The organism is Mucilaginibacter sp., from assembly GCF_028288225.1.
Taxonomy (GTDB): domain Bacteria; phylum Bacteroidota; class Bacteroidia; order Sphingobacteriales; family Sphingobacteriaceae; genus Mucilaginibacter.
Window position 1 is genome coordinate 57,672 of record NZ_JAQBOC010000078.1, and the last position, 57,671, is coordinate 115,342.

At 42.1% G+C, this 57,671-nt stretch carries 40 protein-coding genes (2 of these 40 cut by a window edge); 16 read left to right on the forward strand and 24 right to left on the reverse strand.

Annotation, left to right across the window (positions count from 1 at the left end; all coding sequences use genetic code 11):
• The 4 genes from pafA to JWQ54_RS23320 form a co-directional block, all read right to left on the reverse strand.
• A protein-coding gene (gene pafA, locus JWQ54_RS23305; protein WP_299589963.1) for an alkaline phosphatase PafA crosses the window boundary here: on the reverse strand, positions 1 to 1,584 show its 5' portion. 114 nt of this gene lie to the left of the window's left edge; 1,584 of the gene's 1,698 nt are visible here — the first part of the coding sequence; its start codon is at positions 1,582 to 1,584; the stop codon falls past the left edge of the window.
• Positions 1,585 to 1,664: 80 nt separating this feature from the next.
• Positions 1,665 to 2,783 (reverse strand): acyl-CoA dehydrogenase, encoded by a 1,119-nt coding sequence (locus JWQ54_RS23310; RefSeq protein ID WP_299589965.1) that lies wholly within the window; start codon positions 2,781 to 2,783, stop codon positions 1,665 to 1,667.
• 1 nt (position 2,784) lies between these two features.
• Positions 2,785 to 3,420 (reverse strand): nicotinamide riboside transporter PnuC, encoded by a 636-nt coding sequence (gene pnuC, locus JWQ54_RS23315; protein ID WP_299589966.1) that lies wholly within the window; start codon positions 3,418 to 3,420, stop codon positions 2,785 to 2,787.
• A gap of 82 nt (positions 3,421 to 3,502) precedes the next feature.
• Positions 3,503 to 5,896, reverse strand: a complete 2,394-nt coding sequence (locus JWQ54_RS23320; protein ID WP_367187131.1) for a TonB-dependent receptor — start codon at positions 5,894 to 5,896, stop codon at positions 3,503 to 3,505.
• A 433-nt stretch (positions 5,897 to 6,329) separates the two neighbouring features.
• On the opposite strand from JWQ54_RS23320, the gene aspS reads away from it, so the two are divergent.
• The 4 genes from aspS (at position 6,330) to hflX (ending at position 11,330) form a co-directional block, all read left to right on the forward strand.
• The gene (aspS, locus tag JWQ54_RS23325; RefSeq protein WP_299589967.1) at positions 6,330 to 8,075 is read left to right on the forward strand and encodes an aspartate--tRNA ligase; all 1,746 of its coding nucleotides are present in this window, start codon (positions 6,330 to 6,332) and stop codon (positions 8,073 to 8,075) included.
• 12 nt (positions 8,076 to 8,087) lie between these two features.
• Positions 8,088 to 8,282: a hypothetical protein gene (locus JWQ54_RS23330; protein ID WP_299589969.1), complete on the forward strand. Its 195-nt coding sequence runs from the start codon at positions 8,088 to 8,090 to the stop codon at positions 8,280 to 8,282.
• 168 nt (positions 8,283 to 8,450) lie between these two features.
• A complete protein-coding gene (locus tag JWQ54_RS23335) occupies positions 8,451 to 9,758 on the forward strand; it encodes an amidohydrolase (RefSeq protein WP_299589970.1) in 1,308 nt (435 codons plus the stop codon).
• 387 nt (positions 9,759 to 10,145) lie between these two features.
• Positions 10,146 to 11,330 carry a GTPase HflX gene (hflX, locus tag JWQ54_RS23340; RefSeq protein ID WP_299589972.1) on the forward strand — a complete coding sequence of 395 codons (1,185 nt, stop codon included), beginning with the start codon at positions 10,146 to 10,148 and terminating at the stop codon, positions 11,328 to 11,330.
• A 112-nt stretch (positions 11,331 to 11,442) separates the two neighbouring features.
• Here hflX and JWQ54_RS23345 read toward each other — a convergent pair whose 3' ends face one another.
• From JWQ54_RS23345 to JWQ54_RS23360, 4 genes are all read right to left on the reverse strand, one after another.
• Positions 11,443 to 12,237, reverse strand: a complete 795-nt coding sequence (locus tag JWQ54_RS23345; RefSeq protein WP_299589973.1) for an undecaprenyl-diphosphate phosphatase — start codon at positions 12,235 to 12,237, stop codon at positions 11,443 to 11,445.
• Between the two features lie 181 nt (positions 12,238 to 12,418).
• Positions 12,419 to 12,706, reverse strand: coding sequence for a DUF3098 domain-containing protein (locus tag JWQ54_RS23350; protein ID WP_299589974.1), 288 nt, complete (start codon positions 12,704 to 12,706; stop codon positions 12,419 to 12,421).
• 71 nt (positions 12,707 to 12,777) lie between these two features.
• The gene (locus tag JWQ54_RS23355; RefSeq protein ID WP_299589975.1) at positions 12,778 to 13,656 is read right to left on the reverse strand and encodes a permease-like cell division protein FtsX; all 879 of its coding nucleotides are present in this window, start codon (positions 13,654 to 13,656) and stop codon (positions 12,778 to 12,780) included.
• A gap of 303 nt (positions 13,657 to 13,959) precedes the next feature.
• Positions 13,960 to 15,936 carry a dehydrogenase E1 component subunit alpha/beta gene (locus tag JWQ54_RS23360; RefSeq protein WP_299589976.1) on the reverse strand — a complete coding sequence of 659 codons (1,977 nt, stop codon included), beginning with the start codon at positions 15,934 to 15,936 and terminating at the stop codon, positions 13,960 to 13,962.
• 262 nt (positions 15,937 to 16,198) lie between these two features.
• On the opposite strand from JWQ54_RS23360, the gene JWQ54_RS23365 reads away from it, so the two are divergent.
• Positions 16,199 to 17,053 (forward strand): DUF4198 domain-containing protein, encoded by an 855-nt coding sequence (locus JWQ54_RS23365; protein ID WP_299589977.1) that lies wholly within the window; start codon positions 16,199 to 16,201, stop codon positions 17,051 to 17,053.
• A gap of 155 nt (positions 17,054 to 17,208) precedes the next feature.
• On the opposite strand, the gene JWQ54_RS23370 is transcribed toward JWQ54_RS23365, so the two are convergent.
• The 3 genes from JWQ54_RS23370 to rpiB form a co-directional block, all read right to left on the reverse strand.
• Positions 17,209 to 18,594 carry a LutB/LldF family L-lactate oxidation iron-sulfur protein gene (locus JWQ54_RS23370; RefSeq protein ID WP_299589978.1) on the reverse strand — a complete coding sequence of 462 codons (1,386 nt, stop codon included), beginning with the start codon at positions 18,592 to 18,594 and terminating at the stop codon, positions 17,209 to 17,211.
• An 86-nt stretch (positions 18,595 to 18,680) separates the two neighbouring features.
• Positions 18,681 to 20,270, reverse strand: coding sequence for a M28 family peptidase (locus JWQ54_RS23375; protein WP_299589979.1), 1,590 nt, complete (start codon positions 20,268 to 20,270; stop codon positions 18,681 to 18,683).
• A gap of 103 nt (positions 20,271 to 20,373) precedes the next feature.
• The gene (rpiB, locus tag JWQ54_RS23380) at positions 20,374 to 20,808 is read right to left on the reverse strand and encodes a ribose 5-phosphate isomerase B (RefSeq protein WP_299589980.1); all 435 of its coding nucleotides are present in this window, start codon (positions 20,806 to 20,808) and stop codon (positions 20,374 to 20,376) included.
• A 13-nt stretch (positions 20,809 to 20,821) separates the two neighbouring features.
• On the opposite strand from rpiB, the gene JWQ54_RS23385 reads away from it, so the two are divergent.
• Entirely contained in the window at positions 20,822 to 20,989 is a 168-nt protein-coding gene (locus tag JWQ54_RS23385; RefSeq protein WP_299589981.1) for a hypothetical protein, read from the forward strand.
• Positions 20,990 to 21,068: 79 nt separating this feature from the next.
• On the opposite strand, the gene tatC is transcribed toward JWQ54_RS23385, so the two are convergent.
• The 8 genes from tatC to JWQ54_RS23425 all read right to left on the reverse strand — a co-directional run bounded on the left by tatC (position 21,069) and on the right by JWQ54_RS23425 (position 28,005).
• Positions 21,069 to 21,959, reverse strand: coding sequence for a twin-arginine translocase subunit TatC (gene tatC / locus JWQ54_RS23390; RefSeq protein ID WP_299589982.1), 891 nt, complete (start codon positions 21,957 to 21,959; stop codon positions 21,069 to 21,071).
• 72 nt (positions 21,960 to 22,031) lie between these two features.
• Positions 22,032 to 23,372, reverse strand: a complete 1,341-nt coding sequence (accC, locus tag JWQ54_RS23395; protein ID WP_299589984.1) for an acetyl-CoA carboxylase biotin carboxylase subunit — start codon at positions 23,370 to 23,372, stop codon at positions 22,032 to 22,034.
• Between the two features lie 100 nt (positions 23,373 to 23,472).
• Entirely contained in the window at positions 23,473 to 23,943 is a 471-nt protein-coding gene (gene accB / locus JWQ54_RS23400) for an acetyl-CoA carboxylase biotin carboxyl carrier protein (RefSeq protein ID WP_299589985.1), read from the reverse strand.
• 264 nt (positions 23,944 to 24,207) lie between these two features.
• Positions 24,208 to 25,197: a beta-ketoacyl-ACP synthase III gene (locus JWQ54_RS23405; RefSeq protein ID WP_299589986.1), complete on the reverse strand. Its 990-nt coding sequence runs from the start codon at positions 25,195 to 25,197 to the stop codon at positions 24,208 to 24,210.
• A gap of 119 nt (positions 25,198 to 25,316) precedes the next feature.
• Positions 25,317 to 26,306, reverse strand: coding sequence for a beta-ketoacyl-ACP synthase III (locus JWQ54_RS23410; protein ID WP_299589987.1), 990 nt, complete (start codon positions 26,304 to 26,306; stop codon positions 25,317 to 25,319).
• A 12-nt stretch (positions 26,307 to 26,318) separates the two neighbouring features.
• The gene (gene plsX, locus JWQ54_RS23415; protein ID WP_299589989.1) at positions 26,319 to 27,257 is read right to left on the reverse strand and encodes a phosphate acyltransferase PlsX; all 939 of its coding nucleotides are present in this window, start codon (positions 27,255 to 27,257) and stop codon (positions 26,319 to 26,321) included.
• 15 nt (positions 27,258 to 27,272) lie between these two features.
• Positions 27,273 to 27,464 carry a 50S ribosomal protein L32 gene (gene rpmF, locus JWQ54_RS23420; RefSeq protein WP_073407314.1) on the reverse strand — a complete coding sequence of 64 codons (192 nt, stop codon included), beginning with the start codon at positions 27,462 to 27,464 and terminating at the stop codon, positions 27,273 to 27,275.
• Between the two features lie 19 nt (positions 27,465 to 27,483).
• Positions 27,484 to 28,005 carry a DUF177 domain-containing protein gene (locus tag JWQ54_RS23425; protein ID WP_299589990.1) on the reverse strand — a complete coding sequence of 174 codons (522 nt, stop codon included), beginning with the start codon at positions 28,003 to 28,005 and terminating at the stop codon, positions 27,484 to 27,486.
• A 233-nt stretch (positions 28,006 to 28,238) separates the two neighbouring features.
• On the opposite strand from JWQ54_RS23425, the gene JWQ54_RS23430 reads away from it, so the two are divergent.
• Entirely contained in the window at positions 28,239 to 28,718 is a 480-nt protein-coding gene (locus JWQ54_RS23430) for a hypothetical protein (RefSeq protein WP_299589991.1), read from the forward strand.
• A gap of 106 nt (positions 28,719 to 28,824) precedes the next feature.
• On the opposite strand, the gene JWQ54_RS23435 is transcribed toward JWQ54_RS23430, so the two are convergent.
• Positions 28,825 to 31,347 carry a TonB-dependent receptor gene (locus JWQ54_RS23435; RefSeq protein ID WP_299589992.1) on the reverse strand — a complete coding sequence of 841 codons (2,523 nt, stop codon included), beginning with the start codon at positions 31,345 to 31,347 and terminating at the stop codon, positions 28,825 to 28,827.
• A gap of 119 nt (positions 31,348 to 31,466) precedes the next feature.
• On the reverse strand, positions 31,467 to 31,934 hold the full coding sequence (locus JWQ54_RS23440) for a hypothetical protein (protein WP_299589993.1): 468 nt from the start codon (positions 31,932 to 31,934) through the stop codon (positions 31,467 to 31,469).
• Positions 31,935 to 32,372: 438 nt separating this feature from the next.
• On the opposite strand from JWQ54_RS23440, the gene JWQ54_RS23445 reads away from it, so the two are divergent.
• On the forward strand, positions 32,373 to 37,019 hold the full coding sequence (locus JWQ54_RS23445) for a cadherin-like beta sandwich domain-containing protein (protein ID WP_299589994.1): 4,647 nt from the start codon (positions 32,373 to 32,375) through the stop codon (positions 37,017 to 37,019).
• Between the two features lie 249 nt (positions 37,020 to 37,268).
• Here JWQ54_RS23445 and JWQ54_RS23450 read toward each other — a convergent pair whose 3' ends face one another.
• Complete coding sequence (locus tag JWQ54_RS23450) at positions 37,269 to 38,873, reverse strand: RagB/SusD family nutrient uptake outer membrane protein (protein WP_299589995.1); 1,605 nt, start codon at positions 38,871 to 38,873, stop codon at positions 37,269 to 37,271.
• Between the two features lie 18 nt (positions 38,874 to 38,891).
• A complete protein-coding gene (locus JWQ54_RS23455; RefSeq protein WP_299589996.1) occupies positions 38,892 to 41,984 on the reverse strand; it encodes a SusC/RagA family TonB-linked outer membrane protein in 3,093 nt (1,030 codons plus the stop codon).
• Positions 41,985 to 42,348: 364 nt separating this feature from the next.
• Here JWQ54_RS23455 and JWQ54_RS23460 point away from each other — a divergent pair, with 364 nt between their 5' ends.
• From JWQ54_RS23460 to JWQ54_RS23475, 4 genes are all read left to right on the forward strand, one after another.
• A complete protein-coding gene (locus JWQ54_RS23460; protein WP_299589998.1) occupies positions 42,349 to 44,631 on the forward strand; it encodes a cadherin-like beta sandwich domain-containing protein in 2,283 nt (760 codons plus the stop codon).
• 284 nt (positions 44,632 to 44,915) lie between these two features.
• A complete protein-coding gene (locus JWQ54_RS23465) occupies positions 44,916 to 48,131 on the forward strand; it encodes a cadherin-like beta sandwich domain-containing protein (RefSeq protein ID WP_299589999.1) in 3,216 nt (1,071 codons plus the stop codon).
• Between the two features lie 158 nt (positions 48,132 to 48,289).
• Entirely contained in the window at positions 48,290 to 51,166 is a 2,877-nt protein-coding gene (locus JWQ54_RS23470) for a cadherin-like beta sandwich domain-containing protein (protein WP_299590000.1), read from the forward strand.
• A 91-nt stretch (positions 51,167 to 51,257) separates the two neighbouring features.
• A complete protein-coding gene (locus JWQ54_RS23475) occupies positions 51,258 to 53,843 on the forward strand; it encodes a cadherin-like beta sandwich domain-containing protein (protein ID WP_299590001.1) in 2,586 nt (861 codons plus the stop codon).
• Positions 53,844 to 54,125: 282 nt separating this feature from the next.
• On the opposite strand, the gene JWQ54_RS23480 is transcribed toward JWQ54_RS23475, so the two are convergent.
• Complete coding sequence (locus tag JWQ54_RS23480; protein ID WP_299590002.1) at positions 54,126 to 55,064, reverse strand: metallophosphoesterase; 939 nt, start codon at positions 55,062 to 55,064, stop codon at positions 54,126 to 54,128.
• Positions 55,065 to 55,232: 168 nt separating this feature from the next.
• Between JWQ54_RS23480 and JWQ54_RS23485 the strand changes: the two genes are divergently transcribed.
• From JWQ54_RS23485 to JWQ54_RS23500, 4 genes are all read left to right on the forward strand, one after another.
• The gene (locus JWQ54_RS23485) at positions 55,233 to 55,790 is read left to right on the forward strand and encodes a phage tail protein (RefSeq protein WP_299590003.1); all 558 of its coding nucleotides are present in this window, start codon (positions 55,233 to 55,235) and stop codon (positions 55,788 to 55,790) included.
• 54 nt (positions 55,791 to 55,844) lie between these two features.
• Positions 55,845 to 56,381, forward strand: coding sequence for a phage tail protein (locus JWQ54_RS23490; protein WP_299590005.1), 537 nt, complete (start codon positions 55,845 to 55,847; stop codon positions 56,379 to 56,381).
• A 291-nt stretch (positions 56,382 to 56,672) separates the two neighbouring features.
• Positions 56,673 to 57,218: a phage tail protein gene (locus JWQ54_RS23495; RefSeq protein ID WP_299590006.1), complete on the forward strand. Its 546-nt coding sequence runs from the start codon at positions 56,673 to 56,675 to the stop codon at positions 57,216 to 57,218.
• A 6-nt stretch (positions 57,219 to 57,224) separates the two neighbouring features.
• Positions 57,225 to 57,671 carry the beginning of an ABC transporter substrate-binding protein gene (locus JWQ54_RS23500; RefSeq protein ID WP_299590007.1) on the forward strand. It continues 714 nt past the right edge of the window, so only the first 447 of its 1,161 coding nucleotides appear in the window; it begins with the start codon at positions 57,225 to 57,227; its stop codon lies beyond the right edge, outside the window.

Genomic DNA, 57,671 nt, shown 5'->3' on the forward strand with positions numbered 1-57,671 from the left:
GCCATGTTTAACGCCCCAGCCCATAAATACCAGCGGGATATGGTTATCATATGGGTTCCAGGTGCCGTGTGTGGTTCCTGTTGCCACTCCGTCTGCAGGTGTACGCCCGGAAAAATATCCCGGCTTTAAAATTATTTGCACCACACCGCTATGCTCAACACTGTATCCGTTTATAATGCGCGTACGCAAAGCTTCAGGAATATCAGCAGTTTGCGCCTTTTGCATATCTACAGCAAATGCTATTGCCGGATCCTTTTCAAGGAAGCTTATGCAATCCTGTTTTAACACATTTTCATCCAGGTGCAGGTACCTTACATCCTTATAATTTAAATTAACCTGGTAATTGGTAAGACTCAAAACCAGGTGATCGGCTTTATATTTATCCTGTAAATACTGATTTAAGTTCTTCAAAGCCGCCGCATCATCCCACACATCAGCAGGAATTTCCTTGTCTTTTAAAAATGCTGTGTTGTGAGCTGCGCCATGGTCGGCGGTTAAAAAAACGGTATAATTTCCCTTGCCAACTTTAGCATCAAGGTAGGTGAAGAATGTTGCAAAATCACGGTCTAACCTAAGGTAAGTATCTTCTGTTTCAACAGCATTTACACCAAACTGGTGACCAATATAATCAGTGGATGAAAAGCTAACGGCTAAAAAATCCGTTACAGAATGCTGTCCCAATTGTTCGCCGTTAATAGCAGCAACGGCAAGGTCAAGCGTTAATGTATTACCATAAGGAGTTGAGCGGATCAAACCTAAATTACCTTTATATAATGACGATGTTTTTACCGGCATGGTGGGTGCGTCCATCCCTTTAAATTTACCTTCATATTTGCTGTCGTCAGCAGTGCTTTGTACGTAAGTTTCAATGGGGTAAAGCGTATTCCAGTCCTGTTTTAAATAGGTTTCCGGCAGTTTCTGGTCATTAAAATCTTTTACCCATTGTGGCAGGTCCTTCATGTAATACGTACTGGTGATCCAGTTGCCGCTTTTATCATCAAACCAATAGGCAGCATTGGCAGTATGACCGGCGGGTAAGATCCCACCGCGGTCCTTCAATGCTATCCCAATAACTTTTGAACGGAAATTGGTAGCCAGTTTAAGTTCGTCTGTAACAGTAGTCACCAGCATATTGCGCGGCGACATTTTCCCTGCTGTTGATGTGCTGCCCACTGTTTGTACCGTAGTATCTTCGGTGCAATACATGGATCTTCCCGTAGCCTGGATAATAAAATCGTTACCCGCAATACCGTGAATAGCAGGCACTGAACCTGTATAAATACAAGTGTGGCCCGCAGCAGTTACAGTTGGAATATAATCAATTTGTGTGTTTTCGCAGCTAAAACCTTCATTTAATAAACGCTTAAAGCCATTGTTTGTGTAGCGGTCGTAATAGCGGTAAAGGTAATCCCAGCGCATCTGGTCAACAACTATACCTACTACCAGTTTTGGACGGGGAAGTTCAGTGGAGGCAGTAGTAGTGGCCGCAGCATTTATAACCGCCGGTTTTTTCTTTTTTGTTTGTGCCGATACGGAAATGGCTGCAAAAGCTAATATTAAAAAGGATAGATGTTTGATTTTCATCTTAAAAAATTGTTAAGTAGCGCAAATATCAGCAATGCAATTAAAATTCAATGTGATATTTGCGTTACCACAAGTTAAAATTAAGACACAGGAAAATTGAATGCCAGCAAAGCGTGCTGACTGGCAGTATGCAGGTCGCGCCAGGCCCTGTTAATTTCAGTTTCAGTACTTGCCGCAATTAAACCGCATAACGGATAAAGCGTATCAACACTTTCCCTGCTTGCATGTGCAAGCTTGCGGCTGGTGCTGCTTACCTGGTTTAGGATCTCTTCGGGGATCTTCTTAGCATTTTGAATTGCATCCCATGATTTTTCTACCGCCTCATAAAAATCTTTTCGCAGTAGGGCAAGCTCATTTTTTAACCTCATCAGCTCATTCATTAAAAAAGTTCTTTGCTGATCTGTAAGTTTTGGCAGTTTTATTTTTTCATAAAAGATGTCTTCGCACAGATCCATAAAATGAATGGCTATGCCCGATAAATTAACAGCGATAGTAGCCTCTGCAAGCTGTAAAAAGGGATACAGGTATAAGGGATCGGGAATAATTGCAGCAATTGGGTCTATTTTAAATTGGCGATTTAGCGAAACTTCCAAATCTTTAACTTCAAAGGCATCGCTTCCTGTGGCGACCATGCCAATATATTTCCATGCAGGCAAAATAGTTACATTCTTTTTATCAAAAATGAAAGGTAATATTAAGGGTTCGCCATTATCATTCAAAACAGGGTTCCCGCCTTTTTTAATGGCGCAATTGGCGGTAATGTGAGTTGCGTGATGTGCACCGCTGGCATATTTCCACACACCATTTACACTATACCCATTTGCTGTGATCTCTGCTGTGCCGCATACTGCACCGCTGCCCGCAAGGCAAACCTTAGGATCGCTAAAGATCTCATGGGCAATTTCGGGAGAAATGAAACCTCCGAACCAGCCAGCGCCGTTACATAAAGTAACAACCCAGCCGGTGCTGCCATCAGCCCAGCTAATGGCTTCCTGCAGCTGCAGCAGGCTGAGCAAAGTTATCTGTTGGCCACTGTAGATTGCTGGAACCAGTAACTTAAACCAGTGATTCTTGTAAATTAACTGTAATTGTTCGGGATGGAGCATCCCCAGTTGTTCCGCCTCAGCGGCTGTATTTCTTATAATATTTACATCCTCAATATCAATAAAAACTGAAGGATGCAGGTTTATGTTTTTCATTTTATTGGGTTATTAAAGTGTTTTCAGCGGCCTTTTCTTTTCTCCAAATGGCAAGCCATTCAAAAAAGCCAAAAAAAGCCACAATAAATAAAAACAGGGTAAGGGCCGAAAACATGATGAGGTTTTTATAGCACAGCAACGGGATAGCAAACAGGTTGGATACATTCAGCAGGATCCAGTTTTCAAGCTTGCGCTTTGCCAGCAGCCACATCCCGGCCCACGCCGTTGACGCTACCCAGGCATCCCACACAGGAACGTTTGATGTAGTAAAATTTTTGAGGATCACATAAAGTACCGGCCATCCGGCAAATACAATTAGCAATGTAATTGTCCATTCCGTGCGGGTTGACCATGTAATTTTTACAGGTGGTCCGTTCCGCTTTTTTATCCAGTGGTACCAGCCATAAACACTCATTACCAAATAATAAACATTCAGCGCCGATTCTGCATACAGGCCGGCTATCAGTAAAATATAGATACCGATAAACGTGCCTGCTATGCCTGTTGGATAAAGCCAGATGTTATTCACTTTGGCAAGTAATACTTCCGTTACACCAAACAGCACCGCCAGCCACTCCCAAAGTGTAGTTTGGTTGACTTGATCGATGAAAAGTTGGATCCAATGATGTAGATTCATAGTAGTAAATTGAGTGGCAGTAGGAGTAAGTAGTCGCAGCGAAAATTACACTACTGCTACTACTTACTGCCACTGCTACTTTTTAAAATCTGAGGTTCAGCGATGCCAAAAAGTTAACCGGCGCCTGCGGGAAAAAGTAATTATAATTCACCACTTTACCACCCTCAATATCCGGGTAGGTAGCCCCGTCCGACAAGTATTTTTTGCTGAACACATTGTTTACCAGCAAACCAACACCTACGTTTTTAATGCCTTTTATGCTGAAATTATAATTAAGCCGCACATCATTTACAAAATAGCCATCAATTGAGCGGCTTTGGGTTGATGTATTATCCAAATACTGCCTGCTTACATATTTGCTGATAAAAGCTATTTCCCCATTTTTTATAGGATGATAGCTGATTGTGCTTGACGATGTAAAATCAGGTGAGTACGCGATGTCGGTTTTTTTATACTGCGTTGCATCTAAAGTGCCTGTATCATAGTTCTGCAGGTATTGTGTAAAGTTTTTTACTTTATTGGTACTTAATGTAGCATTTACAAACCAGCTTAATTGCTGCGCTATTTTTACACGGGCGCTGGCCTCAATCCCGGCACGGTAGCTGTCTTTTATATTGGTGCGGATAGCTTCGCCAACATCATCAAGCGAACCTGTTAACACCAGCTGGTTTTTGTAAAGCATGTAAAAACCGTTGATGCTGCCGCTAAAGGCTGTTTCATTTATCCGGTAGCCTGCCTCAAAATCTGTTAAATGCTCAGCCTTTGGTCGGCTCTGCGGCGATGAGTTTACAAAATCGTTGCGGTTGGGTTCATGATTGCCAACAGCTACAGACGCATATACGTTACTGTTTGAATTGATTTGATAGGTAATACCTGCCTTGGGGTTAAAAAAATTAAGCCCGACCTGCTGCTGCACGTTATTAAGGTCTTGATCGAACCCTAAAAACGAATAGGAGATATGACGGTATTGCAGATCGCCATATAACAGCAACTTGCCTAAACGATATTCGGCCCTGCTAAAAATATTGAAGTCTGTTTTTTTAGCGTGATTGCGTGAATATTCGTAATCGGGCGGAATGGTGGTGCTTTGCTGTGTCCATTCAATATTATTGTAGTGGTCGCCTTTATATTCGTTATAGGCACCGCCAAGTATTAAATCCAAATCGTTGTTTGGCTTGTAAGTTAAATTATAGGTTGCGCCATAAAAGTAATTGCTCAGCCAAAGCCGCCTTACCAAATCGGTATTTGCCAAAGTATCGGCACCGATAATTACAGGCTTTAAACCATAAGCCGAAACCGGCTCATTGTTTTTATACTCCTCATAATAACCATAACCCCTGGTAAGGTGTAGCGCACCGCTAAATGAAAGCTTATCGCTAAGTTGTTGATTGTAAAGTAGCTGGTAATAGTTTTGCGTATAGTTGTCTGTTTGGTTTTTGTAAAAACTATTGCTTGAGTTGATATAACCAAGCTCATTATACCTGCGGTTACCAAATTTTATGCTGTCTTCAGGCACTCCATCCCAGGCCTGGTAAGTTTTTTCATAACCCGAAAATACATTCAACCGCAGCACACTTTTTTTGCCATAATAAGCGCCGCTTAAAAAGAATGATTTAAGATCGGAGGATGCGCGGTCAATATATCCGTCAGAATTTATCCTGGAAGCCCGTCCGTCAAAACTAAAGTGATCATTAAGCAATCCTGTACCAAAGCCTACCGTATTCTTTACCGTACCATATGATCCTGCCGAATTATTCAGCTCCGCATAAGCAGTATCGCGCCGGGTGGTGGTTTGGATGTTGATGCTGGCGCCAAAGGCTCCGGCGCCATTGGTAGATGTACCTACACCGCGCTGCACCTGGATGTTATCGACGGACGAAGCCAGATCGGGCAGGTCTACAAAATAAACGCCCTGGTCTTCCGCATCATTAAGCGGGATGCCGTTAAGCGTTACGTTTGTTCGGGTAGCATCCGAGCCGCGGATGCGGATACTGGTATAGCCAACACCTGCCCCGGCATTTGAAGTGACCACCGTTGATGGCGTTTGCTCCAGCAAATACTCAAATCCACGACCCGAATTGTTTTTTTCAATGTCCTTTTTATTCAGATTGGTAAAAGCCGTAGGCGATTTTTCTGTTGCACGGGTAGCGCTTACCGTAACTTCTTCAGTAAATAATGTGCTGCGGCTTAAGGAAAAATCGTTTACTGCATCAGCATTTAATGAAATGTTTTTTACAGTATTTTGATAGCCAATGAACGATACTTTTAAAGTGTATGCGCCACTTTTGAGGTTATCAATGTGATACTTTCCGTTAACATCTGAAACTGCGCTGGCGGCAGAGTTGGATAAAGTAATGGTAGCTCCAGGCAGTGCTTCGCCGGTCTGCTTGTCTGTGATCTTTCCCGAAATGGAAAGCTGGGCCGCCGCCATAACAGGCAGCAGCAGGGCAATAAATGCCGCAAATAAATTTTTCAAAATGATTAATAAAATAAAATTTAGTTAAACCATCTCCGTATCAGGGCGACTACGCAGTACACTTAACTTGTTACCTCTCCCTACGCCGGCATTACCCGGATCAGGTGTATGTGGGAAGTCATTGGTCATTGTGTCATTGGTCATTGGTCTGCTTTTGCAGACTTAAGGCTTTTGACTTAAGACTTTGTACTTATCACAACGGGTTTGATCTCAGCCTGTCTTTCAGTTTGGTAAAATACGCTGCAGCATATTTTGCGACCAAAGCAAGGCACCCCTTGAGAATTATTAGGACAAAGATAGTCCGAAAGTCGGAAAAGTCAGTAAAGTCCGAAAGATTTATCACTTTTTCTATTGTTATTGGCACTTTCGGACTTCCGGACTTTCGGACTTTCCGACTAAAACCCTACTTTTGCAGACTTTTTAAAACACAATCATGTTAAGAACACATACTTGCGGCGAATTAAATATCAGTCATTTAGGTGAAACGGTAACTTTATGCGGTTGGGTGCAAAAATCACGCGACCTTGGCGGAACAACATTTATTGATGTTCGCGACCGTTATGGATTAACCCAGCTGGTTTTTAATACCGATAGTGATGCTACACTGCGCGAAGTAAGCAGAAGCCTTGGTCGTGAGTTTGTGATCAGGGTTACCGGCAAGGTGCTGGAGCGTACCAGCAAGAATGCAAAAATGGTAACCGGCGATATTGAAATTGGTGTAACCGATATAGAAATATTGAATGCGGCAAAAATTCCTCCGTTTATGATAGAGGATGAAACCGATGGCGGCGAAGAGCTTCGCGCTAAGTACCGCTATCTTGACCTGCGCCGCAATCCTATCCGTAACAACCTGATGCTGCGCCACAAAATGGCACAGGAAGTGCGCAAATATTTGGATGGACGTGATTTTATCGAAGTGGAGACCCCGGTGCTGATCAAATCGACTCCCGAAGGCGCGCGCGATTTCGTGGTGCCAAGCCGCATGAACCCAGGTGAGTTTTACGCTTTGCCACAATCGCCGCAAACATTTAAGCAATTGCTGATGGTTAGCGGTTTCGACCGTTATTTCCAGATTGTAAAATGTTTCAGGGACGAGGACTTAAGGGCCGACCGTCAGCCTGAGTTTACACAGATTGACTGTGAGATGGCTTTCATTACCCAGGAAGATATCTTAAACATATTTGAGGGGCTAACCCACCACCTGTTTAAAACAGTAAAAGGTATTAATCTGCCTGCTATCTCAAGAATGCAGTATGCTGATGCGATGCGTTTATATGGTTCTGATAAGCCGGATATCCGTTTCGGGATGGAGTTTGTTGAACTGAATGATGTTGTTAAAGGCAAAGGGTTCAGCATTTTTGATAATGCCGAGCTGGTTGTGGGTATTAACGCAAAAAGCTGCGCCGATTATACCCGCAAGCAAATTGATGAATTGACCGAATGGTTAAAACGCCCGCAAATTGGCGTTACCGGGATGATCTATTGCCGTTACAATACCGACGGTACTTTAAAATCTTCAGTTGACAAGTTTTATAATGAGGATGAACTGACCAACTGGGCAGCTGCTTTCAACGCTGAGCCGGGTGACCTGATATTGGTGCTTGCCGGACAAACAGATAAAGTACGTAAGCAATTGAACGAGCTGCGGCTGGAAATGGGTAACCGTTTGGGCTTGCGCGATAAAAATACTTTTGCCGCATTATGGGTACTTGATTTTCCTTTGCTTGAATGGGATGAAGAGACTGGCCGTTACCATGCCATGCACCACCCGTTCACTTCGCCAAAACCAGAGGATATTGCCATGCTGGACACAGCACCTGGTGAAGTCAGGGCGAACGCATATGACCTTGTGATTAACGGTACCGAGATAGGCGGTGGTTCAATCAGGATCCATGATCGTGCTTTGCAGTCACTAATGTTTAAGCATTTAGGCTTTTCGCCTGAAGAAGCACAGAAACAATTTGGCTTTTTGATGGATGCCTTTGAATACGGCGCACCTCCGCATGGTGGTATTGCGTTCGGCTTCGACAGGTTATGTTCAATTTTTGCAGGACTGGATTCTATCCGTGATGTGATCGCTTTCCCTAAAAATAACTCTGGTCGCGATGTGATGATCGATACTCCCTCGACCATTGCTGATACACAGATGAATGAATTGAAGATAAAGACGGTTTTATAGCCGATGTTGTAGATGGAATCAGTAATCATATCAGGTAATTCGAAAAAGGATATTAAGCTTTTAGCCGACATCGCTCAAAAGATGGGTTTATCTGTTAAATATTTTACTGAGGATGATATTGAGGATTTTGTAATGGCAAAAGCAATAGCTGAAGATAAAACAGGGGAATTGATTGATACGGATGAATTTCTAATATCAATCAAATAAAATCTCCGTGTCACTCAGTGCATCCTTTGCGATCTCTACTGGTTAACTTTTTACCACAGAGATCACAAAGAGGGCACAAAGATCACTGAGATAAGATTTCGTGTTTTTAAAAAACTCAAGACTTTTTGGGCTGTCAATTATTTTTTATATTAGGGGAAAATCCTCCATATGAAAAAATTATACCTGTTTCTCTTTCTCGTTTCTTCCATATCTGCATTTGCACAAACAAAATCAGTTAAAGAGGATGTTAGCAAAAAAGCCTATGCACTTCAAGACCAGATCATAGCCTGGCGGCGTGATTTTCACGAACATCCTGAACTGGGTAACCACGAGGTTCGCACTTCGGGCATCATTGCTAAATATTTGCAGTCATTGGGGCTTGAAGTAAAAACAGGCGTAGCAACCACAGGTGTTGTAGCCATATTGCGCGGTGGCAAACCCGGGCCGGTTGTGGCCCTCCGTGCCGATATGGATGCACTGCCAGTAACAGAACGTACCCCTGTGCCCTTTGCATCAAAAGTAAAAACCATATACAACGGGCAGGAAGTTGGTGTGATGCATGCCTGCGGACATGATTCGCACATGTCTATCCTGATGGGTGTAGCTGATGTTTTAACTTCAATGAAAAAGGACTTACACGGAACGGTTAAATTTATTTTTCAACCCGCAGAAGAAGGATTACCCGCCGGTGAAAAAGGCGGCGCCGAAGAAATGGTTAAGGAAGGCGTAATGGAAAATCCGCATGTAGATGCCGTATTTGGTTTGCACATTCAATCTTATCAGCCTGCGGGTACTATAACCTATCGCCCTGGCGGGGATATGGCTGCGGTGAACCCCATGAAGATTGTTGTAACCGGTAAACAGGCGCACGGGGCTTATCCATGGTCGAGCGTTGATCCTATTGTAACATCGGCGCAGATCATCAACGCCCTGCAAACTATTGTTAGCCGCAACCTGCAAATAACCCGCAATGGTGCTGTAGTGACTATCGGTGCTATTAATGGCGGCAACCGGTCAAATATTATTCCCGAAACGGTAACCATGTTAGGTACTATCCGCACCTTAAATGATGATGATGAGAAAATGATTATAGAAAGGGTTAAAACTATCGTTACTAAAACAGCCGAAGCTGCAGGCGCTACCGCAGAAGTTACCATACCCTTTGAACATCATTATCCGATAACTTACAACAATCCGGCATTAGTTGCCCAAATGCTGCCAGCTTTGCAGGCAACCGCCGGTAAAGAAAACGTTTCCCTGCGTAATGCTGAAACCGGGGCAGAGGATTTTAGTTTTTACGAACAAAAAGCGCCGGGAATTTTTATTCACTTAGGCGGGATGCCTAAAGGCGGCGACCCTGCGAAAGCACCGGCACATCACACACCTGACTTTTTTATTGATGAAAGCGGATTTACACTGGGTGTAAAAGCATTGTGTAATTTAACGATTGACTACATGGCCGCACATAGCAAGTAAGCGGGAGGTGGCCCCATCGGGGTCCAATATCGGTAGAAAAGCAGAGAAAGGTACTTTGTCAGGTACGGAACCTCACGTTCAGAAAAAAGCCATCATCTTTCCCCTGTTTCCGAAGGAGAGAGGGTCGCCGGGCGAAGCAATGCCCGGGTGAGTCAACCCGCCGCGCATTTACGCCAATGCATTAGCGTAAATGTAGCGCGCATATTTACCCACCCGGTCGACTCCGCTAGCTAGCGGATGGACCTGCCTTCCCTTCGCTGCGCGCAAGGAGGGCTAAAAAACCCGGGTGGACGTGTATATTAAGAATAACCACCAATTTCTTCTGCAAAAAAGTCTTAATGACTGCCATTTTATTATATTGGCATCCATATTGTAAATCATTAGTTAATGAAGCAAAAATTTTATGATACTGCTGTGAAGCAGGAAAGAGCTGTTTTGGTGGGTGTAATAACCCAGGGCGAAACAGATGAGCAGGCGAAGGAGTATTTAGAAGAACTTGAATTTTTAGTGGCTACGGCTGGTGCCGAAACGGTAAAAAGTTTCACGCAAAAACTGCAGCGGCCGGATAGGGCTACTTTTGTGGGCTCGGGCAGACTGGAAGACATTAAAGCCTTTGTCATAGAAGAAGAGATTGATATGGTGGTTTTTGACGATGAGCTTACCCCATCGCAATTACGTAATATTGAAAATGAATTACAGGTAAAGATCCTTGACCGTAACAACCTGATCCTGGATATTTTTGCCGGCAGGGCGCAGTCAGCCCAGGCTAAATCGCAGGTTGAGTTGGCACAATTGCAATACTTGCTGCCCCGCCTAACCCGTTTATGGACCCACCTGGAACGCCAGAAAGGTGGTATCGGGATGCGTGGTCCGGGTGAATCGCAGATCGAGACGGACAGGCGTTTGATCCTGAACAAGATCTCCCTGCTTAAAGACAAGCTGAAACAAATAGACAGGCAAAACGAAACACAGCGTAAAAACAGGACCCAGATGATCCGTGTGGCTTTGGTGGGCTATACCAATGTAGGCAAATCAACCATCATGAACATGATTTCCAAATCGGAGGTGTTTGCGGAGAATAAGCTGTTTGCTACGCTTGATACTACAGTAAGGAAAGTAGTGATTGAGAATGTTCCTTTTCTGCTATCAGATACCGTAGGGTTTATCCGTAAGCTGCCGCACCAATTGGTTGAATGCTTTAAATCGACACTGGATGAGGTTCGTGAAGCGGATATATTGGTGCATGTGGTAGATATATCACACCATAACTTTGAAGACCAGATAAGAACAGTAAACGAGACATTGAAAGATATTGGCGCTATAGATAAAAGGGTTATTACCGTTTTTAATAAGATAGATGCCTTTCAGCCGGAGCAGCATCAGTTAGAAGAGCAGCAGGATCCGCTTACATTACGCGATTTCAGGAATAGCTGGATGGCCAAAAACAACTGCCCTGCAATATTTATATCAGCCACCAAAAAAGAAAACATTGAAGAATTCAAAACGCTGTTATACGAAGAGGTGAAAGAGATCCATACGGCAAGATACCCGTATGATCAATTATTATATTGATAATCTTGTAGAGGCGTGATGCTTCGCGTTTACCTTAGAAAGGTATAAAAAATTCAATCTGAAATACAAAACAAAAGACGCAGTGCATTGCGTCTTTTATTGAAAAGAATATTTATACCATTTGCAAATTGTGCCCGCTAACTATCAGCCCGATAATTATCGCACCCAAAACTATGCGATACCAGCCGAAGATCCTGAACCCTTTTTTCTCTAAAAAGGTAATGAATGATTTGATAGCCAGCATGGCAATAATAAATGCTATAACATTGCCGATCGCTAAAAATTTGATCTCCTCGCCGGTAAAAACATGACCCTCTTTGTGAAAGTCCCAAAGCTTTTTTGCGGTTGCAGCAAACATGGTAGGCACAGCCAAAAAGAATGAGAATTCGGCAGCGGCTGTGCGGTTGAGCTTTTGCGACATACCCCCAACAATTGATGCAGCTGAGCGGGAAGTGCCGGGAATCATGGCGAGGCATTGAAAAAAGCCTATTTTAAGGGCAGTAAGGTAATTGATGTCTTTTTCTTCTTTTATTGTAGGCTTATTAAACCATTTATCAACAAACAATAATATGATACCGCCAACAAACATGGTGATGCCTACAGTAAGCGCGCTTTCAAGCAGACTATCTATTTTTTTACTGAACAACACGCCAAAAACAGCTGCCGGTATAAAAGCCACAAAAAGTTTGTAATAAAAGTTTAATGATTTTAAGAACCTTTTATAGTAAAGTACAACTACCGATAAAATTGCACCCAACTGGATAGCAATAGTAAAAAGCTTTACAAAGGGATCGGAAGCTATGTTCATTACAGATGAGGCAATGATCATATGGCCTGTGGATGATACCGGCAAAAATTCTGTCAGTCCCTCAATAATTGCAAGGACTATAACATGGATAATGTTCATAGGGTTGGGGGCAAGTTTATTAAGTTGATTGGGTTGGATTAAGTTGAATAAGTTTTAGCTGGTTGATGATTTTTAAACTCAATCAACCACTCTCCTAATCAACTTTCACAGGTTTATTAAGTTGCTTGGGTTGGATTAAGTTTTATCAGGTTGATAATTTTTAACTCAATCAACCAATCTCTCAATCAACTTTCACAGATGGCTTCTTAAATATTGCAAAAAACCCCAGGGCAAAGCCTCCTAATACAACTATTGGGGCAATAACAATTTTAGTAGCGCTGTAAATATCAGTTGTGCCGCTCATTAATATAAAACCAAATGCTACAACAGCAATGCTTATAATAAATAAGCGGTAATTGCCTTTATCAAATATAAAGCTTACTGGTTTTGTTTCTGTTGATTTATATGCCGGCTTGGCAGCGGTTGTGTTTTTAACCGGAGCAGTTGGTTTAAATTGTTGTTGTGCCATGTTATTGAATATTTTTGAATTATTAAATTTTTCTTAAATCCGAAATCGAAAATCCGACCTCCGAAATACCCCTACCTATACAGGTTATATATTTTTAAACGTAAAAATTTGTTCACTGCCAAAAAGGTGCTGAACCCTGATATAAAGATCCCTATGCCTAATATCATTACAAATATTAATCCGAATTCTGTATAATTCCTGAGGATGATCAGGTCGGGAATTTCTTTGTAAGCGAGGGATAGGGTCCCTACTAAAATTACTATCGCGATCAGTCCGCCTAAAAGGCCATGCCAAATGCCATAAAGCATAAACGGCTTGCGGATAAACCCTTTTGTTGCGCCAACCAGCTGCATTGATTTGATCAGGAAGCGCTGCGAATAAATGGCCAGCCTGATGGTGTTATTGATCAGGGCCACTGATAAAACAACAAATATGCCCGCAAATACCAGGATGATCAGGCTTATAGTTGTAATGTTCTCATTCATCTGGTCAACCAGTGATTTTTGATATTTTACTTCCTTTATCAACGGGTTTTTTAGCAGCCCGGCCTTGAATTTTTCTATATCAGCATTGTTTGCATATTCAGCTTTAAGGTAAATATCCAATGATTGTGATAGGGGATTATATCCAAGGAATTTTACAAAATCTTCACCCAGGTCTTTTTGCAGGTTCCGGGCAGCAAGCTCTTTACTTACATACTGGGTTTGCTTAACCATTGTATTGCCTTCTATTTGTTTTTGCAATTGCAATACATCGGTTTCATGCGCTGCATCATCAACGAAAACATTCAGCACAATATTTTCCTTTACATACCTGGACAGGTTGTTTGCTTCAACCAATATCAGCCCAAGCAGCCCTATCATCGACAGTACCATAGCAATGCCAAAAACGGTAGAAATATATATCGTTTTAGTTTTTTTTGACGATGCGCTTGCTTCAAATTCTTCCATGTGTATTTAGATATGAGATTTGAGACGTGAGATTTGAGACCTGTTTATTGCCTCAATTCCAATGCCCTTCACCTTCCTGATTTGCGAAAATAAGAAACCTAAGCCTAAAGGTAAAAGTTTATCTGTTATAATTATCGTTATAGCACTTAAACAGCAATAAGTTTAACAAAAATTAACGAAAGGAATGACACGAATTTGTGCGAATTGAATCGAATTTCACGAATTAGGATCTACAAAGTCCCGTAATTAATCTTCAACTGTAAGGTTAATTCGTGAAATTCGATTCAATTCGTGCCTTTAATTTTAATAGTTCAGTAGCTTTTCCATGGTTTCTTCAAGGCGGGATTTTGCTAAAAACTGATCTTCAAGCGCTTTGTTCATAGGAATGGCGGTATCAAGGCTTGCACAGCGCATAATGGGTGCATCCAGGTATTTAAAGCAATGCTCTGCCAATTGTGCTGCTATCTCGCCGCCAAAACCGCTGGTTAAAGTATCTTCCTGCAATATTAATACCCTGCCGGTTTTTTTTGCGCTTTTTTCAACAGCCTCATTATCCCATGGTTGTAAGCTGCGCAGATCTATTATCTCCACAGATAGCTCCGGATGCTTAGCCGCGTATTCAATAGCCCAGTGAACGCCTAATCCGTAAGTAATAATACTGGCTGTTTTGCCTTCTTGTATCACTTTTGCCTTACCTATCTCCACATAATAATCGCCATCAGGTACATCGCCGCTGGTGCTGCGGTATAAGTATTTATGTTCAAAGTACATTACGGGGTTTGGATCGTCAATAGCAGCCATCAGCAGTCCTTTGGCATCATCCGGGAAGGCGGGGTAAACAATCTTTAGTCCTGGTGTTTTGGTAAACCAGGCCTCGTTGCTTTGCGAATGAAAAGGGCCTGCGCCGGTACCTGCTCCCGCAGGCATCCGGATCACCACATCAATCCCCTGTTCCCAGCGGTAATGTGTTTTTGCCAGGTTATTTATTATTTGGTTAAAACCAACGCTAACAAAATCAGCAAACTGCATTTCCATAACGGCTTTATAGTCATTAATAGCCAGCCCCATAGCGGCGCCCACCACACCTGATTCGCAAATGGGGGTGTTCCTCACCCTGTCGCGGCCAAACTCCTCCACAAAACCCTGTGTAATTTTAAACGCACCGCCATATTCTGCAATATCCTGGCCCATTATCACCAGGTTTTCATGCTTGCGCATGCCCTGCCTTAGCCCATCGCTTATGGCATCAATGTAACGCCTGGTTGTTGAATGGCTGGAAGGTTGAAACGTTGGAAAGTTGTAAGATTTATACATATCCTTCAATTCGGTTTCAACATCGGGGATCAGATCCGGTTCATTAAATACTCTTTCAATTTCGGATTCTATCTGGGCGAAAAACTCCTTTTTCATCTGCGGAATCCATTCGGGGCGAAGCACATCTTCAGCCATCAAATAATTTTCAAAATTGCGAATAGGGTCTTTCTCCTTCCAGGTATCAAATAAATGCTCCGGTACGTACTTTGTGCCCGATGCCTCTTCGTGCCCACGCATCCTGAATGTCATACACTCCAGCAATACCGGACGCGGATTTTCGCGCATGCCGGCTGCCAGCTCACTCACGGTATGATAAACCTCCAGCAGGTTGTTGCCATCAATACGACGCCCTTCCATGCCGTAGCCTATGGCTTTATCAACCAAATATTTACAATTATACTGCTCGCTTACAGGGGTTGATAAACCGTAGCCGTTATTTTCTATTAAAAATATTACAGGCAGGTTCCAAACCGCGGCAATGTTTAATGCCTCGTGGAAATCTCCTTCGCTGGTAGCGCCTTCGCCCGTAAATACAAGTGTGGCCTTTTTGCGTCTGCTCAATACATCGGCAAGGGCAATTCCATCAGCGAGGGCAAGTTGCGGGCCCAGGTGTGAGATCATGCCGACGATCTTATATTCCTGCGTACCGAAATGAAATGATCTGTCGCGGCCTTTGGTAAAGCCCGACGCTTTTCCCTGCCATTGCGCCATTAGCCGCGAAAGCGGGATTTCCCTTGCGGTAAAAACACCCAGGTTGCGGTGCATGGGTAAAATATATTCGTCGTTATTCATGGCCAGGGTGCTGCCAATGGCAATGGCTTCCTGCCCGATTCCCGAAAACCATTTGCCTATGCGCCCCTGCCGTAAAAGGATCAGCATTTTCTCTTCAACAAGGCGCGGCCATAATAACTTTTTATAAAATTCAATTAATTGGTTACTATTTAGGTTTTTTCGATCGAAAATCATCCAACAAAACTACTGAAGTTTTTAAAACTTTGTATGTTTGAGGGATGGTTCATTAGTTTAATGGTTCATTAGTTCATTGGGTGGGTAGTTCAATAATTAACAGGTGGTATTTGCGGCGGTTTATTTAATTTTTTACTGCGTAATAATTGCCTGATCTTTTAATTAACGAACAGATCCGCGGACTAATAAAACATTAACAAAGTGCCTGGTATTAACCGTGGCACCAATGAATTAATGAACGCCTGCACCAATGAACAACAAAATGAAACGTACTCCACTTTTACTTTTAATACTTGCAGCAGCCATCGGACTAGCCGCAACCACGCACGATTTTTTCCTGCTGCCCGAATTGTTTTTTATGCATAAGGGCGATAAGCTTAACCTGCACTTACTAAGCGGTGATACGTTTACAAAAGATGCAGAAATAAGCTACCAGCCTGCAAAAACCATCCGGTTTATGCTATATAACGGCTCAAAAAAAATTGATTTAACAAAAGCCGCGAAAGATAGCGCCGTGCCTGTATTAAATTATGAAATGTTGAATAGCGGGCAGTCGCTTATCGAAATGACGAGGGGATATGAATTTAGCTTTACTTCCCGCGATAGCTATGCTGAATTTTTAAATAACCAGGGACTGGATAAAATGGCCGAAAAAGTAAAGAGCGGCAACCAGTTTAGGGTTAAGGAAAAATATACGCGATACTTAAAAACACTGGTTTCTGTTGATAATACAGATGGAGACGCTTATAAGAAGGAGCTTAACGAAGATTTTGAGATTATTTTAAAACAAAATCCATACAAGAAAAGGTACGGCGATGATATGGTTGCGGTGTTAAAGTTTAAGGGTAAACCTGTAGCTGCGGCAGCTATCACATTATACATAAAAACCATAACCGGCAACGTGTATACACAAAACCTTGCAACCAGCAATGATGGTGAAGTAACCTTTAACATGAGCAGGGAAGGGGTTTATTTGTTGCGGAGCGTAAAGATTGAACCAACTAAAGATAAGGACGCCGATTACGAAAGCTGGTGGACCTCATATACATTCCCCTTCAGCAGTTCAGAAGATCTGCCAAATACCTACAAGGAATTTGGATTTGGGAATAAGCATTGAGTTGAATGCGGAGTGCGGAAGGTTGAATGCGGAATTATTTAGAATAATAATTACTCAATATTGAATGTGGAAGATCTGCAAAGAGACACTGGTTTCCATTTACCCGATCAATATTCCGCAATTGGCATTCCGACTTCCGCACTAATCACTAGCTTCTAATCTCTAATCCCATTCCGCTCTTTATACATTGTACTGAAGGATTTATCAGCAACTTTTGGCATTTCTTTATGATGGCCCCAGGTTTTTTTGAAGAAGGTGCGGAGCATAAAGTTTTTTGTTTTTCCGCTTAAAAAATCTGTAAGCTTACGGCTAAGCATTCCTTTTTTCCAGAGCGACCAGCCCCATGCTTCTTTTGTGGTTACCAGGTGCTCTTTTACAGAATCGCGGCGGTTAAGCAGCAGCATTTTATGAATTTCAATTTTAACCGGGCATACTTCGGTACATTTTCCGCACAGGCTTGACGCATAGCTTAAATGCTTAAACTCCTCCATCCCTGCCATGTGGGGGGTTATAATGGAACCGATAGGGCCGCTGTAGGTGGTTTCGTAAGTATGGCCGCCAATGTTCTTATAAACCGGGCAGGCATTAAGGCAGGCGCCGCAACGGATACAATATAAGGCCTGGCGCTGTTCTTTTTGAGCAAGCAGGTTGGTGCGCCCGTTATCCAGCAATACCACATACATTTCATCCGGGCCATCAGTTTCATCAGCCTGGCGCGGGCCACTCAATATGGTATTGTAAACAGTTAAGTTTTGCCCGGTGCCATGTGTAGCAAGCATAGGCCAAAAAAGATCAAGATCAGCTATGGAAGGGATCAGCTTTTCTATACCTACAACAGCAATATGTATTTTAGGGAATGATGTGCTTAAACGCGCATTTCCTTCGTTTTCGGTTATAGCAATGCTGCCTGTATCGGCAATTAAAAAATTAGCGCCGGTAATACCTACATCGGCCTGCACATATTTGTCCCTTAACAGTTCCCGGGCCTTTTGGGTAAGCTGCTCAGGGGTAAAATCAAGAGGGGTACCAAAGCGCTCATTAAACAGCTTTGCAATGTCTTCTTTTGAAAGATGCATGGCAGGCGTAACAATGTGATAAGGCCTTTGCCCTAACAATTGAACAATGTACTCGCCAAGATCGGTTTCTAATGATTCGATGTGATGTTTTTCAAGAAATTCATTCATCTGAATTTCTTCGGTAACCATTGATTTTGATTTTACAACGGTTTTTGCACCAGCCTTTTTAATAATATTAAGGATCTCGCGGTTAGCTTCTTCGGCATCATTTGCCCAGATCACTTTACCGCCGCGTTTCTGGAAATTGGCTTCAAACTCCGGCAAGATCTTATCCAGGTTTTCCATCACTTTCCACTTTATCACATGCGCTTTACGTTTGGTGTTTTCAAGGTTTATGATCCTTGATAAGCCTTTATCTACAGCGGCGTCATACTTACCAATATTGTAATTGATAATGCGCCTGTGATCCATGTCAAAAGCCTTATCTTCCGATGTGACCAAGAATTCTTCAGCAGTACTTCCCATATTTACGAAGATAAAGTTTTACAAATAAAAAAGGATAGGCAAATATACCTATCCTTTTGTGTACTGCTTAATTGTACCGGTAAAAACTATTTCTTTCCATCCACCACTGGGCGGGTATCAGCATTTACCAGGTCCCATGCGGTATAAAATACCAGTTGGGCACGTTTGGCTAATAATGGGAAGTTGATCTTGCTTACTTCGTCGCCTGGCTGGTGATAGTCGGCATGTACGCCGTTGAAGTAAAATATGATGGGAACGCCATGTTTGGCAAAATTGTAATGATCTGAACGATAATAAAAACGATTAGGATCATTAGGATCATCATATTTATAATCCATGTCCATTTTAGTATAGGTCGAATTGGCTTTTTCACCAACTTTATGCAGGTCGGTACTTAACATTGATGAGCCAATTACATACACGTAATTTGCAGAATCCGGCTTGCCGATGTACTCCTGACCAACCCGGCCAATCATATCAATATTTAGATCAGTAATGGTATTAGCTAACGGAATTACCGGATGATCTGTATAGTATTCAGACCCCAGTAGACCCTTTTCTTCGCCTACATTACCTAAAAACAGGATGCTGCGGCGGGGGCCATGGCCATCTTTCTTAGCTTTTGAAAAAGCTCTTGCAATTTCAAGGACGCCGGTAGTGCCTGAACCGTCATCATCGGCACCGTTGTTAACGCGGTCTTTTGCGCCTTCAGGCAATATGCCGATATGGTCGTAGTGAGCCGAAATTACCAACACTTCATCTTTTAGTTTCGGGTCGCTGCCTGGTAAATAACCTAATACGTCAACTGCTTTTACATCTTTTGTTTCGGTAGCAAATGAGGTTGATATTTCAGCTTTTATAGTTTGTGTTTGCGGCTCACCTGCGGCGTCAATGGCAGCTTTTAATTCTGCATAAGTTTTGCCGGAGTTTTTAAGCAGCTGGTCGGCAAGCTCTGTTGTAATATTATAAACTACAGTTTGCGTGTGTGGCTCTGCAGCATCTTTTTTAATAGATAATTGCCCGGCACCTATCTGGCTGCCGAATCTTTTTAAAATATTAGCAACATTTGGTCCGGCAGATAAAATTAAAGCAGGGTTTTTACTCCTTAAAAATTGAATCCGTTTTGCGCGATTAGTGCTCCAGTCTGATTTTTTATCAGTGCCGGTAATTTTTGAAACACCGTTGCTGAAAGGTTCACCATCGTTTATAAACAGCACAACCTTACCGGTTATATCTGTTCCTTTTAAGTCATCATATTTATCAGAACCAATCCCGTATCCAATAAAAACAATATCACTGGCAGTTATCGTTTTTGCATCGGCTGATCCTGATCCATAAAAATCAGTGCCGCTGGCAAAACTTTTTCCGTTTGCTGTAAATGCAGTTACTTTAAAAGCATTTTCAACCAATGGAATATCCAAAAAGTAAGAATTGCCGTTTACAATTGGCTGTAAGCCTAATGATTTAAACTCATCGGCAATGTAATGGGCAGCTTTATCAGCACCGGGTTTGCCCGTTTCGCGGCCTTCAAATGCATCTGAAGCTATGATGCTCAAGTGCTTTTTAGCCAGGTCGGCACTAATAATTGGGGCATATTTCATGGCAGTTGGATCTTGCTGTGCGCAAGCCCCGGTTACCAGCCCAATTGAAGCGATTGTTAGTAATAATTTATTCATATAATGGTCAGTTTGTTTTTTTTAGTTCATGGTTCATAGTTGATGGTTCATGGTAAAAAGAAAAGAAACCTTTCGCCTTTTACCTTTCAGCTTTAACCTCAAATCAACACGATATTTTATCCACCCTGGTTGCATGGCGGCCACCTTCAAATTCGGTGCTTAAAAATATCTCTACAATCTTTTTTGCTTCTTCAATGGAAATATGGCGGGCGGGGATACATACTATATTTGCGTTGTTGTGGCTCCGAGATCTTTCGGCCAATTCCTCATTCCAGCATATAGCTGCGCGGATGCCCTGGTGTTTATTGGCGGTTATAGCTACGCCGTTCCCGCTGCCGCATACTAGTATGCCAAAATCAAAATCGCCGCTTTCAACGGCCAAAGCCACAGGATGGGCGAAGTCGGGATAGTCAGCAGAAGCATCAGAGTAGGTTCCAAAGTCTTTAACTTCTTTCACATTCAGTCCTTCAATAAGGTCTTTTTTATAGTCAAAACCGGCGTGGTCAGCGCCAATGGCAATCTTTAGCCCTTTATTCATAACATCAAATTTAATGATTATTGTAAGGGGCGAAGGTAAAATTTTTGTGGGAATAAAAGATGATGTGCGAATGTGCGGATATGCAAATGTGCGGATAGGGGAAATGATGTGCGGATGCGTGGATATGCAAATGTGCGGATTAGCGAATCAAAAGATCATTCGCACATCCGCACATCAATAATTCGCACATTAACTTATGTGTGCGGATTAGCGAATCAAAAGATCATTCGCATATCCGCACATTCAAAATCCGCACATTACTATGTGTTCATCAACTCCTTAGCATTGCGCCTTCTTTCGACAACGCCGGCAACTATAATGCTTAACTCATATAAAAATAATAGCGGAACTGCTACAACTGTCATGGTCAGTGCATCGGGTGTTGGCGTTACTATCGCGGCTATTATCAAAATAACCACTATTGCATAACGCCTGCTGCTGCGCATCAACTTAGGCGTTAAAAAGCCAAGGCTCGACACTATATAAACCAAAATGGGCAGCTGGAAAACCACACCGGTAGCAAGTGTCAATGTTGATACTGAAGAAATATAGGAATCGATATCGAACAGGTTTTGGATACTTGGACTGACTATAAATCCAGCTAAAAACCGAATAGATAAGGGTGTAATTATAAAATAGCCAAACATCACCCCCAAAATGAAAAGGAAGGAGGCATAAAATACAAAACCGGTTGCGGCCTTTCTTTCTTTTTCGTGAAGAGCTGGTTTAATAAACCGCCACAATTCCCAAAACAAGTAGGGTATACCTAAAACAAGCCCTATCATTAAGGAGGAATTGATTTTCAGTGTAAATTGCCCGGCCATCTCTGTGTTAATCAGATTAACATGGATGCTTTGTACACAAAAATCCTTAGCGCTAAACCAAGCGGGAATTAATCTTTGAAATAACTCACCCATATTGCACATCATGCGGTAGGCCCAAAAGTTGGGATGAGTAGGGGCCATTATTACATTCTCAAAAATTTCATCGTAAAAGGTGTACGCTGCAACCGCAAAAATAATTACGGCCAGGGCAGCGCGGATAAGGTGCCATCTTAAAGCTTCTAAATGCTCAAAGAATGACATTTCACCTTCTAACTCATTCCCTTTATCTTTTATTGCTTTAATTAGCTTACTACCTATGTTGGCCATTGTTGAAAATAAAAACCCGGCTTAAATTGCCTGGAGCAATATACACGTTTAATTTTTAAACCCCGGTTCTACTTATTCCGAATATTCAAAGGTTTCCATAAACTTGGTGGTAAAATTACCTGCACGGAAGTTAGGGTCCTGTAATAGTTTTAAATGGAATGGGATTGTTGTTTTTACACCTTCAATTACAAACTCGCTTAATGCGCGTGCCATGGTGGCAAGGGCTTCGTCACGGGTTTGGGCCATACAAATAACTTTGGCAATCATTGAATCGTAATTTGGCGGTATTACATAGCCGGCATAAACATGCGTGTCAATGCGTACACCATGCCCGCCCGGCGAATGGAAGTTTGTGATCTTTCCGGGTGATGGGCGGAAGTTGTTAAAAGGATCCTCGGCATTTATACGGCATTCAATAGCATGTAGTATTGGCTCGTAGTTTTTGCCAGAGATAGGAATACCTGCAGCAACTTTTATCTGCTCTTTTATCAAATCGAAATTAATAACCTCCTCGGTAACGGGGTGTTCTACCTGGATGCGGGTGTTCATCTCCATAAAATAAAAGTTCCGGTCTTTATCAACCAAAAACTCTACCGTTCCTGCACCTTCGTATTTTACAGCTTTTGCACCTTTTATAGCAGCATCGCCCATTTTTTTACGCAGTTTTTCTGTCATAAAAGGCGAGGGAGACTCTTCAACCAATTTTTGGTGACGACGTTGAATAGAGCAATCACGTTCACTCAGGTGGCATACTTTACCATATTGGTCGCCAACCACCTGGATCTCTATGTGGCGTGGATCCTGTACATATTTTTCAAGGTACATGCCATCGTTACCAAAGGCAGCGCCTGATTCTGCACGGGCACTATCCCAGGCATTTTCAAACTCATCATCCTTCCAAACAATACGCATGCCCCTGCCGCCACCGCCGGCTGTAGCCTTAAGTATAACAGGGTAACCTATTTTTTTTGAAATACTGATCCCTTCCTGTACGCTGGTTAACAAGCCCTCTGAACCCGGGATGCAAGGCACACCTGCCTTTTTCATGGTCTCTTTAGCCGAAGCCTTGTCGCCCATGGCATTTATCTGCGCAGCAGTTGCCCCAATAAATTTAATACCATATTCGGCACAAATAGAGGAGAACTTAGCGTTTTCTGATAAAAATCCGTAACCGGGATGAATAGCATCAGCGTTAGTTAGCTCTGCTGCCGATATGATATTCGGAATATTTAAGTACGAGTCGCGGCTTGGAGGCGGTCCTATACAAACAGCCTCATCAGCAAAACGTACATGAAGGCTATCTCTGTCGGCAGTTGAATATACAGCTACGGTTTTTATGCCCATTTCCTTACAGGTGCGAATAATTCGCAAGGCAATTTCTCCCCGGTTGGCTATTAATATTTTTTTAAACATGTTTTTAATTTGAAAATGTGACGATTTGAAAATTTGATGATTCGAAGATTTAATAATGCATCAAATCATTTTCAAATCTCCAAATTAACTAATCTTCAAATTACATCGGTTCAACCAAAAATAAGGGCTGGTCGTACTCAACCGGCGATGCGTTATCAACCAGTATTTTTACGATACGGCCAGAAACTTCCGATTCAATTTCATTGAATAATTTCATTGCTTCAATAATGCAAAGCACTGTACCTGGTTTTATTTCATCGCCAACATTTACAAAAAGTGGTTTATCCGGACTTGCCGAGCGATAGAAAGTACCTATCATTGGCGATTTTACAGTTACATAGTGTGAAGTATCAGCAACCAGGGCTACAGGCGCTACGGCAGCTGGTGCAGCGGCAACATGGGCAGCCAATTGTACAGGCGAACCGCCAGCATCAGGAACTGTTGCATTCACAATAGTTGCAACCTGGTTGGTTTTTATTGTGATTTTGAAATTTTCCTGCTCAATTGAAACTTCGTTTACTCCTGATTTGGAAACAAAGCGTATAAGATCCTGAATTTGTTTAATATCCATGCTCGGGGGTTAGTTGGTTTTGGATAAAGTTATATGATAATGTGCAGATGTACAAATGATCGATGTGCGGATGTGCAGATTTCAAATGGGCAAATGCTTTAATTAATTAGGGTTAATAGTTAGTCGTAAACAAATAAACAAAAGTTATTTAACAATGTTCGGTATTGTGAAATGCAAATATGCAGATTTCAAATATACGGATGGAAAAATCATAGTATCTTTTTTATTTCACATTCGCACATCTGCACATTCAAAATCCGCACATCAATACGCCCATTTTAAATAAATCGATCCCCAGGTAAATCCGCCGCCAAAGGCTGCCAGGATCAGGTTATCGCCTTTTTTAAATTTATCTTCCCACTCCCACAAACAAAGTGGAATTGTTCCGTTGGTTGTGTTGCCGTAACGTTCAATGTTTATGATCACCTTATCGGCGGTAACACCTGTACGATTGGCAGTAGCATCAATAATGCGTTTGTTGGCCTGGTGCGGTACCAGCCATGCAATGTCATCAGCTTTTAAATTATTGCGCTCCATTACTTCGGCAGCAACATCGGCCATATTGGTTACCGCAAATTTAAATACGGCCTGGCCTTCCTGGTATGCAAAATGCTCAAGCGCATCAACAGTTTCATGCGATGCCGGTTTAACTGAACCGCCGGCTTTTTGATGCAGGTAAGGCACTCCGGAACCATCGCTTCTTAAAATAGAATCAATAACACCATTGCCTTCATCATTTGGCTCCAATAAAACAGCGCCGCAGCCGTCACCAAAAATAATGCAGGTGGCGCGGTCTTTGTAGTTTGTTATTGACGACATTTTATCACCGCCGATAACTAAGACCTTTTTATGCTTGCCGCTTTCAATAAATTGCGAGCCGGTTGCAAGTCCGAATAAAAAACCTGAACAGGCCGCCTGCAGATCATAGCCCCATGCATTTTTGGCGCCTATTTTATCTGCTAATATATTTGCTGTAGCCGGGAATACACGATCAGGGGTGGTGGTGCAAAAGATAATAAGGTCGAGCTCATTAGCACCGATGCCACGTTTTTTTAGCAACGCTTCAACAGCCGGAACGGCCAGGTCTGACGTGCCTAAGCCTTCTCCCTTTAATATTCTCCGCTCTTTAATACCTGTACGGGTGGTTATCCACTCATCATTAGTATCTACCATTGTTTCCAGCTCCTGGTTGGTTAGTATGTAATCAGGTACGTAACCATGTACAGCTGTAATAGCAGCATGAATTTTACTCATTTTAATTTTTTTTACTGAAAAGCGTTTTGGTGTGCGGGTTTATTAATTTTTCAAATGTGTGGAATAAAATTATAAAATTATTTTAATTCGCACATCTGCATATCTCCGTATTTGCACATTTAATAAGCCCACTTTAAATAAATCGATCCCCATGTAAAGCCACCGCCAAAGGCAGCTAATATCAGGTTGTCGCCTTTTTTAAATTTATCTTCCCACTCCCACAAACATAAGGGTAAAGTTCCATTTGTTGTGTTACCGTAGCGTTCAATATTTATAATTACTTTATCGGGGCTAACACCGGTGCGGGTGGCAGTGGCGTCAATAATGCGTTTGTTAGCCTGGTGTGGTACAAGCCAGTCGATATCATCCGCTTTTAAATTATTGCGCTCCATTACTTCGGCGGCAACTTCAGCCATATTGGTTACTGCAAATTTAAATACTGACTGTCCTTCCTGGTATAAATAGTGTTCGCGGTTATCAATGGTTTCATGCGCTGCCGGTTTTACTGATCCGCCTGCTTTTTGATGTAAAAACGGAACACCTGAACCATCGCTTTTTAAAACAGAATCAATAACACCATAACCTTCTTTATTGGGTTCTAATAAAACAGCGCCGCAGCCGTCACCAAAAATAATGCAGGTGGCGCGGTCCGTGTAATCAATCATTGATGACATTTTATCGCCACCAACAACTAAAACTTTTTTATGCTTGCCGCTTTCAATAAATTGTGAGCCGGTTGCTAGGCCAAATAAAAACCCTGAGCAGGTAGCCTGCAGGTCATAGCCCCAGGCATTTTTGGCGCCTATTTTATCTGCTAATATATTTGCTGTAGCGGGAAATACACGATCAGGAGTGGAGGTGCAAAATATGATCAGGTCAATTTCATCAGCACCGATGCCCCGTTTTTTTAACAGGCCATTAACAGCCGGAACTGCCATGTCTGATGTGCCTAACCCTTCGCCCTTTAATATTCTTCGTTCTTTAATACCTGTACGCGTAGTTATCCACTCGTCATTGGTTTCTACCATTGTTTCCAGCTCGTGGTTGGTAAGTACATAATCGGGTACATAACCGTTCACCGCCGTAATAGCAGCATGAATTTTATTCATTCTAAATATCCTTTACTGGAAAGCCAGTTTTATTTTATCTGTTAGTGCGCTTTCAACCATGTTTTTTGAAAGCAGTACCATGTTTTTAATAGCCTCTGGAGTTGATATGCCATGACCTACAACTACAGGAGCATTAACGCCCAATATTGGGCTGCCACCATATTGTTCATAATTAAACCTGTCGAAAAAATCGTCTTTCAGGCCTCTTTTAACACTCACTACATAAAACGATTCGGCAAGCTTTAAAATTACATTACCGGTAAAGCCATCACAAACAAAAACATCAGCGTGGTCGCCCAACAGGTCGCGGCCTTCAACATTACCGGTAAAATTAATATGTTGTGATTCTTTCATCAACTGATAGGCTGCCTGGCTAAGTATATTGCCTTTTTCCTCTTCCTCACCAATATTTATTAATGCAACACGCGGATTGTTAATACCATAGACGTTCTCTGCAAATAAGCTGCCAAGCACACCAAACTGCACTAAATATTCGGGTTTGCAATCGGCATTGGCGCCTACATCAATTAAAATACCCAAACCGCCATCCAGTTTGGGTACAAAACTTGTTATCGCAGGGCGTAAAATGCCATGAATGGCTTTTACGCTAAACATTGCGCCTACCAGCATAGCGCCGCTATTGCCGGCTGATGAAAATGCATCTATACCACCTTCCTTAAGCAATTTAAAACCGACGGCAATACTTGAGCCGGGTTTTTGAACAATGGCTTTTGTAGGGTGCTCGCCCATACCTATCACTTCTGTTGTATGAACAAAATCGAAATGATCGGGGCTAAAATTATTTTCCTGAAGTATGCTAACAGCTTGTTCTTTATCGCCAATAAGCACCAATTTCTGGTCGGCAGATAAAACTTTATAAGCTGCAATTGCCCCTAAAACGGTTGCTTTGGGAGCGAAATCACCGCCCATAATATCTAAGCCAATCTTCATACCTGAAAATTAAACTTAAGCTACAGCTGCTTTCTCAATCAGTAATTTACCGTTGTAGTATACATTGCCATCAACAGTGTAAGCTCTGTGTGGTAAATGTACAGCACCTGTAGTTTTGCAGGTAGTAAGGGTTGGCGCTACGGCATTATCATGCGTTCTGCGTTTATCTCTCCTTGATTTGGATATTTTACGTTTTGGATGTGGCATAAAACCTGGTATTTATATTTTATTTAATCTTTTTGAGCGCATCCCACCGCGGGTCTGCCTGCTCATTTTGTTCTGTATTTGCCGAAAGCTTATTCAAGCTGTCAAGCATTTCTTTATCACAATAGGGAGTTTTCCCTTCGTTATCACATACTGTTATAAACGGTAATGCAACGTTTATGTATTCATAAATCAGTCCTGCTATATTGATCTCGTGATCATTTTTAGTAAGGACGATGATCTCTTCATCTTCACCAATTTCCTCTTCGCTAAACTTTGCCACCTGTTGTTCGCGGATATCCACCTGTTGCGGATATTGCGCCAAACACCTGTCGCAGTTTGCGTCAATTGTTCCGGTGATTTGAAAGTTCAGGATAATCATAGTTTCCTGTCTTTCCAGCTCTACCTGGCAATTTAAATTTGCTTTTTTTACCAGCGAGTATTCAAACGCGTCAAAAAAAGCATCATTAATAGTATACTCAAACTGGTGCTTCCCCAGTTTCAGGCCGGTAAAGGGAATCGAAAAATTTCTTAGCGATTTCAATGAGCAACAATTAGCCCGCAAATGTAAGGATAAATATGATAATTGAAAAGTGTTTTTTTAAATAGGGAAATGGGTGCATGATCCGGGAGCCCATAATGCTTTTTTTACAGTCATTGGTTGAGCGATGCCATTAAATCTTGAAAAAATTGTTACCAGTTGAGGCCATCACCCCTTAATGAATATTAAACAGAAAATTTTCATGTTTAAGAGTCGTATTATGTACCTTTATAATCATGGCGAAATCACTCTTGTTGATACTTTTTATTTCCTCATCGTGTTTAATCCTTAAATACCAGGCTCAAAAAATATGGTTGTTTTCTAAAACGCAATATTCGGGCAATGCGCCAGTAGACCGGGATGGCAAAGCGCTTAAAGGCTACACAGAAACCCTTTCATGTTTCCTCGAAATCAGCAAAAATAAACCATCGCCCGTGTGGCAAACAGCATGGTACAAAGGCGTCAAATATTCGGTGAATGTATTACCAGCAAACCAGGATTCGGTTGTAATCGGCAGAGCAAAGAACTCAAAAACCATCGTTGTAATTAAACCCGGTGCTGAAACAAGACTAATTCAATTGGAACTTACCGAACAAGGCAATTTTAAGGCCCCCAAAGCGGCAGGTTTTGTATTGGAAGGTGTTCTGGATAAAAAACAAGTTCACCTAACATCCGACGAACCAGCGGTTGAGTTGGCTCCGGTGCTAATGCAATAAAACATCCCTGATATTATTGACGACAAAGAAAAGCCATTCCCCCTAATTGGAAGGAATGGTTATAATAATGCACATACTAATTTGAAACAGGAATAATGAGCCAATTTTAAATGTTACTGTGTGTAAAATTTAAGGGAATCAGGAGCTTAATACTCAAATTTCGGCCCATATTATATACACCAACCCTGCCGGTGGTATAATTTACCGGAAGGTATTTAAAGCGGCTCATATAATCGATATAAGCGGTGTTGAAAATGTTGTTGCAAATGATATATAAACTGCAGATGGTTTTGCCTTTCGAAACAATATCACCACCTGCTCCTGCATTAAACAATACATAACCTTTAGTGGCCGATGTACTGGCCGCATACTCGTACGGCGTTAGTTCGGTATTTAACCCGCTGTAAATGGCATACTGGCGATATATATCGTTTTGCTGGAAACAGGTTAACATACCTGCCTTGAAATAAGCGTTTTTTATCAAGTTGCCTATTTTGCTAACCGGGAACTTCAGGTCGGCGGTAACCCTGATTGGTGGTACAAAGGGCAGGTATTTGGTTGAATCGGGCGCATTGACCAAATGCCCGTATACGTAACTGAATGTGGTGTTTAACTCAACCCACGATACTGAGGAAGGATGTATATTAAAAGCAACCTCGCCGCCGTATAACTGCGCCTCCCCATTGGTATATTTATAAACAGGCGCAGCACCCAAGCCAACGGCATTTAACGAATTATCTATAGAATCGGCGCCCATAGCGTCTTTGAGGCCCCTGGCGTAAATAAAATTGCTTATCCGGTTATTGAATAAGTTAATTTCGAAGTCCAGGTCTTTTGAATTTACCCCAAAGGTAATATCTTCCTCCAAACTGGTCTCAGGCTTGATGTCATGGTCGCCTATTTCGTAAACTACGGTACCATCGTGTACGCCGTTTGCAGCTGCTTCGGCAACGTTTGGCGCACGCCATCCTCTTGATAAATTCGCCTTTACAAATACGTTTTTTGAAAAGTTGTAGGCGCCGCCAACGCTAAACGATATTCCGTTAAAGTGAGATTTAAACCCCTGGAACTCGTGAAACGCGTTTTCGGCATTCGGCGTTGCCGGCGCTTGCGTGGTAGAGTCAACCCAGTGGTCGAGCCCGTTAAATGTTCTTGTATCGTAGCGAATGCCGCCGCTCAGGTTGAGGTTGCCTATTTTTTTATTGGCTATGGCAAAGGCGCCGATTTCGAAAAAGTTATAATTCGGTATCAGCAAAAGCGTTCCGAGGCTTTGCGACGATTGGTAAACCCCGTTTGCGCCCCCGGTATAGCTAAACGTACCTTCCTGCGAAGATACATAACGCATATCATAGGTAGCGGCGTTTGAACTGTAATAGATATTCGATACGTCGGGGATGGTTGGGTCGTTATTTTCCTGGCGCTGGTTTTTTTGCCACGAAAATATTCCTTTAATGCGGCCGCTTCCGGCAGCAATATTATTATCCCACACTACTTTTGTATGTCGTATTTTTTGGTTGATGACAAAAGGGGTATAAGTAGTTTGCTCCTGGTGGGTTGGCAAAACATAGGTGGGCTCACCGCCATTTAGGTCGGGATATGAAACAGGCCTAACCATTTTTCCGCTAACTGAATCCCTGGTGCCGTCGACTATACCTGTCCGCAAATCAAAATAACTTGCATGCAATTGTGAATATCCCCATTTGCGGTGAATACCGATAGTAGCGTCAGCATTAAAATTGCTGAATTGCGAATTTAAAACGTATCCGTCGTACTTATTGCGGTAAGCATGCGCCATAGTATTATCTATCCTTGCGCTCCAGGCAATTCCATTTTTTGTGCCTGCAAGGTGAAACATGTTATTTATCAGCCCGTTATTGGTCTGATAATTGAAAAGAACATTACCTTTTGTTTGCCCCTCGGGCAAGGCAGCCTCCGGGATAAGGTTTATTACACCGGCAATGGCATCAGAACCATAGGCCAGCGAGCCGGGGCCTTTTAAAATTTCATAATGGTTTACAGCGTCGGGGTCGGCCTCAATGCCAAACTCATCAAACCAAGCCTGGTCCACCTGTTGCACCCCGTCGTTTATGGTAAGCACCCGATTATAGCCCAATCCGCGGATAACGGGTTTTGAAATACTGGGCCCGTTTGTCATGCCTGAAACGCCGGGTGTTTTGGCAATGGCGTCAATTACATTGGTTGACGAACTTTGAAGCAAATCGGCATAACTCACCGTAGTTAACGGCAGCGGGGTCTTTTGTTTATCAGTTGCTGAACTAACGCCGGTTACCACCACTTCATTCAGAACTGTTGCGGACGCATCGAACTCGTAATTTTTTTTGATATCGCCGTTTATATCAATCGTTTCAATATGGGTAGCATATCCTATTATACTAACTTCTACAAGGTAAGCAGCGCGGTTAATGTTTTTTATACGATAGTTACCAAGTGAATCGGAAATGGCCGAAATATTAAGATCAGGAATACGAACAGTGGCGCCAGCCAGCCCTGAATGACTTTTGCTGTCTGTTATTTTCCCGCTGATGGAGCTTTGAGCCTCAGCAAGCGTATTAATCATTACCAGCAGAAAAATAAATAAGCCATATTTAAATGTAATAGGTATTTTCATTCGTAAAAATTTAGTAGAAATTGCATTGATAAAATTAAATTACGATCAGGCCCATTTAAGAAATGAGTGACAGTGTTTATAAAAGAAAACACTGAGAGATTAAATGCATTAAAAAAGAATCAGGAGGCCAAATAATCTGGCGGGGGAGCATAGATGTCTTTAAAAAGAGAGTTATATAATAAAATGTTTGCCAGCGTCGATGCCCTGGCCGGGAGGTCTAATGAAAAATAGATTGGATGATGATTTTTCCCTGCAACGAAATATTTCGCCTCATATAATTTAATAGTTTTCCCGGGCGACGATTTTTCCGTGGCATTACTTTTTTCAACTTCGGTGAGCTTATGTACATATTCGTCCTCATCCGCGTCAGCACGCGTATAATATGATGTTATTCCATTACTGGTAATGGTTTTAACAATATCATACATTTTACCGTTGGCAAGTATCTCGTTATCATCAACCAGCTTAAACCCTTTACTATCCGGCGAAAACAAAATGAGTTTTTCTCCGGCAGTCTCCCTGTCACCCTCAGCCTGTTCCTCCGCTTTTATTTTACAGATTTGAATTTCCGCCCAATAAAATAACAATGCACCGAATGAGTAATATCCGATTAAAGCGATTAAAAATATGGAAAAGGTCTTTTTGATAAAATTGTGATTGATGGTACAAGCTGCATTGTAAATATAACATTATGATTTTAAAATTCGATTTTAGGTAATGCATATATTTATTGGTCCTCATATTTTAATTAATATTCAAGCAGGCCCTTGAATTTAAGGCTCACCATCATATAGCCTGCAGATTAAAACATTGTGTATCTGCGATATCGTTCAATTAGAATTACAATTCACCCATTTTTGGGCAATAAATTATTATTTAAAATATGTTGTTTTAATAACTAATATATATATATTTAAACTGAAAATCCGTCAGGCCTATTACTATCAATTTAAGACAAGCTCCTAATTTATTACTCAAGCGTTTCTTTGTACTTTATTAACTGAATAACAACAAATTTTCACCCCATGAAAACATTTTACTTAAAAGTATTTGGTAAAACCTTATTGGTTTTGCTTTTTAGTGCATTTATCCAAAATGCTACTGCTGCAAAACGAGAAGTTTTATTGAAAAAGTTATTTCTGAGTAATAGTAATTTCGGTATCGCCGATACCCCACGGCAGGTTTCAAAAGCAAAAAAGGTAGTTATAGACCGTGACAGAGCCAATACAAAAGACAAGGACCTTGATAAGGATAAAAAGCACCCCGAAGATGGTGTGGATGACGATATAAGCGCGCGCCAGGATCAGGAAACAGCCCGGACAAAGGACCCGGCAATCAATGTAGTGCCGACTGAAAGGCTGATACAGGCCAGGCGGATTAAGGACAGGTTAGTAGCACAACGCGCTAATCTTGTAAAATCGGCAAATAAACCGGGCGGCGTCGCTCCAATTGCTTCTATAAGCGACATTACATGGAGTGAGCGCGGCCCAAGCAACGTAGGCGGCCGTACCAGGGCCTTAATGTTTGATTTAGGCGACGCTGCAAATGGCTATAAAAAAGTATTTGCCGGCGGCGTAGGCGGTGGTTTATGGGTTACAAACAATATTACGGCGTCTCCCGTATCATGGACCAAAATAAATGATTTTTTTGAAAATATTGCCATCAGTTGTATTGCGCAAAACCCTGTTAAACCACAGGAGATCTATGCAGGCACCGGCGAAGGCTTTTACAATGGCGATGCAATACAGGGCCTTGGTGTTTGGAAAAGTGTTGACGGGGGAGTTACCTGGGCCAGGCTCATCAGTACGTCGTTTTATACCAACATAAATGCTATAGCGGTTGATAAAAACGGCAGTGTGTATTTAGCCGCACGAGACTTTGGTATAATGAAATCAGGCGATGGCGGCTCGTCCTGGAGTACAGCAATATCAACTACCGGTGCTGCGGATGTTCAATTGGCGGCCAATGGTGATGTTTACGCCAGTGATGGTGTTTTCAGTGCCGGGCATATTTACATTTCTGATTGTGCGGTTAATGGCGCAGCCACAGGAAATTCAGGAACATGGACCAATATAACGCCAAACACAGCCGGCACAATTACGCCGTCAAGTGCCGATTGGTGGCGCATTAAGCTTGCCTGCGCGCCGGGAGACGCTAATACAGTTTATGCTTTGTTTGAAGGAACTAATAGCTACGGCCTAGCGTCGCTTCAGCGATACAACAAAGCTACTAACACGTGGACGGTTAAGACGGTTCCGACAGGAAGTACATTTAATAACGGCCAGGCATGGTATTCCATCGCTGCAGCCGTTGACCCAACCAATGCCAATGTTTTATACGCCGGCAGCTTAGATGGCGGAAGATCAATTGACGGTGGCACTACCTGGACGGTAGTAACGCAATGGTATGTTGGTGAGGTAGGTGGGTTAAATGCTGACCAATATACGCATGCCGACCATCATGCTTATGTATACGCGCCAGGCTCAGCAGGCAGGTTCTTGATGGGAACCGATGGTGGTGTTTTTTACACTTCAACCGCCACTGCGGCGCATCCTTCATTTGCCGACAGGAACAACGGCTATAACGTTACCCAATTTTATTCTGTTGCATTGCATCCCGCCAATACCAATTATGCCCTGGCAGGTGCACAGGACAATGGCACACAGCAATACACAGCGGCAGGAATAAATGCCACCACCCAGGCTACAGGCGGCGACGGTGCGAATGCTTTTATAGATCAGACCAACGGCAATATCCAGCTTACCTCGTACGTCTATAACAACTTTTGGGTGTCAACCGACAATGGCGTAAACTTCATCCAGCATTTTTTTGGAAATACAGGCTCATTTATTAATCCTTCGGATTATGATTCCAATTCAAAAAATCTGTATTCGGGCTATTCAGGCGGAGGTTACTTCCGGTGGAACAATATCACAGCAGGTACCAGCACTTCGGTAGTAGGCGTTACAGCCTTTAACGGTGCAAATGTCACCGCAGTTACCGTTGCCCCAATAACCGCCAACCGGGTATATTTTGGGTTGGATAATGGTAAAGTGGCCATCGTTGATAATGCAAATACCGGGACAAGTATTGCTGGTGCTGTTTTATCGCCAAGCGGGTCAGGCACCGGTTCGGTGTCGTGTGTTGCTGTTGATCCGGGCTCTGAAAATCATATTTTGGTATCCTATTTTAATTATGGATATCCAAGTGTTTATGAAACAAAAAATGCCACCGCGGCCACACCGGTTTGGACATTAGTAGAGGGCAACTTGCCGGACATGCCCGTTCGTTGGGCTATGTTTTACCCCGGTGATTCTACAAGGGCAATAATAGCTACGGAACTGGGGGTATGGACAACGGATAAACTTAACAGCGCCTCGACAGTTTGGTCCCCGTCAAACTCGGGACTGGCAAACGTTGAGGTTGACATGTTAAAATTCCGCCCATCCGACCGTACTTTAGCTGCAGCAACCCATGGGCGCGGATTATTCACCACTATTTTACCTGTGGTGAGTGTTATTTCAAGCGATGCTAGCCTTTCACAATTTACAGTTAGTTCGGGCACGCTTACGCCCGTGTTTGCTACAGGTACAACCAACTATACCGCATCGGTAAGTAACGCCATAGCTTCTGTAAAGGTAACTCCTACAACCAGTGATGCCGGTGCTACAGTAAAGGTTAATGGAGTAACGGTAACTTCAGGTTCGGCGTCAGCAGCATTGCCGCTGGTTGTTGGACCAAATACTATAAGTACAGTGGTAACCGCGCAGGATGGCACAACTACCAAAACCTATACGTTAACAGTAACCCGTTTATCAACCAATGCGCTTTTAACAAGCCTAAAGATAAACCCGGTCACAACGCTTACCACAGTAACCGGACCTGGCTATAAAAACTATACCACAGCGGTACCGAACAGTGAAACCAGCCTTACCGTCACTTCAGTTGTTCAGGATGCTACAGCAACCATAAAAGTAAACGGCACAACGGTAGCATCAGGCGTGGCATCACCATCAATGCCGCTTGTAGTGGGAGCTAATGTTATTACTACAGCAGTAACAGCGCAGGATGGCGCAACCGTTAAAAATTATATAATTACCGCTACAAGGGCGTCATCATCAGTCGCTACGCTTGCCAACCTAACCACCAGCGCAGGTACGCTCGACCCGGCATTCGCAGCGTTAACAACTGCGTACACGGTGCATATACCCAATGCAACGACATCCATAAAATTAACGCCAACAGCCACCGCCGGGGATGCTTCCATAAAAGTTAATGGAACAACAGTGGTATCGGGTGCAGCCTCAGCAAGCCTGCCGTTAAACGTCGGCGATAATATTATCAACACTGTAGTAACAGCGTCAGACGGAACCACTATTAAAACATACGCGCTTACGGTAACACGATCAGCAGCGGGCTTGTCAACCAACGCGCTTTTAACAAGCATAAAGCTAAGCCCCAGCACAACGCTTACAACAGTAGCAGGCCCGGGATATAAAAACTATACGACAGCCATCCCAAATAATGAAACCGCCCTTAAGATTACCTCTATTGTACAGGACGCTACAGCAACTATAAAAGTAAATGGTGTAGCAGTAACTTCAGGTATGGCATCACAATCCATCCCGCTTAAAGTTGGAGCTAATGTCATTAATATAATGGTAACGGCGCAGGATGAGGCGACTACCAAAAATTACATAATTACTGCTGCAAGGGCATCATCGTCAACAGCCACGCTTTCAAACCTGGCTTTAAGCACCGGCACGCTGAGCCCTGCATTTGCATCGTCAGCAACCACTTACACAGTACATGTGCCCAATGCAACGGCATCAATAAAACTTACGCCAACGGCCAGCAATGCAGATGCTTCCATAAAAGTTAACGGAACAGCAGTGGTATCGGGTGCAGCTTCAGCAAGCCTGCCCTTAAAGGTCGGCGATAATATTATCAATACTGTAGTAACGGCATCAGACGGAACCACTATCAAAACCTACAAATTAACTGTAACACGATCAGCAGCGGGCTTGTCAACCAACGCGCTTTTAACAAGCATAAAGCTAAACCCCAGCACAACGCTTACAACAGTAGCAGGCCCGGGTTATAAAAACTATACAACAGCGGTTCCAAATAATGAAACCAGCCTTAAAGTTACTGCCATTGTACAGGATGCTACAGCAACCATAAAAGTAAATGGCACAGCAGTAGCTTCAGGTGCGGCATCACAATCCGTTCCGCTTATAGTGGGGGGGAATGTTATTACTATAATGGTAACAGCGCAGGATGGGGCTACTACCAAAAATTACATAATTACCGCCACAAGGGCTGACATACCTCCCGGTTTTGCCCTATCGGCCCAAGCTTTGAATAGTTTAAAGGCAACGCCAGATAAAATTGTGGTACATCAGGGGATTTCGCCAAACTGTGATGGTGACAATGATTTCCTGATCATAGACGGACTGGCTGCTTACCCGAATAATAGTCTTTCTATTGCGAATCAAGGCGGTACGCTGATATTTAAAGCAAAAGGCTACAACAATACATCGGTGGTGTTTGATGGTCATTCCAACATAAATGGCAGCTTGCAGCCACGGGGCACTTACTTTTATTTATTGGAGTATAACAATGGCAATCAATACAAAAGAAAATCAGGATTTTTAATAATCAAATATTAATAAAATAATAAGCTTGAAGTTGGGCGCCAAATTATTGCAGCATAACAACTGACGGTAAATGTGTCATAAGCTAAGGGTGTAGTAATAATAACTTAAAATATCGATGAATATATAAAACTTCGGGGTACTGATCAGTAAATTTCCAGGATACTTTGTTTAAGTCAATCCGAAATTACTACCGCAGTATAGATCTCTGACAATAAGAAAGGCCCTCCTTAAAAGGGCCTTCTTAAAAATTTATAACTTTATTTAGTTTTTGGTAGCTAAATCCCACCATAAACGGGTACCGCCGTTATCAGGGCCGCCGAGCAGGCTTATTGCTTTAGTAACTTCAGCTTTGTTATTGGTAAACTCATCCTGAGGGAAAGGAAGTCTCCTAACCTGTATTTTTGAGTCTATGGTTCCACCACTGTTATTAGTTACTACAGGCATCAAAACAGGATAGTTGGTTCTTCTAAACTCAGACCAGGCTTCCTGACCATCCGGCCATAGGGAAAGCCATTTTTGAGTAATAATACGCTCTAGCTTTTTTTGATAGCTGTCTGCCTCATTCCATTTAATAGTGATCGTACTTAAATAGGGCGAACCTGCATTCACATTATTACCTGCGCTTACAAGGTCAATATATGGCGCTTCTACACTGGTAGCATCACTTAAATAGTTACCGAGGGCTACGCCGGCCTGTTCAAATGAGAGCGTTACACCTTGCTCATAGAAGCTTTGCGGAGTACCACCGGCGTTCCAACCTCGTAAAGCAGCTTCAGCACGTAGAAATGCAACTTCAGATGCAGTCATAAATTTAATAGGAGAAGTATTGGTCATGTTAAACCGGCTGGCATTAGCATACTGGGTTGTAGATAATATTTGCACTCCCTGACGGATACCACGATAGGCCCCCGCAGAATTTTTAACAAAATATGCATTTATACGCGGATCTTTAAAACCTTTCAGATACGTCTCCATAGGGGCCCCCATATTAATATCTGTGTACTCATAGCAGATAGACCATAAGGGGTTGGTGAAAGTTACGCCGTTTACAGCTTTTACGAATGCATTATCAGCATTGGTTGTCATCAACCCATTTGGGTTTGACATTGCCGACTCCCCTTCTGTTTTAGCTGTTGTAGGGTCGACCATTGAGACCCTGATCGCCAGCCGTAATTTTAAAGAATTGGCAAATTTTAACCATTGTTTATAATCGCCGCCGAAAATAAGGTCATATGGCTTAAACGGAGCCACACCGGGATTAGCCTTGATATAGCCATCAAGTGATTTTATAGCGGTGTCAATGTCGGCAAACATTTCTTTGTAAACATTTTGCTGGCTATCATAAGGGGTTGAAAGTGCGTTTTTGCCAAACTGGGAATATGGAACGGGGCCATAAATATCTGTCAATCTATGCATACCTTCCACCTTCAAAATTGTTGCTATAGCCAGGAAATCACGACTTGTAGCTCCAGCCCTTTTGCTGATCTGCAACCAGTTTGACATTATGCCTGGATAAGCAATGTCAAAAGCAGCTGTATTCCAGCCGGTAACCAATCCGTAATTGGTATTATTGACGCCGCCATTAAAAGGGTCGCCCGACATCATGAAGCCCGACCAAATATCTGCATTCAGATTTTGCTGGACCTGGTAATTGTAGTTAATGCTGTTAAAAACACTCAGCTGCATCGGGATTATAAAAGTCCCCAACCCTTCGCCGTCAATTTTAAGCAGCGAATCCGTAGCGTTGTATTTATTGGTGTTGTATTTTTCAAAATTCTTTGTACAAGAAGATTGCGTAAGGGTAAAGCCTAAACCTAAACAAGCCAGGCCAATACCGAATGTTTTATTTAAATATTTTGTTTTCATTTCAATTTCGTTTTTTGATTAAAACTGTGCACTCACTTTAAATCCTATGCTTCTAACGGTAGGAAGGTTGAATATATCAAGCCCCTGGAAGCCGTTCCCAGTTGATAAGGTAACATCCGGATCAAAAGGTGCGTTGTTTTTAATGAAGAATAAATTTCTTGCAACTGCTGATACGCCTATATTTTTAACCTTGTTGTCAAATAAACTTCCCGGGAACGTGTAACCAACTGTTAACTCACGTAAACGAATATTGGTTGCGCTGTAGGTATAGAACGGAACAATTGCTGAACGGCCGCCTATTGACTTATAATATGTTTCTGCATTAACCTTGGTTCCGTTAACTACTGCGCCGCCATTATCACGCGCAGTTGCTGTAGCTGCAGATGTTCCATATTGATCAAGAACAGCTTGGGTTAATGATACTACCTGACCACCCCATTTGCCATCTATCAGGAAGCTTAAATGAACTCCTTTATATGAGAACTCGTTTTGCAGGCCGGCAATAAAGTTAGGATTGACGTTGCCTATTTTTTCATAGTTATCAGTTTTACTTAATTGGCCACCATTTAAAACGTAATTACCGCTCGCATCTTTTTGGGCTACCTGTGCATAAATATCACCATAAGCGCCGCCTTTTTGAACGCGCAAGTTAAATACATCAGATGACAGGTTTACGTAGTCAAGGTTGGTTTGTACGCCGGTAACCGGATCAGTAAACTCTAACACGTCAAGAACCTTGCTGCGGTTAAGTGAAAAGTTAAAACTTGGCTTCCACACTAAGTCGCCGAATTTAGCGCTGTACGATGCCGTAAACTCCAAACCTTCATTGCGCACATCACCTCCATTCAAATAACGGTTGGTGAAACCAGTAGTTGGGCTTACCTGAACGTTATAGATCTGGTTTTTTGTGAATGTCTTATAGGCGTTAATCGTAACAGCCAGGTTATCATTCAGGAAACGCAAATCGGCGCCTACCTCGTAAGAGCGGGTGTTTTCAGGCTTTAATGTTAATAATGCCTGTGAGCCAATTGCGTTAACAGATCCATTGTTAACAGGAAAAGTTGGGTTTGTAGCATAGAGGATAGAACTTGCGCCGTTACCCACATTTGTGATGTTACCTCTTATTTTAGCGAAGGTCCAAAAATCAGGTAATTTTACAATTTGGCTCAAAATAGCATTCAATCCGAATGATGGATAAAAGAAGTTGTCTTTATTTGTAAATGCAAGGCTTGAGTCCCAGTCATTTCTGCCTGTTACATCAAAGTAAAGTATGTTCTTGTAACCTACGCTGGCGGTTCCAAATAATGATTGTGTTTGAAAGCGGTCGTCATATTGAGTTGGATAAACCCTCGTATAATCAATATTTGAAATTGAAAATACATTGGCAAAGTTCAATAGGTTGCCACTGGTATTTGAACCAATGCTTTCCGTGTTCTGCAAACTGGCGCCAACGTTAGCTGTTAAGCTAAAATCACCGAATTTTTTGTTGATGTTAGCAATAACGTCAGCATATGTTTGATTGTTGTTACTTGGATTATAAGTGTAGCCGCCCTTAGAACCAACCAATACGTTTGTGGTTGACGCATAGTTTTGTGCTTCATAAATATCATTTTGGCGGTCAACCTTAAGTCGGCCCGCAATATTTAACCAATTATTAATGGTATATTTTAAACTTACTGTACCTAAGAACCGGCTAAGACGGTCCTGGTTGGTATTGCGGTTAATTATCCAGTATGGGTTTTGAGACGCAATATCTGTAACGGTATTCAAAAATGGCCAGTTTTGTACATTTAATAAACGCGATGGATCATAAACCTCGAAGTTGTTTTTATATTGATTAATATCCATGCTTGGCGGGAATAAATATAAAGGCACAATAGGGTTGTAATAAAATCCCTGATTCGGACGATTATGAACAACCTGATTGATGTAATTTGCAGATACGTCAAGCGTTAACTTATCATTAAAGAACTGACTGGTGTTTCTCGCGGTAAAATTGTATTTGTCCAACTTGTTGTCTGGAATTATGCCACTAGAATTAGTGCTTTCGAATGAAAAGTAACTTTGGTTCTTCTGGGTACCTGTTTGTACAGACAATGCGTTAATAAAGGTTTTCCCTGTATTATAGAAATCTTTAGGGTTAAATGAAGCTGGCGTTGATAATTTATCTCCCCAACTTTCGGGTGAATTAACAACGGGGTTACCATTTGGATCTTTAAGGGTTTCGCTGTACGTGTTCTGAAACTTAGGCAACTCAAACGGGCTCTCGAAAGTAGTATTTGACGAAAAATTAACGACTGTTTTACCAGCTATACCTTTTTTAGTGTTAATTAACACCACACCGTTTGCACCCTGGTTACCATATAGCGCTGCTGCTGCAGAGCCTGGCAGAATGCTAATGCTTTCAATGTCGTCGGCGTTAAGGTTTTCAATCGCATCGCCTCTATCCTGGCCGCCGAAAACGCTGGCGATCTGGCTCGATTCATTACGGGGCATAGGAATACCATCTATCACATAAAGTGCGTTATTATCGCCATTGATAGATTTGCTGCCACGCAATACAACCTTGGTTGAACCTCCTACCCCTGATGAGCTTCTGTTGATTTGTGCACCGGCAACCTTGCCTGACAAAGCGTTTACAAGACTTGGATCAGGGACGTTGTTTAAGTCAGAGCTTTTAAAGGTCTGCACACCATAGGTTAACGACTTTGACTCTCTCTTTATACCTAACGCAGTTACAACTACTTCTGTTAGCTGTTTTGAAGCAGTTTTCATAGTTACGGTAATATTAGTATCGCTGCCTACCGTAACCTCTTGTCTAAGATAACCAATGTAGGTAAATACAAGTACATCACCCGGATTGGCATCTAAAGTAAATGCGCCATTAACGTCTGTTTGAGTACCTGTTGTGGTACCTTTTATTGATACGGATACACCTACAAGCGTTTCGCCTGTGGTGTCTTTTACAATCCCTTTTATAGGAGCCTGGGCATGAATGGTATTGCCTGATAATCCTTTATTTTTTAAGGGGCTTGCATAACTGTGGACACAGCAGGCAACTAGTAATGCCGATGTTAACCAACAGAATTTTAATGGTAAATTGATTTTCATAAGATTTCATTTTAGGTAAAAAAAGCGATGTGTTAAGAAATAATTGTTAAACTTAAAAAAAAATACAAAAGAAAACCACAAGCTTTTTAAAATATTTTAAAAAGAATATTAACACGATAACTCAATTGGATTTATGGAAATTTGCTTTAATAGATAAATATGGTATGATTAAATTAAAAAAAATCACACTTGTGATTTAATTATTAATTTGAAAGGAAATATTTAATCTCATTTAACTATTTGATTGATAATTTGTTATGTAAGCGAATAATTTTAATAGATTTGATTAAGCGCTTCCCCAATTAAAATTATAACGGTATAGCCTAAGTCCGGATCATTTAAAAATAAACCTAAAATAGATATCATGAAAACAACTGTACCCTTATTACTATTACGTCATTTGTTTAAAGCAATGCCTGGAATTGGAAAAACAATGCCGGTTATTTTTGCGGCTGTTTTTGGTTTTTGTGTTAATGTTTCTGCAGGTATAAAGCCCGGAAACAAAACATCATCGGTAGCAACATTAAACTCACTTACTTTTGATCCTTCCATAACAAAAAACACAGTATCAGGTCCGGATTTTAGAGATTATATAGCAACAGTGCCAAATGCTGTCAGCTCAATTAAAGTATTCGCTATAACTACGGACCCTGCGGCATCGGTAAAAATAAACGGCGTTACCATACCAACAGGCGGATCATCAGCTGCAATTTTTTTAGGCGTGGGTGATAATAAAATTGTAACCACTGTAACTGCAACAGATGGTATAACGGCTAATACCTACAGCGTAGTTATAACCCGGTTACAATCAACAATTTCAACATTAAATTCGCTCACCTTTAATCCTGCAATAACTACAACTGTGGTGCCGGGGCCTGATTATAAAGATTATACATCAATAGTAAGCAGCCCGGTAACATCAGTTAAAGTAACGCCGCTGGCAACTGATCCTGCAGCAAATGTGAAAGTTAATGGTGTAACTGTAGCTTACGGAGCAGCATCAGCAACAATACCTTTAAACGTGGGTGTTAATACTATTGCCACGGTAATAACTGCGCCAGATGGGGTAACAACAAAAACCTACAAAACAACAATAACCCGTGATGCGCCACCATTATTAAGCTCGCTTTCGTTTGATCCTTCAATAACAAAAACTACGGTGGCCGGTTCGCATTTTAAAGATTATACGGCAACCGTACCAAATTCCGTAACCTCAATAAAAGTTATCCCTATAACTGAAAATCCTTCATCAAGTGTGAAAGTTAACGGTGTGGCAGTAACGTCGGGCGCATCATCTGCAGCCATCCCATTAAATATAGGGAATAACACCATTACCAGTGTAGTAACTGAATCAGATGGTGTAACTAAAAATACCTACAGCATCGTTATAACAAGGCAATTGTCGGCAATTGCAACCTTAAACTCGCTTTCTTTAAATCCGGCGATAACCAAAACCACGGTAACGGGGCCTGATTTTAGAGATTATACGGCATCTGTTGTAAATACTATAACTTCAATAAAGGTAATTCCGGTAAAAACTGATGCAGGCTCAACAATAAAAGTTAATGGTGCAACGGTGGCATCAGGAGTATCATCAGCATCCATCCCTCTAATTGTAGGCAATAATACTATTACAACGGTGGTAACGGCGGCAGATGGCGTAACATCAAAAACCTATAAAATAGTTATTAACAGACCGCCATCAAACAATGCAACTTTAAATGAATTAAGTTTTAGCCCTCATGACAAGGTAACTCCCCGGATTCCGGTTTCCGGCCCCGGATTTAGAAATTACACAGCAACAACAAAATTTGCTGACTCAATAATAAAGGTATTGGCTATAGTGCAGGAGAGCACAGCAACAATAAAAGTAAATGGTGTGGTGGTAGCATCGCACGCCTTTTCACAGGGAATACACTTAAATGTAGGACCAAACACTATTAATGTAACAGTAACAGCCGGCGATGGTATAAAAACCCAAAGCTATATTACAACAATAACCAGGGGGACCATTGAGACATTAAATTACCTCACGTTCAGGCCAGATATACAACCATTTCAAATTCCCGGGCCTGATTATGAAGATTATCTTGCAACGGTGCCAAATTCACAAAGCACTGTTAGTGTGTATTTTATTGCAACTGATCCATTGTCAACAGTAAAAGTTAATGGAGTTTTAGTAAAATCAAAAGTACAATCTGCCCCAATTCCATTAGCTGTCGGAGTTACTGATGTATCTGTAGTAGTAACTTCCAGGTACGGTTATAATTCCAAAACATATAAAACAAAAATAACGCGTACTGGTCCGGGTTCGCATGCCCTGGCCTATGTTGACGATAAAGCAGATCCGGTTTTGGATAATACTGTTTTAGTGCACCCAAGCCTTTCGCCCAATGGGGATGGTATTGGTGATAAGCTGTTGATTGATGGTATTGCCGGCCATCCGGATAATGAACTAACGATAATGAATCGGAGCGGTGGCCTTGTATATGAAGCAAGTGGCTATGATAATGTTTTAAAGGTGTTTGACGGGCACTCCAGCGTAAACGGAAAATTACAGCAGGCCGGTACTTATTTTTATTCGTTGGATTATAAGGCCGACGGGCAATCCAAACGAAAAACAGGTTATTTTATAATTAAATATTAAGCAGGGCTTGGCTATTTGGTATTTAATAATTCAGGAGAGCACAAATCAGCAGTTTTAACAATCAAATATTTATCAAAATATTTGATTGTTAATTAAAAAATATTTAATTTAACATTTTCTAATTATTTGATTTTCAAATTGTTAAAAGCTGTTTTTTTAACGTTTTGACTAAGTAAACCGTCTTTAAAAATATACTGTAAGCACATGCTTTATGCTTTTTAAAATGAATCCCCTGCATTTTAAAAGCGATGGCTATAATATCCTAAACCAAAAGCAATATTTTTATGAAACCTATCACATTTTCATCAAGAAACCTGTTTACAACGGTAACACATACCGGCAAAATAATTTTGCTGGTTATTACAGGGGGTTTTTGTTTTTTTAACGATGTTTCAGCGGGTATAAAGCCATATAAGGCATCATCTGTTGCTACCTTAAACTCGTTTTCGTTTAATCCTGTAATAACCCGGACGACCGTACCTGGACCTGATTTCAAGGATTATACAGCAACTGTGCCGGGCTATGTCAGCTCAATAAAGGTGATCCCGGTGACTACTGACCCGGCGGCAACGGTTACCGTTAATGGAGTAATGATAATATCCGGAGCAGAATCAGCGGCTATTCCATTAAGTGTTGGTAATAATACGATAGTAACAAAAGTAACGGCCCCAGACGGGGTAACGTCAAACACCTATAGCATAACCATAACACGGCAACTGCCACCTGTTGTAACTTTAAACTCGCTGAGGTTTAGCCCGGCAATAACAACAACTACAGTACCCGGCTCTGATTTTAGAGATTACATTGCAGCAGTGCCCAATTCGGTAAGTTCAGTTACCGTAATCCCAACAGTAACAGACCCTGCGGCAACTGTTAAAATTAACGGCATAACTGTGGCATCAGGTGTAGCTTCAGCAGATATTGCACTAAATGTGGGCATTAACACCATTACGACAATAGTAACCGGGTCAGACGGTATAACAACCGGCACTTACAGCACCGTAATAACGCGGCAAAGCAATGCCCAGCTAAGCTCGCTATCATTTAACCCTGATTTAGTCAGGACAGCAGTGCTGGGCCTTGATTTTAAAGATTATACAGCAACCGTATCAAATTATGTAAGCTCGGTAAAGGTAACGCCGGTAACGGTTGATGTCACATCAACGGTGAAAGTTAATGGCACAACGGTAGCATCTGGAGCTCCGTCAGCAGCCATTCCTTTGGTGGTAGGCAGCAATACTATTGTTATTGCAGTAACGTCTGCAGATAACTTAACAAACACCTATAGCATAACTATAACCCGCCAGGGAACCGCAGTCGCGACCCTTAACTCGCTTTCGTTTGATCCGGTAATAAGCAAAACAACGGTTCCGGGCCCGCACTTCAGGGATTTTACTGCAAAAGTTTACTATACAGTTACAAAATTAAAAGTTACGCCTGTAATTACAGATCCCGCTTCAACAGTAACTATAAACGGGGTATCAGTGGCAGCGGGCACGGCATCGGCATCAATCCCGCTTAATATGGGTAATAATACTATCAACGTAACAGTAACTGCAGCTGATGGTATAACGTATAATATTTACAGCACGGTAATTACCCGGCAACCTGCTCCTGCAACATTAGATGAAATTTATTATACACCTGGTATTGCTAGGACCACAGTGCCGGGCCCGCATTTTAAAGATTACACAGCAACGGTTCCGAACGACCGTGCCGATCTGTTTGTATATCCTGTAAAAACAGACTCTGCGGAAATAGTAAAAGTTAATGGGGTAACTATAGTATCGCCGAGGGTGGTTTCGCAGCTTATTCCTTTAACGGTAGGTGCAAATACAATCACAACTGAAGTAACCTCGGCAGATGGCGTTACCACTAATGTTTACAATATGGTTTTAACGCGTTCACCGCGGGACACATCCGCAGGGCCCCCGACAAGTGGCACACTACTATCAAATATTTATTCCAATCCGGGTATAAACAAGGTGCCGGGCCCTCATTTTGAAGATTTTGTGTCAACCGCTGCTGCCAATATCAATACTATTAAAATAAGTTTCAGGGCTGACAGGCGATCAATTGTAAGAATAAATGGAGTGATACATCCCCCCAATGTTATAGGGATCCTACAAAGGGATGCATCTGTAACACTCCCTTTAAGTAACGGCGATAATATCTTTAATTTAGTAGTAACCTCTAACGATGGTACAGTAAGCACTACTTATTACATTGTAGTTACCCGGCTGTCATCCGGAACGGAGCCAATGTACAGCTCAATTTCCTGGAACCCTTATTTTGATATTGTTTCAGCCAAGGGCCCGGATGCGGATGACTGGACAGGGAGTGTGCCCGATACGGTTACATCAATAAAGCAAAAGATTACACTCGCAGATCCGGGATCGACTATGACGGTTAATGGTATAGCGGTTGCATCAGGTGCCGCTTCGCAAGCCATACCTTTAAACCATGGCTTGAACACCATAAAAACGGTAATAACCTCGGCTAACGGATCATCCAGCAAAACACTGCAACTGCTGCTCACCCGGCGTGAATTGAAACCGCCGGTATTAAGATCACTAACAGCCGGGGCGAATGTAACGCTTACACAGGTACCCGGCCCGGATTTCAGGGATTATACAGCATCTGTTGATAGTGCAACAGCTTCCATACCTATAAATGCGGTGCTTGCAAACCCAACAACCAACCAAATTTTAACAATAGGTGGAACAAAAATAAAGTCGGGTGTAACCACTGATGTTTTGGTTCGTCCAGGCGGTAGTGTTATTAAAGTTGTGGTAACCTCGCCAGACGACGGTATGGCTAATACTTACCAGCTGACAGTATCCAGGCCACATTCTGAACAAATAAGTGATCCGAGTCCGTATTTTGGATTTAATGAAATATTTAAAGTGCCGGGGCCCGATTATGCCGACTATGAAGGTGAGGTACCAAATTCTGTAAGCAGTACCTACATAAATTTGTATGCCCTGGATCCAACAGCAACATTAACTGTAAATGGTGCTAGTTGGGCGCCAAATACCAGCGTCTATTTCGGCGCGGTAAATTATGCAGTTGGCCCTAATGTTTTTGTAATAGTTGTCAAGTCTGCAGATGGGTTACATAAAAACACCTATAAAATTACAATTACCAGGGAGCCACCTCCTGCACATACCCTGGCATATGAAGCAGAAACAGCTGTGCCGGTTTTTGATAGCGGAATTGTAGCTGTACACGAAGGCCTTTCGCCTAATGGAGATGGGATTGCCGATTACCTGGTAATTGACGGAATAACTAACCATCCTGACAATAAATTAACTATTATAAATAAAGGTGGAGCCCTGGTATACGAAGCCAAAGGGTATGACAATGTTTTAAAAGTATTTGACGGGCACTCCAGCGTCAATGGCAGGCTGCAACAGGCGGGTACTTATTTTTATTCGTTTGACTATAAGACTGACGGACAAGTTAAACACAAAACAGGGTGTATTATACTTAAATATTAATAGTATTTGGCTGTAAATAACTGAATATCAGTTATTTTTAATCTATTAAATTTATTAACTTTAATCTTCTAAACAATTAATTGTAAAGTGCTTTTTAAAATGAATCCCCTGCATTTGAAAAGCATGTCTATAATATCCTAAACCAAAAGCAATATTTTATGAACCCTATCACACTTTCATCAGGAAACCTGTTTACAACGGTAATACATACCGGCAAAACAATTTTGCTGGTTATTACAGGGGTTTTTTGTTTTTTTAACGATGTTTCAGCAGGTATAAAACCCGTATATAAAACTTCATCAGTAGCAACGTTAAACTCGCTTAAGTTTAACCCTGTAATAACCCGGACTACCGTACCTGGACCTGATTTCAAGGATTATACAGCAACAGTGCCGGGCTATGTCAGCTCAATAAAGGTGACCCCGGTTACTACTGACCCGGCATCAACAATAAAGGTTAACGGCGTTACGGTAATATCAGGAACAGAATCATCCGCTATTTCTTTAAATGTAGGAAATAACGCCATAGCAACAGTAGTAACCGCCTCAGATGGTGTAACCACTAATACCTATCGTATAACCATAATACGGCAGACACCACCGATTGTAACTTTAAGCTCGCTTGGGTTTAGCCCGGTAATAACAACAATTACGGTACCCGGCCCTGACTTTAAAGATTACACAGCAACTGTACCCAATTCGGTAAGCTCGGTCATCGTTACACCAAAAGCAACAGATCCGGCAGCGACGATAAAAGTTAATGGTAAAATAGTGGCGTCGGGCACAAAATCGGCAGCCATTCCGTTAAATTCGGGTAATAACACTATTATCACAATAGTAAAAGGGTCAGATGGTGTTACCACTAAAACTTATAGCATAACCATTAACCGGCTGGTTTCAACTGTTGCCACGCTAAATTCACTCAGGTATAATCCAACTATAGAAAGCGTTGCTGCATCCGGCCCCGATTTTGGAAATTATACCGCAACCGTAGGTAATTCTGTAAGCTCGGTTAAGGCAATCCCTGTAACTACTGATCCCGGGGCTACTGTAAAAATTAATGGTGTAACTGTAGTATCAGGTGCGGCCTCTGCATCTATTCCATTAAATATAGGCAGCAATACGATCACTGCCGTTGTAACCGCTGCAGACGGGATAACAAAGCTTACTTACAAAATTGTAATAACCCGGCAGGGCAATGCTATGTTAACAGCGCTCACATTTTCGATAGGGCGGCTTACCTCAATAACAAAAGTTGCCGTACCCGGCCCATATTATAGAAACTACAGGGGTACTATTGAATATTATTATAACTCAGTAGTGGTAGAACCCTTAACTGACGATCCCGCATCAACGGTAAAAGTTAATGGCGTTACCGTAGCCACGGGAGCAAAATCGGGAACTATTGCCTTAAATTTTGGCGATAATACCATTACTACTGTAGTAACCGCTGCAGACGGTGTAACCATAAATACATACAATATTATAATTACACGGCTAACAGAGCCGATATTATCGTTTAAATCACTTTCTACTTACCCCGCAGCAACATTCACAAACCTTGCCACTGCAACAGTAGCGACTTCTGTAAGCTCAGTAAAAGTTATCCCTGTTGCTACCGACCCGCAGGCCAACGTAAAAATTAACGGGGTAACGATAACCCCCGGCGATTCGTCGGCAAGCATCGCATTAAAGGTTGGCAAAAACCCGATTAGCGTTAAAATTACCTCGAGTGATGGCAGGGCAATAAATTCTTTTACGTTAACTATAACCCGTAGCGCGCCAACGCCACCCACATTAAGCTCGTTTACGTTCAACCCTTCCCTATCGCTTGTAAAAATAGTCGGCGCTGATTTTGCAGATTATGCCGCATCGGCTGCCGATACTTTAAATTCGATAAAAGTAACTCCGGTAACTGCTGACCCTGCTTCAACCGTTACTGTAAATGGGGTAGTGGTAATATCGGGCCACTCATCTGCCGCTATCCCGATTGCATATGGCCCCAACGTGGTGTCCATTAAAGTTACGGCAAGCGATCACGTTACTTCGTCCACTTATAAAATAACGGTTACAAAGCCGCATGTTCTGACATTGGTAGCGGACCCAACGGTTGAGCTTCCTAATCACGGCGGGTTTTTACCGTTAACCCAGGTAAGCGGCCCACACACTAAAGATTATACATTAACTATCCCTTATTCTGTACAAATACTTACCATATCAGCCACAGCCAAAGACCCTACGGCCATAGTGAACAAAGGAATCGGTCATCCAAACAGTAATACATCGGTTTTCACCCAACAATATCAAATAGGTGTCAGTAGAATAGATGTTACGGTTCAATCGGCCGATAATTCTCACTATGCCGACTACTTTATTGCTATAACACGTGCAGGACCGCCTAACGATGTTAATTTGAATTCGCAGCAATGGGACCCCTCTATAGGCCTTAGTGCTGCAACTGACGCCAATGGATCGTATTCGGCAGGAACTGTATCAAACTCAGTGAACCGCGCTTATGTGGACGTTGTGCCGCAGGATCCGTTTGCCACAGCAAGCATTAATGGTATGGCGTTAATATCAAACCGTAGCGATTATTTTCCCTTGATTGTTGGCAATAATACGTTTTTAATTACCATTACGTCGGCAAATGGGTTGGCGCACAAAATTTACAGAACGGTTTTGACCCGGTTACCACCTACCCCGAACGCATTGGCCTATAACGAAGATAGTGTGCTCCCGCTTTCAAATAGAGATGTAGTAGTGCACCAAAGCGTTTCGCCTAATGGCGATGGAATTGGGGATTACCTGTTGATTGACGGAATTGCGGCGTACCCTGACAATAAGCTCACTATCATAAATGCAGGCGGCGCACTGGTTTACGAAACTACCGGTTATGATAATACTTTAAAAGTATTTAAGGGGGGCTCAAGCATCACTGGTAAACTGCAGCGGTCAGGCACCTATTTTTATTCATTAGATTATAAGCAGGGGAATAACCTGAAACATAAAACGGGTTATTTAATACTCAAATATTAAATCGAATTAAATTATAATGTAAGCTAATTGCAAGTCCTGGGAAAAATTTATGCTAAGGGCACTGTCAAAGGCTTATCTAAATATATATATCATGAAAACATCAGTACTTTCATCAAAACGGCTTTTGGCAATTCTCCCCCACAAAATATCTGCAACATTTTTTTTAATATTATTTGGCTTTTGCACCAATGTTTTTGCAGACGGAATATCAACAAATAAAGTATCGTCAGTTACTACCTTAAATTCACTTTCATTTAATCCAACTATTAATAAAACTACAGTTGCTGGCGCGCATTTTAGAGATTATACGGCTACCGTGCAAAATTCTGTCAATGCAATTAAAGTAATCCCTGTGGCAACAGATGCCAATGCAACAATAAAAGTTAATGGCGTTCCGGTATTATCAGGCAGTACATCGGCCTCGATCCCGCTTCACGTGGGTACAAATACTATCACCACAAGAGTAACCGCTACAGATGGCGTTACCAGCAACCTCTATAGTATTGTAATTACCAGGCTTGTACCTGCCACTGCTACTTTAAATTCGCTATCATTTAGTCCCAATTTTGCCAGGGTTACGGTACCTGGGCTGGATTTTAGGGACTATATGGCTACCGTGCCCTCATATGTGAGCACAGTATCCGTAATTCCCGTAACAACCGACCCCGCGTCAACTGTGAAAGTAAACGGAATAACAGCGGCGTCAGGGACCGCAACGCCCCCGATATCGTTAGCGGTGGGGTCAAACACCATCACTACGGTAGTGACTGCATCGGACGGCATAACAACCAATGTATATTCTATAGTAATAACCAGGCCGGTACCGCCGGTGGCCACCCTTTACGCCCTCTATTTTTCGCCGACAATTACCAGGGTTAATGTGCCTGGCGCCGACTTTAGAGACTATACCGCAACCGTACCTGCGTATGTAACATCGATAACCGTTACTCCGGTAACAACTGATGTAGCAGCCACGGTAATCATAAATGGCGTTAAAGTAGCATCGGCTATTGCATCAAAGCCTATAAAGCTAAATGTTGGGCCTAACGTTATTAAAGCGGTTGTAACCGCATCTGACGGTGTAACCAAGCTAACCTACGGTGTTACAATAACCAGGCTGCCCGATGTCCTGTTAAAATCTTTTAGAGCTGATGGTGCAGAACAGGTTACAGGGCCCGACTATAGAGATTATGCCGCAACCGTTTCGAGCCTGACCACAACCTATTTTGTAACTCCCGTTGCACACGATCCGACATCTACCATAAAAGTGAACGGAATTCCTGTTTTATCGGGGAATGATTCACCAAGGCTTCCGCTGAATACCGGATCAAATACCATAACCACTGTTGTAACGGCAGCAGACAGTGTAACCAAAGCTACCTATAAAGTGGTTGTTACGCGGCTTGCAGCTGTTGCACCAACCTTGAGTAAAGTTACTGTTACAAGCGGCAAACCGCTTGTAAGGGTGACAGGCCCGGATTTCAGGGATTATACAACCAGTGTTGATAGCAGCGTAGTCCGGGTAGAGGTTAGAGCTGTACTGACAGTTCCTGACGATTTTCACAAAGGACGACTAACTATTAACGGGACTTTAATGAAGTGGAGTGACGAGCTTACTGTTTTTTTAAAGCCAGGTATTAATATAATTACAATTAAAGTAACGGGGGAAGACACGACAGCCTCCAATATTTATAAAATAACTTTAAGCAAACCACACATGGAAACGCTTGCCGGAGGTAATCCTGTGTTTGCGCGCGACGATGGAACTGCCATTGAATTAAAAGCGGTAACCGGTACGCACTTCAGAAACCTGACCGGATTTGTACCAAGCTTTACCACCAAGGCACTGCTAAACATAAAAACTGAAGACCCTGCAGCATCAGTAAAAGTTAACGGGGTAAGCGGTAGCTCTCCCGGTGTTTTCTCAAATAATTTAAATTTAAATGTAGGGGTTAATACCTTTAATATAATAATAACCTCGTACGATGGATTACGCAGCAACACTTATAACGTTGTTATAACACGCGAAAGGCCAGGATATGATGCAACGTTAGCATCCAATTACTGGGGGCCCGATTTGTGGCCACCACTAGTTGACGGGCCCGACGAAAAAGATTGGGTATGGCATGTGTTTTTCCCTTTCTCATCAATCCAAGCTATTGCGATACCGGATGATTCGCAATCGACGATGAAAATTAACGGCATTCTGTTGCAATCAAATGCCGCATCAACGCCTATTCCTTTAAAAGTTGGTGTTAATATCATTTCGATAGTGGTGACTTCCAGGAACGGGTTAAATTCAAAAACGTATAAACTTGCATTAACCCGTTTCGCCGAAGGGTCTCATGTTCTCGCCTATACAGAAGACCAGGTGTTGCCTGTAATAAATAACGTTATTGTGGTGCACGAAAACCTTTCGCCCAATGGCGATGGGATCGGCGATTTTTTACAGATAGACGGCATTGCCGGCCATCCTGATAACAAGCTAACCATCATAGACAGGAGCGGCGCCCTTGTATATGAAGCAAGGGGTTATGACAATGTTTTGAAGGTGTTTGACGGGCGCTCTAGCGTTAATGGCAAGCTGCAGCAGGCAGGTACCTATTTTTACTCACTGACCTATAAAGCAGGCGCCGAAACCAAATACAAAACAGGGTTTATTATGCTTAAGTATTAATTAGCAGTTAGGAGAATGGAGTTTTCGGAATACAGGTTTTTATTACCTGTGTTCCGAAAACTATCTTCGTGTAAGAATAATTTCAATGGTTAGCGGACGAGATGACCAAGACGGTACGATAAATGCCTGCCTCCGTAAAAAAACCCAACATTGCCTGTTGCAATGGTAGTAATTCATACCGGTAAATGCTCCATCCGGTTAATGCTAAACGTCAGTTTTCGCCGTAGTGTGCATACCATGTAATAGAGGGATTCAAATTGAGGCAATGCATGCCGCATATTACTAAACCGCCCTTATTGTGCCAATAGCGTTTAATGATGCTGCAAAGGTTTTGTTTTCGGGTTTACCCGGGATAAGATGCATAGCTGTTACTTGTGATTTTTGCTTTTGGTCATCAAAGTTATAATCCATTTTGCCCATCATTAGTCCATCAAAGCCGGCCTGGCACAAAAATATTTCATGGTGCAGGCTATTATTTAACAATGTTGGCCCATGTGCTATTTTACGGTTATCACCGCCGATGATCATATCAATATTTGCCGATTGTTTCGCGAGCTTCTGATTATCGGGAATATTACCTGCTTTATTATTACCCAGGTGAGAAATACAAATAACAAGGTCGCAATTTTCGTCGTTTTTTAACAGAGCGGCCGTTTTGTTGGCGCATTTTATTGCATCATTATAAATAATACTATCATCAGGCTGGCCAACGCCGGTTATGCCTACTTTTAGCTTGCCTGTGTTGACAACTATATAAGGCTTTACAAATTTACTTAGCGTATAATTAAGCTGATAGTTACAATTAACCAATGTAAATTGCATTAGCGGTGCCAGTTGTGCAAGGTAATCCTCGCCTTTTGAAAGCTCATGGCTACCAATTGCAGCAGCATGGTAGCCCACACTGTTCATTGCCTCTATTACCTTTTTATGTTCGGTATAAGTTTGGGTTTTATTTAAAAAGCTTCCTCCATCAAGCAGTAACCCTTTGGCGTTATTGTTTGATAGTGTACTTTTTATGTGGTTTAAGCCTCCCATATTTTTATAGGCAGCACTTAAATTGCCGTGCAGATCATTAGTATGATAAATAGTAATAGTATTATCAGCTGCAGGTGTGACCTGGATATTTTTAACTGCTGCTATAGAAGCAAATGGCTTATTTAGTGCAACTGCACCGGCAAGTAATGAAAGCTGGCCTATAAAACGCCTGCGTTGATTGGTCATAATTAACAGGGATATGTGATGTTTAAGTAATATCGATTTAAAGGTAATAATGATTTTGATATTTTTTAATAATAAGCGTTTTTTTTAAATGATTATCCGCAAAATATTTTTTTTAATATTAATGTTTATTAAAAAATAATTAGATTTGGCATTCAATCTAAAAACCTTATGGATCCTTTTGTCGCACAAATAATGTTATGCGGATTTAATTTTGCCCCAAGGGGTTGGGCTACCTGCGATGGGCAATTACTGCCTATAAGCCAGAATACGGCCCTGTTTTCTCTTTTAGGGACTTTTTATGGCGGTAATGGGACAAGTGTTTTCGCATTGCCTAATCTGCAGGGGCAAGCTGCTGTAAACCAGGGACAGGGAAACGGACTAAGTGACTATTTTTTGGGACAACAAACCGGATCACAAACCTATACCTTGCAGACATCAGAAATACCAACTCACACGCATAGTTTTTCTGTGTACTCGGGGCCTGTTACTGCTGGCGATATTAAAAATACGGCATCAGGCAATAGCCTGTCGCGCGGGCTCTCAACAGGTTCGGGCCCACATGCTGTTACCACTAAATTATATGCTACGGATATTGCCAGTAATTCAGTTGCCCTTCAAACTGAACTTGCTGCAGCTGGCGGAAACCTGCCATATAAGATTATGCAGCCTTATTTAGTGCTAACTCACATTATCGCAATGCAGGGTGTTTTCCCGTCACGCACATAATACAATAACGTTAAATATACCATCTGATAATATAATAGTATGGACCAACCTTTCATGGCTTCAATTTTTTTGATGAGCTTTAATTTCGCACCCAGAGGGTGGGCGCTTTGCAACGGGCAGTTTTTGCCGATAAATCAAAACCAGGCGCTGTTTTCTCTTTTGGGGACTGTGTACGGGGGCAACGGGCAGACAACTTTTGCACTGCCTAATTTGCAGGGCCGGGTACCTGTTCATACAGGAAATGGTTTAATACTAGGAGAAAAAGCAGGAGAAGAAAGTCACATATTAACTTACAGTGAGCTGCCGGCGCATACACATGATTTTAAAGTAAGCACTGGTGTTCCAACGGAAGTCATACCAACTGTAAATGTGTCATCATTGGCTCAGGGGCCAGTAACAGGTGTTGGCGCCGATGCTTCAAATATTTTTTTGTATACCAATACGCCCCCGGGGGCCGGCAATCAGCTTGTTAGCCTGCATCCGGCAAGCGTTGGCAACAACGGTGGCAGCCAGGCACATAATATAATGCAACCATATCTTGTATTAAGCTATTGTGTGGCGCTTCAGGGTATTTTCCCATCCCGTAATTAATTAAAAAAACTATAATCCGGGTGGAATTAAACCGAGGCAATTTAATGCCAGATGCCATGTTTAGCAAATGCTATTATGGTTTTAATAAAGTGTTACAAGGGGCTGTATCTTAAACGAATTAATATTATTATTAAATAATAATTAATCCAGTTGAGAAATAGCGTTTAATGGTAAAATTTGATCGGGATAATTAACTAATATTATTGTCCATAAAGTGCAGCACTTTTAAAAAATATATGTATCAATTTAATAAGGGATAAATCCTAATTATTTTATTTAATCTATTAATTTATGCAACCATTCATAGGCGCGATCATTTTATTTGGCGGCAACTTCCAGATCGCCGGCTGGTCCTTTTGCGCCGGCCAGCTAATGCCGATATCTGAAAACGATACATTATTTTCACTGATTGGAACCACCTATGGCGGGGATGGCCAGGAAACTTTTGGTTTGCCTGATCTGCAGGGAAGAGTTGCAATCCATATGGGGCAGGGGTCCGGTTTAAGCAACCGTGTAATTGGGGAGCAGTCCGGAACAGAATCAGTAACACTTACTACAAATCAAATCCCGTCACATAATCACAATGCATTAGTAAGCCCCAATATTGGTACTACGGGGATCCCGGTTGCCGGCACCTATCTTGCAACACCTTATATCGCTTCCGGGCCCAATGCTACATCATTAAAAATTTATAATGCCAATGCGCCTGATACCGTGATGTCAAATCAGATAATTGGTCCCGGGCCGGGTGGTAACCAGCCTTCCTCTATTATTCAGCCTGTTTTGGGTCTTACTTATCTTATATCCTTGTTTGGGATTTTTCCAAGCCAAAATTAATATTAAATGAAACGGCCGCTAAAAATTGGTTTGTTATCCCCTTATTCAGGCATTTACCCGTTTTATTCTGCACATTTAACAGCGGGCATACTTTTGGGTATGAACCTTGACCCCTTCAGGCAAAACCAGGTACAATTTATACCGGCATATACCAAATTGGGTTCACCTGCCGCTACACAGGAAGCTGCCAATAAATTAATTTTTTTCGATCAGATAGATATTCTTTCAGGTTTGATCAGTTATCAATCAGTACCTGATCTTATCCCGGCAATTGAAACCCACAAAAAACTGGGCTTCTTTTTTGATATGGGCGAGTATATTCCATATTTTAATCATTTAAGCCCGGATATTTTTTACTCTTCGCAACAGATCTGGCAAACGCAATATGCACTGGGTAACTGGGCACATAATGAATATGGCGATACCGGTATGATGGTGATGCCGCTGTATGAA

Bases quoted from the DNA above. Each gene is read 5' to 3' on its own strand.
- JWQ54_RS23430 (WP_299589991.1), top strand. From the start codon at position 28,239: ATGGCGAAATCACTCTTGTTGATACTTTTTATTTCCTCATCGTGTTTA.
- JWQ54_RS23365 (WP_299589977.1), top strand. From the start codon at position 16,199: ATGAAACGTACTCCACTTTTACTTTTAATACTTGCAGCAGCCATCGGA.
- JWQ54_RS23370 (WP_299589978.1), bottom strand. From the start codon at position 18,594: ATGGGAAGTACTGCTGAAGAATTCTTGGTCACATCGGAAGATAAGGCT.
- JWQ54_RS23410 (WP_299589987.1), bottom strand. From the start codon at position 26,306: ATGAATAAAATTCATGCTGCTATTACGGCGGTGAACGGTTATGTACCC.
- JWQ54_RS23350 (WP_299589974.1), bottom strand. From the start codon at position 12,706: ATGGCACAACAACAATTTAAACCAACTGCTCCGGTTAAAAACACAACC.
- rpmF (WP_073407314.1), bottom strand. From the start codon at position 27,464: ATGCCACATCCAAAACGTAAAATATCCAAATCAAGGAGAGATAAACGC.
- JWQ54_RS23355 (WP_299589975.1), bottom strand. From the start codon at position 13,656: ATGGAAGAATTTGAAGCAAGCGCATCGTCAAAAAAAACTAAAACGATA.
- JWQ54_RS23435 (WP_299589992.1), bottom strand. From the start codon at position 31,347: ATGAAAATACCTATTACATTTAAATATGGCTTATTTATTTTTCTGCTG.
- JWQ54_RS23345 (WP_299589973.1), bottom strand. From the start codon at position 12,237: ATGAACATTATCCATGTTATAGTCCTTGCAATTATTGAGGGACTGACA.
- hflX (WP_299589972.1), top strand. From the start codon at position 10,146: ATGAAGCAAAAATTTTATGATACTGCTGTGAAGCAGGAAAGAGCTGTT.
- plsX (WP_299589989.1), bottom strand. From the start codon at position 27,257: ATGAAGATTGGCTTAGATATTATGGGCGGTGATTTCGCTCCCAAAGCA.
- pnuC (WP_299589966.1), bottom strand. From the start codon at position 3,420: ATGAATCTACATCATTGGATCCAACTTTTCATCGATCAAGTCAACCAA.
- JWQ54_RS23485 (WP_299590003.1), top strand. From the start codon at position 55,233: ATGGATCCTTTTGTCGCACAAATAATGTTATGCGGATTTAATTTTGCC.
- JWQ54_RS23335 (WP_299589970.1), top strand. From the start codon at position 8,451: ATGAAAAAATTATACCTGTTTCTCTTTCTCGTTTCTTCCATATCTGCA.
- JWQ54_RS23360 (WP_299589976.1), bottom strand. From the start codon at position 15,936: ATGATTTTCGATCGAAAAAACCTAAATAGTAACCAATTAATTGAATTT.
- JWQ54_RS23330 (WP_299589969.1), top strand. From the start codon at position 8,088: ATGGAATCAGTAATCATATCAGGTAATTCGAAAAAGGATATTAAGCTT.
- JWQ54_RS23310 (WP_299589965.1), bottom strand. From the start codon at position 2,783: ATGAAAAACATAAACCTGCATCCTTCAGTTTTTATTGATATTGAGGAT.
- JWQ54_RS23450 (WP_299589995.1), bottom strand. From the start codon at position 38,873: ATGAAAACAAAATATTTAAATAAAACATTCGGTATTGGCCTGGCTTGT.
- JWQ54_RS23445 (WP_299589994.1), top strand. From the start codon at position 32,373: ATGAAAACATTTTACTTAAAAGTATTTGGTAAAACCTTATTGGTTTTG.
- accC (WP_299589984.1), bottom strand. From the start codon at position 23,372: ATGTTTAAAAAAATATTAATAGCCAACCGGGGAGAAATTGCCTTGCGA.
- rpiB (WP_299589980.1), bottom strand. From the start codon at position 20,808: ATGAATAAAGGGCTAAAGATTGCCATTGGCGCTGACCACGCCGGTTTT.
- JWQ54_RS23405 (WP_299589986.1), bottom strand. From the start codon at position 25,197: ATGAGTAAAATTCATGCTGCTATTACAGCTGTACATGGTTACGTACCT.
- JWQ54_RS23470 (WP_299590000.1), top strand. From the start codon at position 48,290: ATGAACCCTATCACACTTTCATCAGGAAACCTGTTTACAACGGTAATA.
- JWQ54_RS23475 (WP_299590001.1), top strand. From the start codon at position 51,258: ATGAAAACATCAGTACTTTCATCAAAACGGCTTTTGGCAATTCTCCCC.
- JWQ54_RS23465 (WP_299589999.1), top strand. From the start codon at position 44,916: ATGAAACCTATCACATTTTCATCAAGAAACCTGTTTACAACGGTAACA.
- aspS (WP_299589967.1), top strand. From the start codon at position 6,330: ATGTTAAGAACACATACTTGCGGCGAATTAAATATCAGTCATTTAGGT.
- JWQ54_RS23480 (WP_299590002.1), bottom strand. From the start codon at position 55,064: ATGACCAATCAACGCAGGCGTTTTATAGGCCAGCTTTCATTACTTGCC.
- JWQ54_RS23385 (WP_299589981.1), top strand. From the start codon at position 20,822: ATGATTATTGTAAGGGGCGAAGGTAAAATTTTTGTGGGAATAAAAGAT.
- JWQ54_RS23490 (WP_299590005.1), top strand. From the start codon at position 55,845: ATGGCTTCAATTTTTTTGATGAGCTTTAATTTCGCACCCAGAGGGTGG.
- JWQ54_RS23460 (WP_299589998.1), top strand. From the start codon at position 42,349: ATGAAAACAACTGTACCCTTATTACTATTACGTCATTTGTTTAAAGCA.
- JWQ54_RS23455 (WP_299589996.1), bottom strand. From the start codon at position 41,984: ATGAAAATCAATTTACCATTAAAATTCTGTTGGTTAACATCGGCATTA.
- JWQ54_RS23495 (WP_299590006.1), top strand. From the start codon at position 56,673: ATGCAACCATTCATAGGCGCGATCATTTTATTTGGCGGCAACTTCCAG.
- JWQ54_RS23375 (WP_299589979.1), bottom strand. From the start codon at position 20,270: ATGAATAAATTATTACTAACAATCGCTTCAATTGGGCTGGTAACCGGG.
- accB (WP_299589985.1), bottom strand. From the start codon at position 23,943: ATGGATATTAAACAAATTCAGGATCTTATACGCTTTGTTTCCAAATCA.
- tatC (WP_299589982.1), bottom strand. From the start codon at position 21,959: ATGGCCAACATAGGTAGTAAGCTAATTAAAGCAATAAAAGATAAAGGG.